The organism is Duganella alba (assembly GCF_009674495.1).
Classification (GTDB): domain Bacteria; phylum Pseudomonadota; class Gammaproteobacteria; order Burkholderiales; family Burkholderiaceae_D; genus Rugamonas; species Rugamonas alba.
Map to the genome: position 1 here is coordinate 227946 of NZ_WKJN01000006.1, position 46251 is coordinate 274196.

41 protein-coding genes (1 of these 41 cut by a window edge) are annotated in these 46251 nt (G+C 63.7%); 25 read left to right on the plus strand and 16 right to left on the minus strand.

Annotated features, from left to right (window positions below):
- The 4 genes in view from GJ695_RS08410 to GJ695_RS08425 are tightly spaced (at most 2 nt apart) and all read left to right on the plus strand, a layout consistent with a single transcriptional unit that may run on beyond the window.
- Positions 1 to 3455 carry the 3' portion of a response regulator gene (locus GJ695_RS08410; RefSeq protein WP_154363731.1) on the plus strand. Its footprint begins 46 nt before the window's first position, so 3455 of the gene's 3501 nt are visible here — the last part of the coding sequence; its start codon lies beyond the left edge, outside the window; its stop codon occupies positions 3453 to 3455.
- Between the two features lie 2 nt (positions 3456 to 3457).
- Positions 3458 to 4276: a CheR family methyltransferase gene (locus GJ695_RS08415; protein ID WP_154361303.1), complete on the plus strand. Its 819-nt coding sequence runs from the start codon at positions 3458 to 3460 to the stop codon at positions 4274 to 4276.
- 2 nt (positions 4277 to 4278) lie between these two features.
- On the plus strand, positions 4279 to 4881 hold the full coding sequence (locus tag GJ695_RS08420; protein ID WP_154363733.1) for a chemotaxis protein CheB: 603 nt from the start codon (positions 4279 to 4281) through the stop codon (positions 4879 to 4881).
- Entirely contained in the window at positions 4881 to 6059 is a 1179-nt protein-coding gene (locus tag GJ695_RS08425) for a hybrid sensor histidine kinase/response regulator (RefSeq protein WP_154363735.1), read from the plus strand. The genes GJ695_RS08420 and GJ695_RS08425 overlap by 1 nt, the downstream gene beginning before the upstream one ends.
- Before the next feature lie 138 nt (positions 6060 to 6197).
- On the opposite strand, the gene GJ695_RS08430 is transcribed toward GJ695_RS08425, so the two are convergent.
- The 6 genes from GJ695_RS08430 to GJ695_RS08455 all read right to left on the minus strand — a co-directional run bounded on the left by GJ695_RS08430 (position 6198) and on the right by GJ695_RS08455 (position 10977).
- Positions 6198 to 6584 (minus strand): EF-hand domain-containing protein, encoded by a 387-nt coding sequence (locus GJ695_RS08430; RefSeq protein WP_229260293.1) that lies wholly within the window; start codon positions 6582 to 6584, stop codon positions 6198 to 6200.
- 134 nt (positions 6585 to 6718) lie between these two features.
- Positions 6719 to 7189 carry a nucleoside deaminase gene (locus GJ695_RS08435; RefSeq protein WP_154363739.1) on the minus strand — a complete coding sequence of 157 codons (471 nt, stop codon included), beginning with the start codon at positions 7187 to 7189 and terminating at the stop codon, positions 6719 to 6721.
- On the minus strand, positions 7186 to 8181 hold the full coding sequence (locus tag GJ695_RS08440; RefSeq protein ID WP_154363741.1) for an aromatic ring-hydroxylating dioxygenase subunit alpha: 996 nt from the start codon (positions 8179 to 8181) through the stop codon (positions 7186 to 7188). Before GJ695_RS08440 ends, GJ695_RS08435 begins: the two co-directional genes overlap by 4 nt.
- Positions 8182 to 8183: 2 nt before the next feature.
- Complete coding sequence (locus GJ695_RS08445) at positions 8184 to 9260, minus strand: BMP family ABC transporter substrate-binding protein (protein ID WP_154363743.1); 1077 nt, start codon at positions 9258 to 9260, stop codon at positions 8184 to 8186.
- 36 nt (positions 9261 to 9296) lie between these two features.
- Entirely contained in the window at positions 9297 to 10145 is an 849-nt protein-coding gene (locus tag GJ695_RS08450) for an outer envelope protein (RefSeq protein ID WP_154363745.1), read from the minus strand.
- A gap of 118 nt (positions 10146 to 10263) precedes the next feature.
- Positions 10264 to 10977 (minus strand): GntR family transcriptional regulator, encoded by a 714-nt coding sequence (locus GJ695_RS08455; protein ID WP_154363747.1) that lies wholly within the window; start codon positions 10975 to 10977, stop codon positions 10264 to 10266.
- A 219-nt stretch (positions 10978 to 11196) separates the two neighbouring features.
- Between GJ695_RS08455 and GJ695_RS08460 the strand changes: the two genes are divergently transcribed.
- From GJ695_RS08460 to GJ695_RS08480, 5 genes are all read left to right on the plus strand, one after another.
- Positions 11197 to 12741, plus strand: a complete 1545-nt coding sequence (locus GJ695_RS08460; protein WP_154363749.1) for an ABC transporter ATP-binding protein — start codon at positions 11197 to 11199, stop codon at positions 12739 to 12741.
- Positions 12728 to 13804 carry an ABC transporter permease gene (locus GJ695_RS08465; protein ID WP_166455018.1) on the plus strand — a complete coding sequence of 359 codons (1077 nt, stop codon included), beginning with the start codon at positions 12728 to 12730 and terminating at the stop codon, positions 13802 to 13804. The genes GJ695_RS08460 and GJ695_RS08465 overlap by 14 nt, the downstream gene beginning before the upstream one ends.
- Positions 13801 to 14727 carry an ABC transporter permease gene (locus GJ695_RS08470; protein ID WP_154363751.1) on the plus strand — a complete coding sequence of 309 codons (927 nt, stop codon included), beginning with the start codon at positions 13801 to 13803 and terminating at the stop codon, positions 14725 to 14727. Before GJ695_RS08465 ends, GJ695_RS08470 begins: the two co-directional genes overlap by 4 nt.
- A 108-nt stretch (positions 14728 to 14835) precedes the next feature.
- Positions 14836 to 16497 carry a methyl-accepting chemotaxis protein gene (locus GJ695_RS08475; protein ID WP_154363753.1) on the plus strand — a complete coding sequence of 554 codons (1662 nt, stop codon included), beginning with the start codon at positions 14836 to 14838 and terminating at the stop codon, positions 16495 to 16497.
- Between the two features lie 38 nt (positions 16498 to 16535).
- Positions 16536 to 16844, plus strand: coding sequence for a 2Fe-2S iron-sulfur cluster-binding protein (locus GJ695_RS08480; RefSeq protein ID WP_154363756.1), 309 nt, complete (start codon positions 16536 to 16538; stop codon positions 16842 to 16844).
- On the opposite strand, the gene GJ695_RS08485 is transcribed toward GJ695_RS08480, so the two are convergent.
- Positions 16789 to 17682 (minus strand): AraC family transcriptional regulator, encoded by an 894-nt coding sequence (locus GJ695_RS08485; RefSeq protein WP_154363758.1) that lies wholly within the window; start codon positions 17680 to 17682, stop codon positions 16789 to 16791. The two genes, GJ695_RS08480 and GJ695_RS08485, sit on opposite strands and share 56 nt — an antisense overlap.
- 112 nt (positions 17683 to 17794) lie before the next feature.
- Between GJ695_RS08485 and GJ695_RS08490 the strand changes: the two genes are divergently transcribed.
- On the plus strand, positions 17795 to 18331 hold the full coding sequence (locus GJ695_RS08490; protein ID WP_154363760.1) for a carboxymuconolactone decarboxylase family protein: 537 nt from the start codon (positions 17795 to 17797) through the stop codon (positions 18329 to 18331).
- Here GJ695_RS08490 and GJ695_RS08495 read toward each other — a convergent pair.
- A complete protein-coding gene (locus GJ695_RS08495; RefSeq protein ID WP_154363762.1) occupies positions 18328 to 18630 on the minus strand; it encodes a hypothetical protein in 303 nt (100 codons plus the stop codon). The genes GJ695_RS08490 and GJ695_RS08495 overlap by 4 nt on opposite strands.
- 61 nt (positions 18631 to 18691) lie before the next feature.
- Between GJ695_RS08495 and GJ695_RS08500 the strand changes: the two genes are divergently transcribed.
- Positions 18692 to 18961: a MoaD/ThiS family protein gene (locus tag GJ695_RS08500; RefSeq protein ID WP_154363764.1), complete on the plus strand. Its 270-nt coding sequence runs from the start codon at positions 18692 to 18694 to the stop codon at positions 18959 to 18961.
- A gap of 2 nt (positions 18962 to 18963) precedes the next feature.
- Positions 18964 to 20055 carry a WD40/YVTN/BNR-like repeat-containing protein gene (locus tag GJ695_RS08505; protein WP_154363766.1) on the plus strand — a complete coding sequence of 364 codons (1092 nt, stop codon included), beginning with the start codon at positions 18964 to 18966 and terminating at the stop codon, positions 20053 to 20055.
- Here GJ695_RS08505 and GJ695_RS08510 read toward each other — a convergent pair.
- Complete coding sequence (locus GJ695_RS08510) at positions 20034 to 20648, minus strand: TetR/AcrR family transcriptional regulator (protein ID WP_154363768.1); 615 nt, start codon at positions 20646 to 20648, stop codon at positions 20034 to 20036. The genes GJ695_RS08505 and GJ695_RS08510 overlap by 22 nt on opposite strands.
- An 86-nt stretch (positions 20649 to 20734) precedes the next feature.
- On the opposite strand from GJ695_RS08510, the gene GJ695_RS08515 reads away from it, so the two are divergent.
- Complete coding sequence (locus GJ695_RS08515; RefSeq protein ID WP_154363770.1) at positions 20735 to 21799, plus strand: MBL fold metallo-hydrolase; 1065 nt, start codon at positions 20735 to 20737, stop codon at positions 21797 to 21799.
- Here GJ695_RS08515 and GJ695_RS08520 read toward each other — a convergent pair whose 3' ends face one another.
- Complete coding sequence (locus tag GJ695_RS08520; RefSeq protein WP_371866510.1) at positions 21800 to 22063, minus strand: hypothetical protein; 264 nt, start codon at positions 22061 to 22063, stop codon at positions 21800 to 21802. It abuts the gene before it with no gap.
- A 220-nt stretch (positions 22064 to 22283) separates the two neighbouring features.
- A complete protein-coding gene (locus GJ695_RS08525) occupies positions 22284 to 24749 on the minus strand; it encodes a TonB-dependent receptor (RefSeq protein ID WP_154363772.1) in 2466 nt (821 codons plus the stop codon).
- Between the two features lie 188 nt (positions 24750 to 24937).
- Between GJ695_RS08525 and GJ695_RS08530 the strand changes: the two genes are divergently transcribed.
- The 5 genes from GJ695_RS08530 to GJ695_RS08550 all read left to right on the plus strand — a co-directional run bounded on the left by GJ695_RS08530 (position 24938) and on the right by GJ695_RS08550 (position 31290).
- Positions 24938 to 25933, plus strand: coding sequence for a LacI family DNA-binding transcriptional regulator (locus GJ695_RS08530; protein WP_154363774.1), 996 nt, complete (start codon positions 24938 to 24940; stop codon positions 25931 to 25933).
- Positions 25934 to 26020: 87 nt separating this feature from the next.
- Positions 26021 to 28342, plus strand: a complete 2322-nt coding sequence (locus GJ695_RS08535; RefSeq protein ID WP_371866512.1) for a glycoside hydrolase family 65 protein — start codon at positions 26021 to 26023, stop codon at positions 28340 to 28342.
- The gene (gene pgmB, locus GJ695_RS08540) at positions 28339 to 28980 is read left to right on the plus strand and encodes a beta-phosphoglucomutase (protein ID WP_154363778.1); all 642 of its coding nucleotides are present in this window, start codon (positions 28339 to 28341) and stop codon (positions 28978 to 28980) included. The genes GJ695_RS08535 and pgmB overlap by 4 nt, the downstream gene beginning before the upstream one ends.
- 26 nt (positions 28981 to 29006) lie before the next feature.
- The gene (locus GJ695_RS08545; RefSeq protein WP_154363780.1) at positions 29007 to 30275 is read left to right on the plus strand and encodes an MFS transporter; all 1269 of its coding nucleotides are present in this window, start codon (positions 29007 to 29009) and stop codon (positions 30273 to 30275) included.
- A 10-nt stretch (positions 30276 to 30285) separates the two neighbouring features.
- On the plus strand, positions 30286 to 31290 hold the full coding sequence (locus GJ695_RS08550) for a substrate-binding domain-containing protein (protein ID WP_154363782.1): 1005 nt from the start codon (positions 30286 to 30288) through the stop codon (positions 31288 to 31290).
- Here the strand turns inward: GJ695_RS08550 and GJ695_RS08555 are convergent.
- Positions 31287 to 31679: a RidA family protein gene (locus GJ695_RS08555; RefSeq protein ID WP_154363784.1), complete on the minus strand. Its 393-nt coding sequence runs from the start codon at positions 31677 to 31679 to the stop codon at positions 31287 to 31289. The genes GJ695_RS08550 and GJ695_RS08555 overlap by 4 nt on opposite strands.
- A gap of 69 nt (positions 31680 to 31748) precedes the next feature.
- Here GJ695_RS08555 and soxR point away from each other — a divergent pair, with 69 nt between their 5' ends.
- The gene (soxR, locus tag GJ695_RS08560; protein WP_154363786.1) at positions 31749 to 32195 is read left to right on the plus strand and encodes a redox-sensitive transcriptional activator SoxR; all 447 of its coding nucleotides are present in this window, start codon (positions 31749 to 31751) and stop codon (positions 32193 to 32195) included.
- Positions 32196 to 32308: 113 nt separating this feature from the next.
- On the plus strand, positions 32309 to 32704 hold the full coding sequence (locus GJ695_RS08565) for a hypothetical protein (protein ID WP_154363788.1): 396 nt from the start codon (positions 32309 to 32311) through the stop codon (positions 32702 to 32704).
- Position 32705: 1 nt separating this feature from the next.
- Here GJ695_RS08565 and icmF read toward each other — a convergent pair whose 3' ends face one another.
- From icmF to GJ695_RS08580, 3 genes are all read right to left on the minus strand, one after another.
- Complete coding sequence (gene icmF / locus GJ695_RS08570; RefSeq protein WP_154363790.1) at positions 32706 to 35993, minus strand: fused isobutyryl-CoA mutase/GTPase IcmF; 3288 nt, start codon at positions 35991 to 35993, stop codon at positions 32706 to 32708.
- Positions 35994 to 36053: 60 nt separating this feature from the next.
- Positions 36054 to 39572 (minus strand): indolepyruvate ferredoxin oxidoreductase family protein, encoded by a 3519-nt coding sequence (locus tag GJ695_RS08575; RefSeq protein ID WP_154363792.1) that lies wholly within the window; start codon positions 39570 to 39572, stop codon positions 36054 to 36056.
- A 165-nt stretch (positions 39573 to 39737) separates the two neighbouring features.
- Positions 39738 to 40667, minus strand: coding sequence for a LysR substrate-binding domain-containing protein (locus tag GJ695_RS08580; RefSeq protein ID WP_154363794.1), 930 nt, complete (start codon positions 40665 to 40667; stop codon positions 39738 to 39740).
- Positions 40668 to 40754: 87 nt separating this feature from the next.
- On the opposite strand from GJ695_RS08580, the gene GJ695_RS08585 reads away from it, so the two are divergent.
- Positions 40755 to 41978: an HD-GYP domain-containing protein gene (locus tag GJ695_RS08585; protein WP_154363796.1), complete on the plus strand. Its 1224-nt coding sequence runs from the start codon at positions 40755 to 40757 to the stop codon at positions 41976 to 41978.
- Positions 41979 to 41983: 5 nt separating this feature from the next.
- On the opposite strand, the gene GJ695_RS08590 is transcribed toward GJ695_RS08585, so the two are convergent.
- Positions 41984 to 43027: a GGDEF domain-containing protein gene (locus GJ695_RS08590; protein ID WP_154363798.1), complete on the minus strand. Its 1044-nt coding sequence runs from the start codon at positions 43025 to 43027 to the stop codon at positions 41984 to 41986.
- A 265-nt stretch (positions 43028 to 43292) separates the two neighbouring features.
- On the opposite strand from GJ695_RS08590, the gene GJ695_RS08595 reads away from it, so the two are divergent.
- The 4 genes from GJ695_RS08595 to cpaB all read left to right on the plus strand — a co-directional run.
- Complete coding sequence (locus tag GJ695_RS08595; protein WP_154363801.1) at positions 43293 to 43469, plus strand: Flp family type IVb pilin; 177 nt, start codon at positions 43293 to 43295, stop codon at positions 43467 to 43469.
- Between the two features lie 61 nt (positions 43470 to 43530).
- Positions 43531 to 44061, plus strand: a complete 531-nt coding sequence (locus GJ695_RS08600) for an A24 family peptidase (protein WP_154363803.1) — start codon at positions 43531 to 43533, stop codon at positions 44059 to 44061.
- Between the two features lie 83 nt (positions 44062 to 44144).
- Positions 44145 to 45509 (plus strand): DUF8689 domain-containing protein, encoded by a 1365-nt coding sequence (locus tag GJ695_RS08605; RefSeq protein WP_154363805.1) that lies wholly within the window; start codon positions 44145 to 44147, stop codon positions 45507 to 45509.
- Positions 45506 to 46251: Flp pilus assembly protein CpaB (gene cpaB, locus GJ695_RS08610; protein WP_154363807.1), on the plus strand; the 746-nt coding region annotated here is incomplete at its 3' end. The genes GJ695_RS08605 and cpaB, both read left to right, overlap by 4 nt.

A 46251-nucleotide genomic window follows, 5' to 3' on the forward strand; every position in this document is an offset into this window, starting at 1 on the left:
TCGTTCGCAATGTCACGCTGCCGCTGGCGGCTGGGGTCGTCAGTGCCGGCGTTTTCATCGTGTTGCTTGCTTATTTGATCACGACCATGAACTGGGTCGAGCACAGCGAACGGGTGATCGGCAATGCCAACCAGATCGGCAAGGAGATGGTCGACATGGAGACTGGCTTGCGCGGCTATCTGTTGGCCGGCGACGAGTCCTTCCTGCAACCCTACGTGGTGTCCAAGCCCAAGGTCGCGTCCAATGTCGATGGCTTGATGAAACTGGTGGAAGACAACCCGGTCCAGGTCGATCGCCTGCGCACCATCCAATACCAGCAGCAGCAGTGGGATCTGTATGCCCAGGAAATGATCCGCCTGCGCGGCGCCAACGGCGACGTCACCGGGCCGGTCAAGACCGGCCGCGGCAAAACCCAGTTCGATGAGATCCGCCGCCAGCTCGATACCTTTGTCGCCGCCGAAGTGCGCATGCGCCAGGACCGCAATGACGAGGCCCGCTCCGTCACCACCTGGGTGGCGGTGATCTATCTGATCCTGACGCTGGGCGTCGGCGGCATCCTGGCCTGGTTCGGGCGCCGCGAGCTGACCGGCCTGTCACGCGTCTACACCAAGGCGCTCGATGAACACGCCGAGCATGCCCAACTGCTGCAACAGCAAGCCTGGCTGCGTACCGGCCAGAGCGAGCTGGCGCAACAGGGCATCGGCCAGTTCGCGCTGCCGCAATTGTCGGCGGCGCTGCTGCATTTCCTGGCCAGCTATATGGGCGTGGTGGTCGGCGCCCTGTACCAGCGCGGCGCCGACGGCAGTTTCCGCCGCGTCGCCTCCTACGGTCTGAGCGCCGAATGGGAGCAGCGTGACCAGCAACTGAAATCGACCGAAAGCCTGGTGGCGCAAGCCGCGCTGGAACGCCGCGTGATCCGCCTCGACCAGGTGCCGGCCGGCTATCTGCAATTCAGCTCCGGCCTGGGTTCGGGCGAACCGGCCAGCGTGCTGCTGGCGCCGGTCGACAGCGACGGCGAGATCAACGGCGTGGTGGAACTGGGCCTGCTGCGTCCGATCACCGCGCGCGACGTCGATCTGCTGACGCTGGTGAAGGGCAATATCGGCAGCGCCATCGAAGCCAGCCTGTCGCGCCAGCGCCTGCAGGAAGTGCTGGCCGAAACCCAGCAGCTGAACGAAGAATTGCAAGTACAGCAGGAAGAACTGCGCACCGCCAACGAGGAACTGGAAGAACAGTCGCGCGTGCTGGAAGAATCGCAGGCCAGCCTGGAAAACCAGAAAGCCGAACTGGAACAGACCAACGAACAGCTCAACGAGCAGGGCGTGGCGCTGGACCAGAAAAACGCCGAACTGCAAAAAGCCCAGTTGGACCTGGAAGAGCGCGCCCGCGACCTGGAGCGCGCCAGCCAGTACAAATCGCAATTCCTGGCGAATATGTCGCACGAGCTGCGTACGCCGCTCAACAGCTCGCTGATCCTGGCCAAGCTGCTGTCGGAAAACGCGCTGGGCAACCTGAACGACGAGCAGGTACGCTTCGCCAACACGATTTACTCAGCCGGCAACGACCTGCTGAACCTGATCAACGACATCCTCGACATCTCCAAGGTCGAAGCCGGCAAGCTCGACCTGGTGCCGGAAAACCTGTCGATCCGCCATGTGGCGGAAGGCATGGCCATGGTGTTCGAGCCGCTGGCGCAGCAGAAGAAGCTGGCGTTCCAGCTGCAAGTGGCCGACGGCGTGGCCGAGCACATGGTCAGCGACCGCCAGCGCATGGAGCAGATCCTGAAAAACCTGCTGTCGAACGCGCTAAAGTTCACCAGCAGCGGCCAGATCACGCTGACCGTGCAGCCGGCCGCGCATGGCGCGGTGGCGTTCTCGGTGCAGGACACCGGCATCGGCATCCGCGCCGAAGACCAGCAGGCGATTTTCAACGCCTTCCAGCAGGCCGATGGCACCACCAGCCGCAAGTACGGCGGCACCGGCCTCGGCCTGTCGATCTCGCGCGACCTGGCCCAATTGCTGGGCGGCGCCATCAGCCTGGTCAGCGAACCGGGCAAGGGCAGCTGCTTCACGCTGACGCTGCCGATCGCCTGGACCTCGCCGGAGCCGGGTCCGCGCGCCGGCAGTTCGACCAGCCCGGCCACGGTGGACACCGGCTTTGAGCTGGCGCCGCAAGTGGCCACGCCGGCCCCGGCGCCCGCACCGGCGCCATCGCTGCCGCGCGCCTTCGACGACGACCGCGACCTGGTGGCCGAAGCCGGCACGCCGCGCGGCCGCCTGGTGCTGGTGGTGGAAGACGACGCGCCGTTCGCCCGCATCCTGTACGACCTGGCGCACGAAAAACAATACCAGTGCCTGGTCGCCTTCGACGCCGACGAAGGGCTGGCGCTGGCGCGCCAGTACAAGCCGGATGCCGTGCTGCTCGACATCCGCCTGCCGGACCGTTCCGGCCTGTCGGTGCTGCAACTGCTGAAGGACGACGCCCAGACCCGCCACATTCCGGTCCACGTGGTCTCCGGCACCGAGAACGGCGAAGCCGCGCTGCACCTGGGCGCGATCGGCTTCGCATTGAAACCGACCACGCGCGAACAGCTGATGGAAGTGTTCCGCCGCATCGAAACCAAGCTGACGCAGAAAATCAAGCGCGTGCTGCTGGTGGAAGACGACGACCGCCAGCGCGACAGCGTGGTCCAGCTGATCTCCGATAACGACGTCGAAATCGTCGCGGTCGGCAGCGGCGAGGAGGCGCTGGCGCTGCTGCGCACCACCATCTACGACTGCATGATCATCGACCTCAAGCTGCCGGACATGCAGGGCAACGAACTGCTGCAACGCATGGCGGGCGAATCGCTGGCGGCGTTCCCGCCGGTGATCGTCTACACCGGCCGCAACCTGTCGCGTGCCGAAGAAGCCGACCTGCACAAATATTCGCGCTCGATCATCATCAAGGGCGCCCGTTCGCCGGAGCGCCTGCTGGATGAAGTGACGCTGTTCCTGCACAAGGTGGAAGCCGACCTGTCGAGCGAACGCCAGCGCATGCTGAAGACGGTGCGCTCGCGCGACCGCGTGTTCGAAGGCCGCCGCATCCTGCTGGTGGACGACGACGTGCGCAACATCTTCGCCCTGACCAGCGCGCTGGAACAGAAAGGCGCACTGGTGGAAGTGGGCCGCAACGGCTTCGAGGCGCTGGAAAAACTCGACACCGTGCCGGACATCGACCTGGTGCTGATGGACGTGATGATGCCGGGCATGGACGGCCTGGAAGCCACGCGCCGCCTGCGCGACGATCCGCGCTTCGCCCGCCTGCCGGTGATCGCCATTACCGCCAAGGCCATGAAGGACGACCAGGAACAATGCCTGGCCGCCGGCGCCAGCGATTACCTGGCCAAGCCGATCGACCTGTCGCGCCTGTACTCGCTGCTGCGGGTCTGGATGCCGAACGGTGAGCGGAGTTAACCATGCATCACAGCGACACCGATATCGAGCTGAAAATGCTGGTGGAGGCCATCTACCTGAAATACAGCTACGACTTCCGCGACTACACCGGCGCCTCGCAAAAGCGCCGCGTGCTGCACGCGCTGAAGGAAATGGATTGCGACAGCATCTCGGCGCTGCAGGCGCGCGTCATTCACGAGCCGGCCGCCTTCAGCCAGCTGCTGCAATACCTGACGATACCGGTCACCTCGATGTTCCGCGATCCGACCTACTTTGCCGCGCTGCGCGAGCATGTGGTGCCGGTGCTGCGCACCTATCCGTCGCTAAAGATCTGGATCGCCGGCTGCAGCACCGGCGAGGAAGTGTATTCGATGGCCATCCTGCTCAAGGAAGAAGGCTTGCTGGAACGCAGCATGATCTACGCCACCGACATCAATCCGCAATCGCTGGAAAAGGCGCGCCAGGGCATGTTCCCGCTGGATGCGATGCGGGAGTACACGCAGAACTACCAGCAGGCTGGCGGCACCCGCAGCTTTTCCGATTACTACACGGCGGCCTACAACGCCGCGCTGTTCGACAAGTCGCTGTGCGAAAACGTCACCTTCGCCGACCACAGTCTGGCGACCGACTCGGTGTTTGCCGAGACCAATCTGATCAGCTGCCGCAACGTGATGATTTATTTTAAGAAGCGCTTGCAGGAACGCGCCTTCGGCCTGTTCCACGAGTCGCTGTGCCATCGCGGCTTCCTCGGCCTGGGCAGCAAGGAGAGCATCGACTTCTCCGCCTATGGACCGAGTTTCGAGCCGGTGATGAAGCGCGAACGGCTGTTCCGCAAACGTTGATCATGGACACTTCCGCTATCCAGAAAGCATTGGCCGGACGCTCGGTGGAAGCTGTGGTGATCGGCGCCTCCGCCGGCGGCGTCGGTGCGCTGCTGAAATTGCTGCCGGGACTGCCGGCCGACTACAGCTGCGCGGTGGTGGCGGTGCTGCACATCCCGGACGGACGCCAGAGCCATCTGGCCGGGGTGTTCCAGCAGCGTATGAGCTTGCCAGTGCGCGAGGCGCGCGACAAGGAAGAAGTGGCGTCCGGGACGCTGTATTTCGCCGGTTCGGGCTACCATCTGTCGGTGGAACAAGACCGTTGCTTCTCCCTGAGCTGCGAGGCGCCGCTGCATTTTGCGCGGCCGGCGATCGATTATTTGATGTCCTCGGCGGCCGACGCCTATGGCGCCGGCCTGGTCGGCATCCTGCTCACCGGCGCCAACCACGATGGCGCGGCCGGGCTGGCGGCGATCAGCGCGGCCGGCGGCCTGACCGTGGTGCAAGACCCGCATGAGGCCGAAGTGCCGACCATGCCGAAGGAAGCGATCCGCCTGCACGCGCCGGATCTGATTTTGCCGTTGGATGAGATTCACACCCTGTTGATGATGCTGGAGAATAAGTAATGCAAGACGCATCCCCCACCAAGCTGCTGATCGTTGACGATCTGCCGGAGAACCTGCAAGCACTGAACGCTGTCATTCGCGGCGAGGGGCGCGAGATCTTCCAGGCCGGGTCCGGCGAAGAAGCGCTGGCGCTGCTGTTGCAGCACGACTTCGCGATCGCCATTCTCGACGTGCAGATGCCGGGCATGGACGGCTTCGAGCTGGCCGAGCTGATGCGCGGCACCGACAAGACGCGGCAGATTCCGATCGTGTTCGTGACGGCGGCCGGCAAGGAGCTGAATTACTCGTTCAAGGGCTACGAGGCGGGCGCGGTGGACGTGCTGTACAAGCCGCTCGATCCGCGCGCGGTGAAGGGCAAGGTGCAGGTGTTCGTGGCGCTGTACGAGGCGCGCGAAGCGATGCGGCGCCAGGTCGAGGCGCTGGAAGCGGCGCGTCAGCAGCAGGCGGCGACGCAGGCGCAGCTGGAGCGCGCGCTGGTGATGCGCGATGAATTCATGTCGATGGTGTCGCACGAGATGCGCACGCCGCTCAATACCTTGTACCTGGAAACCCAGTTGCGCAAGATGCAGCTGGAGCGCGGCAATATGGCGGCGTTTGGCGCCGAGCAGTTGCAGCGCATGGTGGCGCGGGATGACCGGCAGATCCAGAGCATCATCCGCTTGATTGACGATATGCTGGATGTGTCGCGGATTCGTAGCGGGAAGTTGTCGTTGCGGCCGGGCTGGGTGGAGTTGTCGGGGCTGCTGCGGCGCGTGGTGCATGATTTGACGCCGCAGGCGACCACTGCCGGCGCGACCCTGTCGCTGGAGGCGGGCACGCCGGTCAGTGGCTGGTGGGATGAGTTCCGTATCGAGCAGATCGTGGTCAATTTGCTGACCAATGCGATGCGGTATGGTTGTCAGCAGCCGATCAGCGTGACGCTGACGGTGGAGCAGGACTGGGCGCGCATTGATGTGCGCGATTGCGGTCCGGGCATAGCGCCGGAAAACCAGGCCAAGATTTTTGAGCCGTATGAGCGTGGTGTCGGGACGGATGTGCCGGCGGGGTTGGGATTGGGGCTGTACATCTCGCGCCAGTTGGCCGAAGTGCACGAAGGCACGTTGACGCTGGAAAGCAAGCCGGGCGAAGGTTCGGTGTTCAGCCTGACCCTTCCCCGTCGCGACGCCCCACCCCAGTAACCCGGCAATATGGGGTAGCGCTAGCTTGCACCGCCGCCGTGCGCATCCGCAGTAGGGCTTGCGGTACCTGCGCAACCCGCACACCGCTGCGGCCAGGGTCAGACCCCGTACGGGGTCTGACCCTTTCGTTTGGGGGTACTAACGGGAGTTCGCCTCTTCACGGCGTTGAATCAGATAGGCCTTGAGATCATCGAAGCTCACGGCGCCGCGTTGCGCGGTATCGATATGGTCGAAGTTTTTGTCGACCACGGTCAACCCCGCCCGCTGCGCCTCATCGCGGCTCAGCGTACCACTACCATCCACATCCGCCGCCTCAAACCGCTGCTTGAGCTTCTGCATCGGCTGATACCGCAGCAACGCCGTACCATTCGAAGCCTCACGCAACGGCTTGCGCAGCGCCGGCGGCAGATACGGCTCGCCCGCCCGCATCGCGGACGGGGTGTCCGGCTGCGGCGCCTGGGCGCTGGCATACGATGCGGCCGCGAGTCCCGCTGCGGTCAAGAGGGTGAATTGCAAAAGCTTCATGGTTGTCTCCCCGCATCGTGAATGATGCATGGCTAGGGAGCTACTGTGATCCGATTGCGCGAATTAATCAATCCAGTTTCATCGCTACTTACACCTCGTGTCGCCCGGAAACATCACTTAATCGCGGAACTTTGCTACTTTTGCCAGAAATTAGCGTGCGCCAGCCGCGCTTCGTCCTCGCGCACCGGTCCGATGACTTCCGTCGGACGCTGGCCGGCCGCGAACACGGTACGGCATGGCAGCGACAAGGTCGGGTTTTCGGGATCGCTGCCGGTCAGTTCCAGCAGGCTGGCTTCCGACATCGCATACACCACCCGCCCCACGCCGCTCCAGTAGGTGCCGCCGCTGCACATGGCGCATGGCTCGGCGTTGGCGTACAGCGTGGCGCCGGCCAGTTCGGCCGGACTGTAACGCTGCGAGGCGAGGCGCAGCGCGTTCATCTCGGCATGCGCGGTGCGGTCGCTGCTGGAAGCGTTCATCGCTTCCGAGATCACCGTGCCGTCGGCGGCCACCACCATGGCGGCGAAGGGATGATGGCCTTCGTCGCGCGAGCGCTGCGCCAGGGCCAGCACGCGTGTCAGGAAGGCGTCGTCTTGTGCGTTCATCGTAAAACTCCGTAATGCAAATTCTGCTGCTTGAGATAACCGCGGTAGGCCAGCGACATGCGGTCGCACGCCACCGACACTTCGGCGCCCGGCGTCAATGGCAGGCGCGCCGGATGCTGGCTTTCCAGAATCGGCTGGTCCTGCAGGAAGATGGTGTCCTGGAAGGCGCGCAGCGCGTCGTCGCTGGAGGTGAAGTCGTTCAACGCCATGACGATCCACACGCGGGTGGTGGTTTCGGTCAGCGGCTGAAGCAGCAGCGCGATCGCTTCGCGGATGCTGCCCGGCGGATGCTTGGTGAGGATGGCCGTCAGCGGCCGCACCACGCGGTAGGTGTATTCGATATCGCTGCCGCCGGTGGCGGCCTTGCTGGCCTGCGGCTGGAAGGCGTAGCACTGCTTCGCCCACACGCCGCTGCCGTATTCGGCATCGTCGAACGTTTCGACGGTGTAGTCGGGAATGACGGTCTGCTGTCTGTCGCCCAATATGCCTTCGTGCACAAACGCGAAGTGCGCCATGTCGAGGAAGTTTTCGACGATGCGCGGAGCGCTGCTGCTTACATCGTAGGGACCACACCAGACCTTGCGCAGCTGGTCGTCGGCGAATTCGGGAAACGCCGGCGGCCCGGCATGCGCTGGTGTGCCGAGGCACACCCACGCCAGTCCATACCGCTCCTGCACGCGGTACACCGCCACCTGCGCCTTCAGCGGCGCGTCAGGCAGCGCCGGGATGCGCGTGCAGCGGCCCTCCTTGCCGAAGCTCCAGCCGTGGTAAGGGCAGGTCAGCGTGTCGTCGTGCAGCGTGCCCATGGAAAGCCGCGTGCCGCGATGCGGACAGCGGTCTTCCCATGCGTGCAGCACGCCGCCGCTGTCGCGCCACAACAGCACGCGCGTCTCCAGCAGATCGGCGGCCAGCATCGGGGAGCCTTCCCCCGCGGCCGGGATCTGCGTGGAGAGCGCGACCGGATGCCAGTCGTTCAGCAGGACCGGGTCCATGCTTACTTCGGAATGGTGCCTTCCACGCCTTGCACGTAGAAGTTCATGCCCATCAGATCCTTTTCAGGCGCCTTGACGCCGGCGGCGTACTTGACGGCGCCCGACTGGTCCTTGATCGGGCCGGTGAACGGCGCAAAGGTGCCGGCGGTCAGCGCGGCCTTCTTGTCTTCAAACGCCTTCACCGCATCGGCAGGCACCACGGCATTAATCTTCGACATCTTGACCATGCCTTCCTTCAGGCCACCGTGGTAGGCGCCGGTTTTCCAGGTGCCGGCGATGACGGCTTTGGCGGTGTCGATGTAGTAGCCGGACCAGTCGTTGGTGGCGGCGGTCAGGTGCGCTTTCGGCGCGAACTTGGACATGTCCGAATCCCAGCCGAAGGCGTACACGCCTTTTTCCTGCGCCACCTGCAGCGTGGCCGGCGAGTCGGTGTTCTGCGCCATCACATCGGCGCCTTGCGCCACCAGGGTTTCCGCCGCCTGGCGTTCCTTCGCCGGGTCGTACCACGAGTTCACCCAAATGACCTTGGTCTTGATTTTCGGGTTCACGCTCTGCGCGCCGAGCGTGAAGGCGTTGATGTTGCGGATCACTTCAGGCACCGGGAAGGAGGCGATGAAGCCCAGCGTGTTCGACTTGGTCATCTTGCCGGCCAGGATGCCGTCCAGGTACGCGCCTTCATACAGGCGCGACTCGTAGATGCCCATGTTCTTGGCGGTCTTGAAGCCGGTGGCGTGCAGGAACACCACGCCTGGCGTGGACTTGGCGACTTTCTCGGTCGGGTTCATATAGCCGAAGGAGGTGGTGAAAATCAGCTTGTTGCCTTCGGCGACCAGCTTGCGGATCACGCGTTCGGCGTCCGCGCCTTCCGGCACGTTTTCCACGTAGGTGGTCTTGACCGCGGCGCCGAGTTCCTTTTCCATCGCCAGGCGGGCCTGGTCGTGCGCGTAGGTCCAGCCGGCGTCGCCGACAGGGCCGACGTAGACGAAGCCGATTTTCAGCGGGTCTGCTGCAAACGATGGGGCTGCGGCGAAGGCGGTGGCGACAGCCAGGGCGGCCAGTACTTTGCGACGATTCATCATACGGTTTCCTTTGCGTGTAATAAGTAAGAAGCGAAGTTAGAAGTGGTATTCCGCGCGCACCATCGGCGTTTTGGCCGTGGCGCCTGGAACGGTGCGATCCGGGTTGCCGAATTTGTTTTTCCAGTACTGGTACTCGACGCCGATCTTGAAGGTGTTCTTCGGCGTGCCGAGCGTTTCGCTGATGTCGTACATGATCTGCATGTCGATATTGGTCTCCGGCGCGGTGCCGCCGCCGAATTCATTGGTGCCCTTGCCGGTGATGAAGTTGGCGTAGCCTTCGAACGACAGCGGAATACCGACGTTGAACGGAATGCCCCAGGCGCCGGTCAGCATGGCGTGGGTCTTGTACGCGTAGCGCGGCGTGGCCTGGTTGGTGAAGGTGTTGTACGGGGCGTTGGATTCCCAGATCGCCAGCAGGCTGATGTCGAGGAAGCCCGGCACGTCCATCATCAGCGTCGGGCCGGCGACGACCATGCGCTTCTTGGAGTTGTAGCCGGCGTCGGTTTTGCTGTTGAAGTCAAAGCCGGCGGTGGCGCCGACGCCGCGCACCGGGCCGAAGGCGTAGCTCTTGTTGAAGATCTTGCCGAAGTCCAGCGTGTGGCGGTACACCACGTAGGCCTCGTGCGCGCCGCTGTTGGAACCGGCCGCCGATGGATCGAGCTCGGACGACATCAGCAGGTCGATGCTGAAGAAGTTCTTGCCGTACTTGTAGCCCGAGACGCTGCTCAGGTTGACGATGTTCTTGGTGATGTCGTTGTCGTTGAATGGCTCGGCGAACTTGGTGCCGTAACGATAGCTGAGCGAGGTGTCGGTCCAGTCGGCGGCTTGCGCGGTGCAAGCGAAGAGCAGGGCGATGGCGGCGGTGAGGCGGACGAGATTTGGCATTGTTGAACTCCGGTTGGTGAGGTTTGAAAGCACTTTTTTTGTATCCAATTAGTTTTAATGTTGGATTCAATCTCGTCTACCTCTTTAGCAATATACGGGCCAGTTCGGGGCCAACTATTTAAAAACCTGACAACGCTTCGGCTAGATTAACTTTCTTGTCCTGCTCCGCCAGCCGCAGGCGCGCTTCGATTTCCAGCAGGTGATGTTCGATCAGGTGCGTGGCTTCCTTCACTTTTCCCTGCTCGATCAGCGTGACCAGATCCTGGTGTTCATCGTTCTCGCACATGGCGCTGCCGGGCGTTTCATAGAGGGCGATGATCAGCGAGCAGCGCGACACCAGTTCCGCCATGAAGCGCTGCAGCACGTGGTTGCCGGCCAGTTGCGCCAGCAGCAGATGGAACTCGCCGCCCAGTCGTATCCAGCCGGCGCGGTCGCCGCTGCGGCGCGCCGCATCTTCCGCCGCCAGGGCTGCGCGGATCTGCTTCAGCGATTCCGGCGTGGCGTGCTGTATCACCAGCGGCACGATCTCGCGTTCCACGGCACGCCGCGCGGCGAAAATGTCGCGCGCTTCCTGCGGCGTGGGCGAGGCGATCACCGCGCCGCGATTGGGCCGCAGCTCGATGATGTGATCGTGCGCCAGGCGTTGCAGCGCCTTGCGCACGGTGGTGCGGCTGACGTCATACAGCTCGCAGAAATCCGCCTCGCCCAGGTGGGTTCCGGGTGGCAGGCGGTGACTCATGACGGCATTGACTACCGCTTTGTAAATGCGCATGTCGATGGCGGTGGTACCGCGCTTGACGACAGCTTGATCGGCTTTGCGCTTGTCAGGCATTGATGGCTCCCATTGTCAGTGATGCTATCCGCTATAAAGCAGGAAGCGTGCTAAGTCGTATACAAAGTTGTGCACACGCTGTGCACGCTTTTGGGATGTACAGCATCCCTCTTTGGTGCAGGGCGCCGCCAAAATAGCGCAGATGCCGCACGGCGCGCGTGGCACGCTAATTGCGTCTGCTGCGGTATCTGATTTGTATACGATGAAGGGAACGCGCCGATGACTGAACCGCGCTTGCAGATGCTCGGCATCTCCAAGATTTATCCCTCGGTGGTGGCCAACGCCGACGTGAACCTGACCGTGATGCCCGGCGAGATCCACGCCGTGCTGGGCGAGAACGGCGCCGGCAAGAGCACGCTGATGAAGATCATCTACGGCGTGGTCAAGCCGGACGACGGCCAGATCATGTGGGAAGGCCGCCAGGTGCATATCCATTCGCCGCACGACGCGCGCAAGCTGGGCATCGGCATGGTGTTCCAGCACTTCGCCCTGTTCGAGACGCTGACGGTGGCCGAGAACATCGCCCTGGCGCTGGACGACAAGGTGTCGCCGGCGGCGCTGGCGCCACGTATCAAGCAGGTGTCCGAACAATATGGCCTGCCGCTCGATCCGCAGCGGCTGGTGCACAGCATGTCGGTCGGCGAACGGCAGCGGGTGGAGATCGTGCGTTGCCTGCTGCAATCGCCCAAGCTGCTGATCATGGATGAACCGACGTCGGTGCTGACGCCGGACGCGGTGCTCAAGCTGTTCGAGTCGCTGCGCCGCCTGGCGGCGGAAGGCGTCAGCATCCTGTATATCAGCCACAAGCTAGATGAAATCCAGTCGCTGTGCGACAAGGCCACGGTGCTGCGCGCCGGGCGCGTGTCTGGCACCGCGCTGCCGAAGGAGGAAAGCGCGAAGTCGCTGGCGGAACTGATGATCGGCCGCGAGCTGCCGGTGTGCGTCAACACGCCGCGCGAGCCGGGCGAAGTGCTGCTGACGCTGGACCGGCTGAATGTGCAAAGCGCGGATCCCTTCGGCACGCGGCTGAAGGACATCAGCCTGTCGCTGCGCAGCGGCGAGATCGTCGGCATCGCCGGCATTTCCGGCAACGGCCAGCAGGAGCTGCTGAAGGCCATCTCCGGTGAACGCACGCTGCATCTGCGCGAAGGCACCATCCGCCTCGGCCAGCAGGACGTGGGCGCGCTGAACGCGGCGCAGCGCCGCCAGCTGGGTCTCGGCTTCGTGCCGGAGGAGCGGCTGGGACGCGGCGCGGCGCCCGAGTTGTCGCTGGCGGACAACGCGCTGCTGACCGGCTACGTGCCCGCCGCGAAGACCGGCATGGTCAAACAAGGCCTGATCCAGCGCGCCACGGTGCGCTTGTTTGCGCACCGGGTCATCACCCGCTTCAAGGTGAAGTGCGGCGGCGACCTGTCGGCGGCGGCCAGTCTGTCGGGTGGCAATCTGCAAAAATTCATCGTCGGTCGCGAGATCATGCTCGGGCCGAAGGTGATGATTTTCGCCCAGCCCACCTGGGGCGTCGACGTCGGCGCGGCCATGCTGATCCGCCAGGCCATCATCGACATGCGCGACCAGGGCGTGGCGGTGCTGGTGCTGTCCGAGGAGCTCGACGAATTGTTCATGATGAGCGACCGCATCGCCGTGCTGGCCGATGGCCGCCTGTCGCGCGCGGTGCCGGCCGCCACCACCAGCATCAATGAAATCGGCGTCTGGATGAGCGGCGATTTCGATTACCAGGGAGCTCCAGATTATGTCCAGGCTTGAACGACGTCCCGAACCATCGCGCCGCATGATGCTGGCGTCGCCGCTGATCGCAGCGGCGGCCATGCTGTTCACCGGCTCGCTGTTGTTCTTCTTCATCGGCCAGGAGCCGCTGCATGCGTTCTACGTGTACTTCGTCAAACCATGGACCACCTTGTACGGCGTGGGCGAGCTGCTGCTGAAGGCGACGCCGCTGATCCTGTGCGGCGTGGGCCTGGCGATCGGCTTCCGCGCCAACGTCAACAACATCGGCGCCGACGGCCAGCTGACCATCGGCGCGATTGCCGCCGGCGCCGTGGCGCTGTACTTCGACGACGTGCAGGCGTGGTGGGTGCTGCCGCTGATGCTGCTGGCCGGCGCGGTGGGCGGCATGCTGTGGGCGGCGATTCCCGCGCTGCTGCGCACGCGCTTCAACACCAGCGAGATTCTCGTCAGCCTGATGCTGGTGTACGTGGCGTATCACTTGCTGAGCTATCTGGTGCACGGGCCGATGCGCGACCCGGCCGGCTTCAACTTCCCGCAGTCGAAGATGTTCAGCGACTCGGCCACCTTGCCGCTGCTGGTGGAAGGCTTGCGCGTGAACGCGGCGTTCATCCTGTCGCTGCTGGCCGCCGGTGCGGCATGGTTCTTCTGCCAGCATACGTTTGCCGGCTACCGCATGCAGGTCAGCGGCATGGCGCCGGCGGCGGCGCTGTACGCCGGCTTCAGCGAACCGCGTAATGTGTGGCTGGCGTTCATGGTCAGCGGCGCGCTGGCCGGCATCGCCGGCGTCGGCGAAGTGGCAGGACCGCTGGGGCAGTTGCAGCCGTCGGTGTCGCCGGGCTATGGCTTTGCCGCCATCATCGTCGCGTATGTGGGGCGTTTGCATCCGCTGGGCGTTGTGCTGTCGGCGCTGTTGATGTCGCTGCTGTACATCGGCGGCGAAACGGCGCAGATCGAGTTGCAGGCGCCGTCCGCCATCACCGGCATCTTCCAGGGGCTGCTGCTGTTTTATCTGCTGGCGGCGGACCTGTTCATCCACTATCGCATCAAGCCGCACAAGCGCGCGGTAGGAGTCGCAGCATGATGACCACGGAATTGTTGATCGCCTTCCTCGCCAGCACCGCCGGCGCGGCCACGCCGCTGGTGGTGGCGTCGATGGGCGAACTGGTGACCGAACGGTCCGGCGTGCTCAATCTCGGCATGGAGGGCATGATGCTGGTCGGCGCGGTGGTCGGCTTCGGCGTCACGCTCGGCACCGGCAGCATGACACTCGGTCTGCTGGCGGCGGCGGCGGCGGGCATGCTGATGTCGCTGATCTTCGGCTTTCTGGTGCTGACGCTGCAAACCAATCAGGTGGCCACCGGTCTGGCCCTGACCTTGTTCGGTATCGGCGCTTCCGCCTTCATCGGCCAGGGCTTTGTCGGGCAGACGGTGGAGCGCATGCCCAACCTGCATTTCCCTGTGCTGTCGGACCTGCCGTTTGTCGGGCCGCTGCTGTTCCGCTTTGATGCGATGACCTATGCGTCGGTGCTGCTGGTGCTGGTGATCGGCTGGGTGCTGGCGCGCACGCGGCTTGGCCTGGTCATCCGCGCGGTGGGCGAGTCGCCGCACAGCGCGCACGCCATCGGTTTCAACGTCATCGGCCTGCGGTATGGCACGGTGCTGTTCGGCGGCGCGCTGGCCGGTCTGGGCGGCGCCTATCTGTCGCTGGCGCTGACGCCGATGTGGGTGGAAGGCATGACGGCGGGACGCGGCTGGATCGCGCTGGCGCAGGTGGTGTTCGCGACGTGGAAGCCGCGCGGCGTGCTGGTGGGCGCCTATCTGTTCGGCGGCGTGACGGTACTGCAGTTCCACGGCCAGGGCATGGGGCTGGCGATACCGTCGGAGTTTTTGTCGATGCTGCCGTATGTCGCGACTATCGTGGTGCTAGTGATTATCTGCCGCAATCCGCAGACAATCTTGCTGAACAAGCCAATGTCGCTGGGGCAGAACTTCAAGCCGGACTAGCGGGCTGTTGTAGCACATAAAAAAATTGTGCGCAATGCGACAATTGGTGATTTTCCCACGCGGGAAATGCTCTTATTCTTGACCTCAAATCCCATCGGAGGAGCGGTCATGCGAGTCAACAGCCCGGTTACGCAAAACGAATACATCATGGAGGATGGCAAAACCATCGTCTCCAGTACTGATTTGCAGGGCAACATCAATTACGCTAACCCGTATTTCATCGAGGTGAGCGGCTTCACGGAAGAAGAGCTGCTGGGCGCACCGCAAAACCTGGTGCGCCATCCGGACATGCCGGTCGAAGCGTTTGCCGACTTGTGGCGCACCATCAAGGACGGCACGCCGTGGACCGGGCTGGTGAAGAACCGCTGCAAGAATGGCGACTTCTACTGGGTGCTGGCCAACATCACGCCGGTGATCGAGAACGGCAAGCCGGTCGGCTACCTGTCGGTGCGCACCAAGCCGTCGCGCGAGCAGGTGCGCGAGGCCGATGGGCTGTACCGCGAAATCAAGGCCGGCAATCCGCGCCACCTGCGCATCGTCAAGGGGCGCGCGGTGTCGACCGGCGTCTTCGCGCGGCTGAAAGCCATGACCACGGCATCGCTGCCGGCGCAGATCGCGGCCGCCACCACCTTGCTGGTGGGCGTGCTGGCGGTGCTGGCGCTGGCTCTGCTGGTGATGGACGACGCCACCGCCGCCAGGGCGCACGGCTGGCTGGGCTGGGCCGCCGTGGTGGCGATGGCCGGCATGCTGGCCTTCGGCCGCAACCTGTATGTGAACGTGGCGCTGCCGTTGCGCCAGGCCACCAGGGCGGCGCGCATGATGGCGGGCGGCGACCTGACCGCGTCGATCGACGTCCAGCGCGACGATGAAGTGGGCCAGTTGCTGGCGGCGCTGCGGCAGACCAACATCAACCTGCACAGCATCATCGGCGACGTGCGCGCCAACTTCGACCAGATCACCGTGTCCACCGACGAAATCGCCGATGGCAATATGGATTTGTCGGGCCGTACCGAATCGCAGGCGTCCAGCCTGCAGCAGACCGCGTCCAGCATGGAGCAGCTGACCGCCACCGTGCAGCAGAGCGCCACCAACGTCGCCAGCGCCAACCAGCTGGCCGAGCGCGCGCGCGAAGTGGCGACGCAGGGCGGCAGCATCGTGTCGCAGGTGGTGGTGACGATGGGCGACATCAGCGCCTCGTCCAACAAGATCCTTGACATCATCGGCCTGATCGACGGCATCGCGTTCCAGACCAACATCCTGGCGCTGAACGCGGCGGTGGAGGCGGCGCGCGCCGGCGAGCAGGGACGCGGCTTTGCCGTCGTCGCCAGCGAGGTGCGCGGACTGGCGCAGCGCTCGGCCACGGCGGCCAAGGAAATCAAGGCGCTGATCGATACCTCGATCCAGAAAGTGCAGGCCGGCACCGCGCTGACCAACAGCGCCGGCGTCACCATGAGCGAGGTGATCGAATCGGTGGCGCGCGTGTCCAAGGTGATGGGCGAGATTTCCGATTCCACGCGCGAGCAGAGCAGCGGCATCGGCCAGGTCAACGAAGCGGTGATCAAGATCGACGACATCACGCAGCAGAACGCGGCGCTGGTGGAGCAGGCCGCCGCCGCCGCCGGCAACCTGGCGCAGCAGGCGCGCTGCGTGTCGCAGGCGATGGCGGTGTTCAAGCTGCAGCATGCGGCGAAGACGGCGCGCCGCGCGCCGGGCGGGCAGCCGTCGCGGCCGCCGGTCAGCGGCAAGCCGCCGCTGCAACTGCAGGCTTGATATGATGTCGCCTTCGACAGGCGACATGGACGGCAGGCATGGGGCACACGGTAACGCTGGCAGGGCAGGGATGGCGGTTTGACGCGGACGCGCCGGAGACGGTGCTGCAGGCGGCCGAGCGCGCCGGCATCCGCCTGCCCAGTTCATGCCGCAACGGCACCTGCCGCACCTGCATCTGCCTGTCCACCAGCGGCGCGGTGCGCTACAAGATCGACTGGCCGGGCTTGAGTCCGGACGAAAAACGCGAGGGCTACATCCTGCCCTGTGTCGCCATCGCCGAAACCGATCTGACTATTCTGGCGCCCGCCGCCGGTAAGCTCCCGGTCCCACCCCGTACTGACGCTTGAAGGCGCGGTTGAACGCCGCTTCCGACTGGTAGCCGACCGCTTCGCCGACGGCGCCGGCGGACTGGCCGTCGTCCAGCAAGCGGGCGGCGCGCGCCATGCGCAGCTGGGCCAGCACGTCGGCCGGCGTGGCGTTGGCGGCCTGCTTGAACAGGCGCGCGAAGGTGGCGCGCGACATGTGGCTGGCCTCGGCCAGATCTTCCAGCGTCCACGGTTTTTCCGGCGCGGTCAGCATGCCGTTGATGGCGGCTTGCAGGCGCCGTTCGGCCAGCACGCCGAACAGGCCGGGCACCGTCAGCGCCTGTTCCAGCCAGGTGCGGATCAGCAGCGCAAACAGCGCCGACGCCAGCTGGCGGATGATGGCGGCCGAGCCGCCGCGCGGTGTTTCCGCTTCTTCCTGCAGCATGCGCAGCAGGTGGCGCAGGCTTTGCGCATCGGGGCGGCCGGCGGTGTGCACCACCAGCACCGGCGGCAGGGCGGCCAGCAGGCCGGCGCTGCCGTCGGCGTCGAAGCGGAACTCGCCGCACAGGATGTCGGTTTGCGGGCCTGCGCCGTCGTTGGTTTCGAAGCGCAGCAGGCCGGGCGTGCCGTGCATCGGCGAGGCCTGGGCCGGATCGCCGATGTGCAGCTGGTGCGCGTGGCCGTGCGGGAAGACGATGATGTCGCCGGTTTGCAGCATCTGGCCGTCAACCTGCGCTTCGCCGTGCACGATCAGGTGATAGGGAGCGACGCCGCGCGGCGTGCCCGGGTGGTCCAGCACCCAGGGCGCGCCGAAGCGGCAGCGGATGTCCAGCGCGGTTTGCACGGGATAGAGGGAGAGCAGGTGGCTGAGTGAATCCATAATGTATGGCTGAGACGATAGAGCAAATTATAGAGCATTTGAGGTATTCATCAGCGCAGCCGTAAGGCATAGACTGTTTCCCATACCAACCGACTTTGAAAGGAAACACATCATGTCCCGTCTGTTCACCCAACCTGTCTCGGAAGCCACCGGCCAAGCTGCCCAACTGTTCACCGCCATCAAGGGCGCCATCGGCATGGTGCCGAACGCCTATGTGGGCATCGGCAGCAATAGCCCGGTCGCACTGGAAGCCGCGCTGACCCTGGATGGCGCACTGCGTAAAACCAGCCTGAGCGCGAAAGAAATCGAAGTGGTCAAGCTGGCCGTCAGCCAGGATGCGCAATGTGATTACTGCCTGGCCGCGCACACCATGATCGGCGGCAAGGCCGGCCTGAGCGCTGATGCGATCAAAGCCGTGCGTTACGGCCAGGACAGCGGCGATGCGCGCCTGAATGCGCTGGCCACGTTTGCGCACAGTCTGGTGACCACCAGCGGCGATGTGCCTGCCGAGGTGGTGGCGGCCGTCAAGGCGGCAGGCTACAGCGATGCGCAGATCGTCGACACGCTGCTGGCGATCACCTCGATTACCTTCACCAACCTGTTCAACCGCGTGAATGTGACCGAGATCGACTTCCCGCGCGCGGCTTAACCCTTGCGGAGGCGCTGCAACAGCGCCTCCGTGGTGTCGCTGAGCGGCACGCCGTGGCGGCGCAGCAGCTGGATGTTGAGCACCATGTTTTCCAGCACCAGCTTGGCCGCCACGGCCAGCAGCGTCAGATGCTTGTCCTCGTCGCTGAAGCTTTCCATCGCGTCGGCCATCTCGCACAGGTGATTGGCGATCAGGCCACGCAGGTCTTCTTCCTCGAACGGCAGGTCGGCAAAATCGATCGGGTCTTCCTTCTCCACTTCCTGCATCAGCAGTTCCAGTTCTTGCGGCGTAATCGACATGCAGGACTCCAATAGTGGCGGCGATTTCATTTTAGCGCCAATCGGCATAGAATCAGTGCGCATGGCGCAGCTCATCTTCACACAACAATTAGGGCGCTTCATGACCGTGCCGCAGGTGGAGACCGATGCGGCCGATCTTCGCACCGCCCTGGACGCGTGCTTTGGCGATCACCCACGCTTGCGTGGCTACGTGCTCGACGAGCAGGGCCATCTGCGCGAGAACGTCGTCATCTTTGTCGACGGCCGCCGCGCGCGCGACGCCCGCCGGCTCGATGACGAACTCGCGCCGCATTCCCAAGTCTACATATTGCAAGCTCTCTCAGGAGGCTGACCATGTCCGACCGCGCCTACATCGCCACCCGCAAGGGACTGTTCGAAGTGTTCCGCACGCACGAGTCGTGGCGGCTGGACCAGCAGCACTTCCTTGGCGACCCGGTGTCGATGGTGCTGCCGGACCGGCGCGACGGCACGCTGTATGCGGCGCTGCACCTGGGCCATTTCGGCGCCAAGCTGCACCGGCGCGACGCCGGCAGCAACGACTGGGTCGAGGTGGCGGCGCCGGCCTTTCCCGAAAAGCCTGTCGACAGCGACGATGCGGTCGAGTGGAAAGTGAAGATGATCTGGTCGCTGGCGGCCGGTGGGCCGGACCAGCCGGGCGTGCTGTGGGCCGGCACGCTGCCGGGCGGCTTGTTCCGCTCGGATGATCGCGGCGACAGCTGGCGGCTGGTGGACGGCTTGTGGAACGTGCCGGAGCGCGCGCAGTGGATGGGCGGCGGCTACGACGTGCCGGGCATCCACAGCATCTGCGTCGATCCGCGCGACAGCAACGCGGTGCTGGTGGGCGTGTCCTGCGGCGGCGCCTGGCTGACCGACGATGGCGGCGCCAGCTGGGCGCTGCGGGCCCGGGGCATGGTCGCCAGCTACATGCCGCCGGAACTGGCGGAATCGGAGGCGATCCAGGATCCGCACCGCATCGTGCGCTGCGCGGGCGAGCCGGACAAGCTGTGGTGCCAGCATCACAACGGCATCTGGCGCAGTGTCGACAACGGCGCGCTGTGGACCGAAGTGACGCCGGCGGCGCCGGTGTCGAATTTCGGTTTTGTCACCGCCGTGCATCCGCAGGACGGCGAGACGGCGTGGTTTGTGCCGGCCGAGGCGGACAGCCGGCGCATTCCGCCGCACGGATCGCTGGCGGTCACGCGCACCACCGACGGCGGCCGGCACTTCACCGCCTGGCGCGGCGGGCTGCCGCATGAGCATTGCTATGACCTGGTGTACCGTCACGGGCTGGCGGTCAGCGATGACGGGCAGATACTGCTGATGGGATCGACCACCGGCGGCGCCTGGGTGTCGGAGGACGGCGGCGGGCAGTGGCAGACGATTTCCGCCCACCTGCCGCCGATTTACTCGGTGGCGTTCGCGTAGGCCAGGAACATATCGACGGTGGCGTCGACCACCTTGCGCTGCGTTGCCGCATCCAGCGGCGGCTGGTTCAGCGTGACCTGCGGCCAGAACGCGAAGGTTTTCAGATTCCCTTGCAGCATCTGCGAGGCCAGCACCGGATCGGCTTTGGTCAGCTTGCCGTCGGCCTGCGCGGCGCGCAGCCAGGCGGTGACGGCTTCTTCCTTCACGCTCAAGCGCGCCACCATTTCCTGCGCCCGCTCGGGCGAGTGGATGGCTTCGGCGATGGCGACCCGCGCCAGGTCGAGGAAGTAGCCGTCCTGCAGCGTTTCCATCTTTTTATTCAGCAAATCCAGCAATTGTGCGCGCAGCGGCGCGGCCGGGTCGTAGGGCGCCGGCGGCGAGGACGCAATACTTACCCATAACTCATGCAATATTTGCGCGAACAGTTCGTCTTTACTGGGGAAGTGGTTGTAGACGGTGCGCTTGGACACCCCGGCGGTGGCCGCGATCTTGTCCATGCTGGTCGATTCGAAGCCAGTCGAGCGGAATTCGGCAATGGCCGCTTCGACAATGGCCTGGCGCTTGCGGTCGGTAAGTTTGAGGGGCGCGTTCATGGCTTTATTTTACACCGGCTAGTTTACTTTTCCAAAAATAGTAACTACACTGTGTAGTGTACATTTTAAATCGCAGGAGTGCCATCATGACGTTTCCATCTGCCGTAGATAGCCTGGACACCTTGTCTGTGCCGACCGCGCCGCGTTCGCGCGACGGCCGTTTCCGCAATCCGGTCAAGATGCACAAGATGGGCTTCTTTAAGTCGCTGGGCATCATGCTGCGCTTCGCTTTCGACAAGCCGAAAGACACGGTGCCCACGCTCCCGATTCCCGTTCACGCGATCACGCAGCAGCAGTTATTGGATGCTCCGGATCGCAGCCTGTTCCGTCTCGGCCACTCGACGGTACTGCTCAAGCTCAATGGCAATTTCTGGCTGACCGATCCGGTGTTTTCCGAGCGCGCGTCGCCGGTGCAGTGGGCCGGGCCGCAGCGTTTCCACAAGCCGCCGATCAGTATCGACGACCTGCCGCCGATCAAGGGCGTGATCCTGTCGCACGACCATTACGATCACCTGGATTACGCGGCGGTGAAAAAGCTGGCCGCCAAGACCGAGCATTTCATCACCACGCTGGGCGTGGGCGACCGCCTGATTGCCTGGGGCATCCCGGCCAAGAAGGTGCAGCAGTTGAGCTGGTGGCAGAGCACCTTCGTGGCCGGCCTCAAGCTGGTGGCGACGCCGGCGCAGCATTTTTCCGGCCGTGGCCTGAGCGACCGCAACAAGACCTTGTGGGCCTCGTTCGTGATCGAGGACCGCGATGTCCGGATCTTTTTCAGCGGCGATAGCGGCTATTTCGACGGTTTTAAAGAGATTGGCCGCCGCTACGGCCCGTTCGACCTGACCATGGTGGAAACCGGCGCCTACGACCCGCAATGGCCGGACGTGCACATGCAGCCGGAGGAATCCTTGCAGGCGCACATCGATTTGCAGGGCAAGGTGCTGCTGCCGATTCACAACGGTACGTTCGATCTGTCGCTGCATGCGTGGCACGATCCGTTCGACCGCATCACCCAGCTGGCGGAAGAGCGCCGCCTGCCGATCGCCACGCCGGAAATCGGTCTGCCGCTGGATATTCTCCAGCCGCATGCGGAAACCAAATGGTGGGAGCCGCTGGCGCAGCAGGAAGCCGCCGCTGAGGCAGCACGTGCCTGATCAGGCGGTGATGTTGATGAACTTGCCGATGGTCTGCCCCAGCGTATTGACCTGAGGCTTGGGGGCGACCAGATCCGCCGGCAGCTGCTGTTCCGAGCGCGGCGGATTTTCTATGGCGCGGGTGAGGTTGACGGTGGGCAGCGGCTTTTGTGCTGATTGCGTGGCCTGGTTGCTGTCGCGCTGGTTAGCCGCCAACGTCTGTTTGTCCTTGTCCAGCTGATCGCGGCTGGCGTCCAGCCGGTCCGCGTCCTCGCTGACGCGCACCTGATCCCGCTGTACCTGCCTTTCAGCCTGTACAACCGATGCTTGTAGTGCGTTGATGGACGAAAGTGACGCCACAGCCTTCCTCTATAGTCGAGCTAAACTATTGTAGATTAGACCATGAAATAGAAAAAGGCAAGGCTGACAGCGCCTTGCCTTTTTTGCCCCGCACGACCCTTAAGTGGTGACGCTGATGCCGTGGCTAAAGCGTGTGGGGTAATGTTTAGAAACGGTACAGCAGCGACGCTTCCCAGGTGCGGCCAAACAGCGGACGCGCGTTGATCGGACCTGTGCCGCCGGTGGTCAGGCGCGAGTTGCCTTCGGTCAGGCCCAACTCGTTGTTGAGGTTGGTGCCAGCCAGGCGCACTTCGATTTTTTCACCCAGCGAGAACAGCACGCCCGCGTCCACCGTGCGGTAGGAAGGCAGGTATTGCGTGTTCAGCTGATCCGCCCAGCGTTCGCCGATTGAGGTGTAGGTGGCATACAGCTTGGCCGAGTTGCCTTCGCCGAAAGGAATGCGGTAGGTCGGCGTGAAGCGGAATTGCAGCTTCGGCTGGCGCTGCACGACTTTGCCGGCGGTGTCAGGATTGTCCTTGTACTCGGACTTCTGGTAATCGCCGGTCAGCGACAGTTGCAGGTTTTCGATCGGGCGTACCGCCAGCTCAAATTCCAGGCCGTTGCCCTTGGAGCCGCTGATGCGGTGCAGCTCGGTGCCGTCGGTGAGGATCTGGGTGAAGGCGATGCCGTCGAAATCCGTGTGGAAGGCGTTGATGTACGCGGTGTAGAGCTGCGTTGCCGTCTTGAAGCCGATTTCGTACTGGCTGACTTTCGGCGTAGGCAATACGCTGCGGTCGTTGGCGCCAGCTTGCGTGCCGGCGCCGCGGATATCGTCAAACGACACGAAGGTGTGACCACGGTTGGCGCGCACGAACACCGAGCTGTTGGCCGCCAGCTTGTAGTTGCCGCCCAGCGTGAACGAGTTGGCGCTGTCGGTACGGCTCAGGTAGGTGTTGGAACCGTTCGGCATCGAGGTGCCGTTGTTGTAGACGGTCAGCAGATTGCCATCGGTATCGCCGGAGCTCAGGTTGGAGATGGTGCCGCTGATCTTCTGCTGCTCGTGGCGGATGCCGGCATCGACCTTGATCTTGTCGTTGATCTGCCACTCGTCCGACACGAAGCCGGCCGTGTTGCGGCCGTCATACGACGCCACCGGCGCGTAGTTGACCGGGCCGTCGGTGCCGTTTTTCGACACGACCACGCCGTTGTTCAGGGTGACGTTGATCAGACTGGCTTGTGGCTGGGCCGTCATCAGGTGGCTGTTGCCCAGATACCAGACGTCATGCGACGAGTAGTCGGCAAAGTAGCCGCCGACGGTAATCGTGTTGCCCTTGAACAGTTCCTTGCTGACGCGCAGTTCGTCGGTGAACGATTTCAGTTGTTTTTCCACCGCCCACAGGCCGGCCTGCACCACCTGCTGGTTGCCGGCCACGGCGCCGCCGTGCACATACGACGCGGTGCCCGAAGTCGCCACGCCGCCGGCCGCCGCGACCAGCGCCGGATTGCTGTTGGCCGAGGCGATCGCCTGGCTGATGTAGTCGCTCATCGACAGCGGATTGTTGCCGGTGAACATGGCGATGGTGTTGAGGTCGCCGTCAAAGCTGTTGAACTTGTTCGATACGCTCCAGTCGCCGATCTTCTGGTCGAAGTTGGCGCCGAATACCGTGGCTTTCAGGCCGCGGCCGTCGCCGAGGTCCTTGGTCAGCGTTTTGCCAGGGCCGGCTTCGATGGTGAAGTTGCGCATTTCGCCGCTCATCAGCGTGCCGGTCAGCGGATCGAAGCCGGGGAAGGCGCTGATGGTGCGGCCACCGTTGCTGGAGATCAGCGGCACGCCGGTGTAGAAGGCGTTCTTGTCGTCGGTGCTGCGCGCGTACAGGGTCAGCTTGCCTTGGTCGAGGTTGCGCGTCAGCGTGGCGGTGATCTGGTGGCCGTCGTCGGCAGGGAAGCCGGCGTCGCGCACGCCATCGGTCTTGCGGTAGAAGCCGCCGACCGAGCCGTACCAGCCGTCGCTGATCTTGCCGCCGTAGTACATGTCGACGCGGCGCAGGCTGCCGGTGCCGGTGGTGAAGCGTACCGTGCCTTCCGGCGTGTCCGTGCCTTCTTTCAGGATGAAGTTCATGGTGGCGCCGGGCTGGCCGTTGGACCAGATGGTCGAGGGGCCGCCGCGCAGCACTTCGACGCGCTCGACCGTGTCGTCCAGGCGGAAGGCCGACGAGCCTTCAAAGAACGACAGCGTTGGCGGCGGGAAGATCGGATTGCCCATCATCTGCACCGACACAAACGGCGAATCGCTGCCCGACGGGAAGCCGCGCACCTCGATGTTGGCGCCGGACTGGCCGCCGGTCGATTCCGCATACACGCCCGGCACCAGTTTCATGATGTCGGCGGTGCTGCTTGGCGCGGCCTGCTTCAGTTGTTCTTCGTTGGCGGTGGTGATCGAGAAGGCCGAATCGACCTTGCGCACGCCGCGCGCCGACGCCACGCCGGTCACCACGACTTGCTGGATTTCTTTGGATACTTCCTTGGACGGCTCGGCGGCGGGGGCTTCGGCGGTCTGGGCCTGGGCAGCGCTTTGGTTCACAAGGATCAGGACGGCGGCCGCGATGGCCGATGGCAGGAACGGATTTTTCATCGTGTCTCTTCTTTCTTATAGGATGTGTCGTCTTCCGGAGACAGCGTTCCGCCATCGCCGATTTAGCCATTGAAACAAGAAATGTTATCGATGTCAATTGAAATGTTATCGATGTCATTTTTCGCGACAAACGAAAAATTTCTGTCATAATGCGTCCGCACTTCCGCTTTTTTACCTCTATAACAACGATGCCCGCAAAGAAGACTGTAGCCACCACGCTGACGATGGAAGATCTGGCCAAGCTGGCCGGCGTCTCCAAGATCACGGTCTCGCGGGCGTTGCGCGACAGTCCCCTGGTCACGCCCGAGACGCGCGAAAAGATCCGCGCGCTGGCCGAGCAGCAGGGCTATCGCTTCAACGTCAGTGCGCGCAACCTGCGCATGGGCCGCAGTTATTCGGTGGCGGTTGTTGTAGAAATGACACCCGTGCGTGGCCGGCCGATGTCCGATCCGTACCCGCTGGAGCTGTTGGGCGGCATTACGCAGGAGCTGACCACGGCCGGTTACAGCGTGGTGCTGACCTCGAAGCAGTTGATGAACACGGCGCCGGTGCAGGGCGCCGACGGTTTGATCCTGCTGGGCCAGGGCTCGCACGGCGAGGCGGTGCGCGCCTTGCAGCAGACCGCCATGCCGCTGGTGGTGTGGGGCGCGCCGGAAGCCGACACCGACTACATCGTGGTCGGCTCGGACAACCGCAAGGGCGGCATCAGCGCGGCCGAGCGCTTTATTTCCCAGGGCCGGCAGAAGCTGGTGTTCCTGGGCGACGTCGACCACGCCGAGGTGCAGGAACGCTGCGCCGGCTTTATCGACGCCATGGGCGGCATGGCGACGGTGCACATCATCCGTCCCAAGGCCTTCACCTTCGAGGCCGGCTTCGACAGCATCTCGTCGCTGCTGAAGAAGAAGGGCGCCACGTTCGACGGCGTGTTTGCCGCCAGCGATTTGCTGGCCATGGGCGCGATCCGCGCGCTGGCCGAGAAGAATTTGCGGGTGCCGGAGAATGTCTCCGTCATCGGCTACGACGATACGCCCGGCGCGGCCAGTTTCGTGCCGCCGCTGACCAGCGTGCACCAGTATCTGCGCGACGGCGGCGTGTTGTTGGCCAAAAAGATGTTGGGCCTGATCGAAGGCCACCCGGTCGCTTCTGAAATGCTGCCGACCACGCTGATGGTACGCCAGACCTAGTTTTTCCCGAAATCGCCAAAAACACCTCAAAAAACGGCGTATTTTGAAATTCAAACCGCTTTGAATCGCTTTTCTAAGGAATTCGCTGTGCAAGAACACACTTATCCTCTTGAAGCCTGGTGCATCCGCGAGACCAGCTTTGACACCGACTCCCACTTCCTCGACGAAACGCTGTTCGCACTCGGCAACGGCTACATCGGCCTGCGCGGCACCGGCGAGGAGGGCTACAGCGGCCCGGCCGGCACCTCGCTGGACGGCACTTACCTGAATGGCTTCTACGAATCGGAGCCGATCCAGTATCCGGAAGCGGCCTACGGCCTGGCCAAGGTCAACCAGTTCATGCTGAACGTGCCGAACGCCAAGGGCATCGAGCTGTGGCTGGACGACGAGCGCTTCGATCCGCTGACCGGCACCGTGCAGAACTACGAGCGCGTGTTGGACTTCCGCACCGGTTTGCTGACGCGCGTGATTGAGTGGACTTCGCCGCAAGGCCGCAGCGTGCGCGTGCAGAGCCGCCGCCTGGTCAGCTTCGAGAACAAGCATCTGTTCGCGATTGAGTTCGCGGTGACGTCGCTGAACTTCGACGGCCGCATGCGTTTCGTGTCGGCGCTGGACGGCGCGGTGAAGAACCTGGAAGCGGGCGACGATCCACGCGTCGGTTCGGCCATCTCCGGCCCGACGCTGCACATGATCGACAGCGAGCAGGCGGACGGCTTTTCGGCGCTGGTGCAGAAGACGCACAACAGCGGCTTCACGCTGGTCAGCGCGACCGAGACGGTGCTCAGCGCCGATCTGCCGGCCGTGACCGTGCAGGATGGCCAGCGCCTGACGCAGACCTGGGAGCTGGCGGTGAACGCCGGCCAGTCGCTGACGCTGACCAAGTACGGCAGCTACTACTCGTCGCGCGACTACGAGGCGAAAGAGCTGATGTGGCGCAGCAAGGACACGCTGGCCAGCGCCAGGGCCGCAGGTTTCGACGAGCTGCGCATGGCGCAGGAACAGTACCTGGCCGACTTCTGGCAGCAGGCCGACGTGCAGATCGCCGGTGACGACGCGCTTCAGCAGGGCATGCACTTCAACCAGTTCCACCTGCTGCAATCGGTGGGCCGCGACGGCAAGACCAACATCTCCGCCAAGGGCGTGACGGGCGAGGGCTACGAAGGTCACTATTTCTGGGACACGGAAATCTACATCTTCCCGTTCTTCCTGTATTCCAAGCCGGAGATCGCGCGCAAGCTGCTGGAGTATCGCTACGCCGGCCTGCCGAAAGCCCGTGAACGCGCGCGCCAGATGTCGCACGACAAAGGCGCCCTGTACCCATGGCGCACCATCGCCGGCGAGGAGTGCTCGGCCTACTTCCCGGCCGGGACGGCGCAGTACCACATCAACGCCGATATCGCCTACTCGATCAAGACCTATATGGAAGCCACCGACGATCAGGAATACCTGGTCAAGGCCGGCGCCGAGATCGTGATGGAAACGGCGCGCATCTGGACCGGCATCGGTTCCTACGACCGCGAGGGACGCTTCTGCATCAACCAGGTCACCGGTCCTGACGAATACACGGCGCTGGTCAACAACAACTACTACACCAACGCGATGGCGCAGATGCACCTGAACTTCGCGGCTTCCATCGCCGAGCAGTTGCAGGCGCAGGAGCCGACCGAATTCGCGCGCATCGCCGCCGCCATGGCGCTGGACGCCAACGAGCCGGCCGCATGGCGCCGCGCCGCGTCGCTGATGAATCTTCCATACGACGACGCGCTGCAAATCCACGCGCAGGACGACAGCTTCCTGTCCAAGAAAGTGTGGGACTTCGCCAACACGCCGAAGGAGAACTACCCGCTGCTGCTGAACTATCATCCGATGGTGATCTACCGCCATCAGGTGTGCAAGCAGGCGGACGTGGTGCTGGCGGCGCTGCTGCTCAGCGACCAGTTCTCGCTGGACGACAAGCGCCGCGACTTCGACTACTACGAGGCGGTGACCACGCACGATTCGTCGCTGTCCACCTGCATCTTCAGCATTATCGCGGCGGAAGTTGGTTATGAGGACAAGGCCTACGACTACTTCATGGAGACCGCGCGTCTCGACCTGGACGACACGCACGGCAACACGCACTACGGCGTGCACACGGCGGCGATGGCCGGCACCTGGATGGGCGTGGCCTACGGCTTCGCCGGCATGCGTGTGGTGGGCGGCGAGCTGCACTTCGCGCCTAAGCTGCCGAAGCAGTGGCAGCACTACACCTTCAAGATCCACTTCCGCGGCGCGCTGCTGGAAGTGCACGTGCAGCCGGGCCAGGTGGAATACCGCCTGCTGCAAGGCGAGGTACTGGACTTTACCCATGGCGGCGAAGCGGTCGCGCTGACCCTGTCGCAACCGAAGCAATCGAGGAGTTTCGTATGAGCCGTTTTAAAGCAGTCATATTCGATCTGGATGGTGTGATCACCGATACCGCCCACTATCACTACCTGGCGTGGAAGCAGCTGGCCGAATCGCAGGGCGTGCATTTCGATCATGCGTTCAACGAGAATCTGAAGGGCATCGACCGCATGGGTTCCCTGGACCTGATCCTGGCTTCGTCATCGCGCACGTACACGCCGGAAGAGAAGCTGGCGCTGGCCGACACGAAAAACCTGCATTATCAGGAGCTGATCGCCACCATGTCGTCCAAGGATCTGCTGCCTGGCGCGGTGGAGGCGCTGGACGCGGTGCGTCGCGCCGGCCTGCGCATCGGCCTCGCATCGGTGAGCAAGAACGCCTTTACGGTGCTGGGGCGCCTGGGCATCACCGATAAATTCGATTACGTGGTCGACGCGGCCACCATCGCGCGCGGCAAGCCGGACCCGGAAATCTTCCTGAAGGCCGCGCGTGAACTGGGCGTGGCGCCGGCTGATTGCCTGGGCGTGGAGGACGCCGTGGCCGGTGTGGCGGCTATCAAGTCCGCAGGCATGTTCGCGCTGGGGATAGGACATCCCTTCGTGCTGACCGAAGCGGATGTGGTGATTACAAGTCTCAAAGAATTCAACCTCGCCGCTTACTAAAATAAAAAACGCCGGAGACAAGCAGCATGAAGAACAACAGAATATTATTCGCGCTATTCCTGATCTACTTTGTATTCGCCATTCTGCTCAACAGCGTCGGCACGGTGATCCTGCAAGTGATCAGCAACTACGGCGTGAGCAAGTCCGCCGCCAGCGTGCTGGAAGGCTTCAAGGATCTGCCGATCGCGGTGGTGTCGTTTCTGGTGGCGTCCTTCCTGCCGCGCGTGGGCTACAAGAAGGCGATGCTGATCGGCCTGGCCATCGTCACTGCCGCGTGCGTGGCGATGCCGCTGCTGCCGTCGTTCGCCACCACCAAGGCCTTGTTCTTCTGCGTCGGCGTGTCGTTCGCGCTGGTGAAGGTGTCGGTGTATTCCACCCTTGGCCTGATCGCCGCCGACCGCAAGCAGCATGCCAGCACCATGAACCTGCTGGAGGGCTTCTTCATGGTCGGTGTGCTGAGCGCCTACTGGGTGTTCGGCTACTTCATCAACTCGCACGATCCGCAATCGCAAAGCTGGCTGCATACCTACTGGGTGCTGGCGGTGCTGTGCGCGGCGACTTTCCTGCTGATCCTGTCCACGCCGTTCAACGAATCCAATGCCGCGCTGCCGGAAGGGCGCGGCATTGCGCAGGACTTCGCGGCGATGCTCAAGCTGTTCTTCAAGCCGCTGGTGTGCGTGTTCATCATCACCGCCTTCCTGTATGTGCTGATCGAACAAAGCATCGGCACCTGGCTGCCGACGTTTAACAACGAAATCCTCAAGCTGCCGGCGGCGATGAGCGTGGAAGTGACCAGCATCTTTGCTGCCTGCCTGGCCGTGGGACGCCTGTCGGCTGGCGTGTTGATGCGCAAATTGAACTGGTATCCCGTGATGAACGCCTGCGTGCTGGGCATGGGCGCCACGGTGCTGCTGGCGCTGCCGCTGACGCATGACGTGGTGGCCGATCCGTCCATCACCTGGGCCACCGCACCGCTGGCGACGTTTTTGTTCCCGCTGATAGGCCTGTTCATGGCGCCGATCTACCCCGGCATCAACTCGGTGATGCTGAGCTCTTTGCCGAAGAATCAGCACTCGGCGATGACCGGCCTGCTGGTGATTTTTTCAGCACTGGGCGGCACCACCGGCTCGCTGATCACCGGCTACGTGTTCGGTAACTTCAGCGGCCACTTTGCGTTCTACCTGACGCTGGTGCCGATCACCATTGTGCTGGTGATGTTGTATTTCTTCAAAAAGGCAGTCGATGACGGTGGCGGGGAGTTCGACACGACCGCTATAATCAGTGGTCAACATTAAACTTTAGACCATGAATCTCGCTCATCTCGCAAATCACCTTGGCATGTCCAAGACGACGGTGAGTCGGGCGTTAAACGGTTACCCCGAAGTGAATGTGCGCACCCGGGAGCGGGTGCTGAAGGCGGCCAAGGAGGTTGGCTACCAGCCGAATCCGATGGCGCGTTCGCTGGCGCTGGGACGCACCAATGTCTTCGGCATCATCTATCCGCTGCTGCCGACGGACCTGGGCGATCCGATGTTCCTCGACGTGGTGGCCGGCATGTCGGCCGCGCTGGAAGAGGTCAACAAGAACCTGATCATCGCGCCGGTGTCGCCGGCGGCGGAGCAGCCTGCGTACCAGCAGATCGTGCGCGGACGGCGCGTCGATGGCCTGGTGGTTGGGCGCACGCTGGTGCGCGACGAGCGCATCGCCTTTCTGAGCAAGGTCAAATTCCCTTTTGTCGCCCATGGACGCACGGAGCTCAATGCGCCGTATGCGTGGTTCGACTATGACAATGAGGCAGGCATCCGCATCGCGATGGAGCGCTTGCTGGGATTGGGCCACCAGCGCGTGGCGCTCATCAGCGCGCCGCTGGACCTGAACTTCGCGCGGCAGCGCAAGGACAGCTTTGTCGCTGTCTTGTCGGCGGCAGGCTTGAACGCCGATCCGCGCTACCTGATCGATAACACGCTGGACCGCCGCAGCGGCTACCAGGCCATGCAGCAATTGCTGGGCTGCTCGCCGCGTCCGACGGCGGTCATCGTCGACAACCACCTGTCCGGCGTCGGTGCGGTGCGGGCGCTGCTGGATGCGGGCGTGGAGATCGGCAAAGACATCTCCGTCATCGTCTGGGGCAGCATGGCCGACACGCTGGCCGGCGCCCACGTCACCACCATCGACCAGCCATCCCCTCGCAAAGCCGGCGCCCGCATGGTCGAAATGCTGCTGGCCCTGGCCGATGGCGCCCCCGCCAGCGACCTGCATGAACTGTGGCAGCCAGTCCTGCTGGAAGGTACGACGGTCGGTCCTGCTTAGACTATTACGGTCGCTTCAATTTCAAACAGCATGCCGCCGAGCGCGAGTCGAGATACGGGGATCAGGGTGCAAGCTGGCGCCGGGTGTTCGCCCCACGCTGCGCGCAAGGCGCTGCTGAAGATGTGCAGGCGTTCTTCGCTATGGTCGACGATTAGCGCGGTTACTTTCGCGATGTTCCACAGGTTTGCATCCGCAGCTTGCACGGCGGTTTGCAGGTTGCCGAGCGCTTGCTGGACTTGGGTGGTGAAGTCTTCACACAGAACGCCGTTTTCGTCTTCGCCGCCTTGGCCGGCAATGTAGATGATGCGCGCGGGCGCTTCAACGATGACGACGTGGCTGTAGCCATTGGGACGCGGGTCGTATAAACCGGTAGGGTTGATGAATTTCATGGTGTCCTTTGAGCGGTGAATGTGCAGACACTATAAAATCTCAACTTAACTTGAGGTCAAGGATATTTGATGACAACTCCACCGAAAATACTCGGAGTAGGCGAGCTGGCGGAACGCGCCGGCGTTGCCGTCTCCGCGCTGCATTTTTATGAAGCCAAGGGCTTGATTCATTCCGTGCGCAGCAGCGGAAACCAGCGGCGTTATGCGCGCTCGGTGTTACGCCGGCTGGCCGTCATCAAGGTGGCGCAGCGCGTCGGCCTGCCGCTGGCGGACATCGCGCAGGCGCTCAACGCGCTGCCATCCGGCCGCACACCCACCGTGGCCGACTGGCGCCGCCTGTCCGCGGCGTGGAAAAAGGAACTCGAAGAACGCATCACCACACTGACGCAATTACGCGATCAGCTGGACGGCTGCATCGGCTGCGGATGCCTATCGCTGAAGGCCTGCCCGTTACGCAATGCCGGTGACGCACTGGCCGATCAGGGCGCAGGACCGCATTTTGTAGAGGGAAACTAGCTGATGAAAAGCGATCTATCTAACGTACTGGCGGCATCGGACGGCATGATTGGTCGCTTCCGCAGGTTTGCTGGGGTAGAGTGGGAGTATTTTCCATCATTCCACGCGATCGCATGAAACCTCATCTCGGTTATGCCACCATGGCGCTTCTGATCAGCGGCTGCGCCAGCATGCCGCCGCCGGTGGTGCTGGAAAACACCGGTACGGAATTTCCGACCATGTGCATGCTGCTGCAGCCGGACGGCAGCTTGATCTTCCGTGGCGGCTTCGCATTTTATAACCCAGGCACATGGCGGCGCGCCGACAACGATGTGTTGACCATCACGCTGGGCGGAACCGAACAATTTCCCACGCCGGTCTTCAAGGAACAACTGCCGAAACACATCGGCGGCCTGCTCGGTTTTGACGAGAAGCGACGGGAGATTACCTATCGCTTCGACGCCAAAACCGAGTTCCTCAACTTCGGCAACTTCTACTTCTACCGCGCGACAAGCTGCCACGCTTCCTGACCTACATATTGCGGCGATACTGGCCGCCGACTTCGAACAGCGCGGTGGTGATCTGGCCGAGTGAGCAGACGCGGACGGCGTCCATCAGCTTGTCGAACACGTTGGCGTTGTCGATGGCGGCTTGCTGCAACGCGGCCAGCGCTTGCGGCGCTTCGGCGGCGTGACGCGTGTGGAAGTCCTCCAGACGCTTGAGCTGCGATTGCTTTTCGTCGTCGGTGGAACGCGCCAGTTCGATCTGCTGCGGCGCTTCCACGCCCTTCGGATTGCGGAAGGTGTTGACGCCGATGATGGGCAGCGTGCCGTCGTGCTTCTGGTGTTCGTACAGCATCGACTCTTCCTGGATCTTGCCGCGCTGGTAGCCGGTTTCCATGGCGCCCAGCACGCCGCCACGCTCGGCGATGCGTTCGAATTCCTGCAGCACAGCTTCTTCCACCATGTCGGTCAGTTCGTCCATGATGAACGAGCCCTGGTTTGGATTCTCGTTCTTGGCCAGGCCCCATTCGCGGTTGATGATCAGCTGGATCGCCAGTGCGCGGCGCACCGATTCGTCGGTCGGCGTGGTGATGGCTTCGTCGTAGGCGTTGGTGTGCAGTGAGTTGCAGTTGTCGTAAATCGCGATCAGCGCCTGCAGCGTGGTGCGGATGTCATTGAAGTCGATCTCCTGCGCGTGCAGCGAGCGGCCCGAGGTCTGCACGTGGTACTTGAGCTTTTGCGAGCGGTCGTTGGCGCCGTATTTGTCGCGCATCGCCACGGCCCAGATGCGGCGGGCGACGCGGCCCAGCACCGTGTATTCCGGGTCCATGCCGTTCGAGAAGAAGAACGACAAATTCGGCGCGAAGTCGTCGATGTGCATGCCGCGCGCCAGGTAGGCTTCGACAAACGTGAAGCCGTTCGACAGCGTGAACGCCAGCTGCGAGATCGGGTTCGCGCCCGCTTCGGCGATGTGGTAGCCGGAGATCGACACGGAGTAGAAGTTGCGCACCTGGTGGTGGACGAAGTATTCCTGGATATCGCCCATCACTTTCAGCGAGAATTCCGTCGAGAAGATGCAGGTGTTCTGGCCCTGGTCTTCCTTCAGGATGTCCGCCTGCACGGTGCCGCGCACGTTTTGCAGTACCCAGGCCTTGATCTTGGCTGCTTCGTCGGCGCTTGGCTGGCGTTTGTTCTCTTCGACGAATTTGTCCACCTGCTGGTCGATGGCGGTGTTCATGAACATCGCCAGGATGGTCGGCGCCGGGCCGTTGATGGTCATCGAGACCGAGGTGCTCGGGCTGCACAGGTTGAAGCCGTCGTACAGCACCTTCATGTCGTCCAGCGTGGCGATGGAGACGCCGGAGTTGCCGACCTTGCCGTAGATGTCCGGCCGCAACGCCGGGTCGGCGCCGTACAGGGTGACCGAGTCGAATGCGGTCGACAGACGCTTGGCGTCCATGCCGGTAGAGACCAGCTTGAAGCGGCGGTTGGTGCGGAAGGCGTCGCCTTCGCCGGCGAACATGCGGGTTGGATCTTCGCCTTCGCGCTTGAAGGCGAACACGCCGGCGGTGAAGGGGAAGGAGCCAGGCACGTTTTCCAGCATCAGGAAGCGCAGGATTTCGCCATGGTCTTCGTAGCGCGGCAGCGCGACCTTGCGGATGCGGGTGCCGGACAGCGTGTGTTGCACCAGGCGCGTGCGGATCTCCTTGTCGCGGATTTTGACCACGTAGTCATCGCCGGCGTAGGCGGCCTGCATGTCGGGCCATTGCGCCAGCAGCTTGCGGGCGCCGGCATCCATCTCGGCATCGCGTTCGGCGATCAGGTCGTCGAAGTCGGCGGACTTGTGGGCGATGGCCAGCATGCGTTTGGATTCGCTCAGTTGCTGGCGTTCGCGCGCCAGCGTGACCTGCTTGCGCGTGAAGCGGTGGTAGCCGCGCACGGTGTCGGCGATCTCCGCGAGGTAGCGCGCGCGGGCCGGCGGCACGATGACGTTCTTGCCGCTGGAGTGGTGCACGTCCGTTGCCAGCAGCTTGCCTGCCTGCGCCTTCAGGCCGAATTGCGCCAGCTTGGGCAGCAGGCCTTGATACAGCGCCGTCACGCCATCGTCGTTGAAGCGCGAGGCCTGCGTGCCGTAGACCGGCATTTCTTCCGGGCGCTTGCTCCACAGTTCGCGGTTGCGCTGGTACTGCTTGGCGACGTCACGCAGCGCGTCCTGCGCGCCCTTGCGGTCGAACTTGTTGATGGCGATGAAGTCGGCGAAATCGAGCATGTCGATTTTTTCAAGCTGCGAAGCGGCGCCGAATTCGGGCGTCATCACGTACATCGACACATCGACGTGCGGCACGATGGCGGCGTCGCCCTGGCCGATGCCGGAGGTTTCGACGATCACCAGGTCGAAGCCCGCCACCTTGCAGGCGGCGATGACGTCGGGCAGCGCCTGCGAAATCTCGGAGCCCGCTTCGCGCGTGGCCAAAGAGCGCATGAACACGCGGGCCTGGCCGGCCCACGGATTGATGGCGTTCATGCGAATGCGGTCACCCAGCAGCGCGCCGCCGGATTTGCGGCGGGATGGGTCGATGGAGATGATGGCGATGTTCAGCGTGTCGCCCTGGTCCAGACGGATGCGGCGTATCAGTTCATCGGTCAGCGAGGACTTGCCGGCGCCGCCGGTGCCGGTGATGCCCAGCGTGGGCACCGGCAGGTCTTCAGCGGCGGCCAGCAGGTCGGCGCGCAGCGTTGGCGAGGCTTTTTCGTTTTCGAGCGCGGTGATCAGCTGCGCCAGCGGGCGGTGGCGCGCGGCGATGTCGCCTTCGCGCAGCGGCGCCAGCGTGGTTGGCGAGTAGTGCGACAGGTCGATGTCGCACTGCTGCACCATCCACTGGATCATGCCGACCAGGCCCATGCGCTGGCCGTCTTCCGGGCTGAAGATTTTGGTGACGCCGTAAGCGTGCAGCTCTTCGATCTCGCTTGGGACGATGACGCCGCCGCCGCCGCCAAACACCTTGATGTGCGCGCCGCCGCGCTGGCGCAGCAGGTCGATCATGTACTTGAAGTATTCGACGTGGCCGCCCTGGTAGCTGGAGATGGCGATGCCCTGTACGTCTTCCGCCAGCGCGGCGGTGACCACTTCGTCCACCGAGCGGTTATGGCCGAGGTGGACGACTTCCACGCCGTTCGATTGCAGGATGCGGCGCATGATGTTGATCGAGGCGTCGTGGCCGTCGAACAGCGAGGCGGCGGTGACGAAGCGAACCTTGTTCTGCACGCGCGGCTCGTCCGCGACGGCCGCGATTTTCGGAGTCGAGAGATCGTTCATTGGTGTCCCTAATAATATTTTTTGTCGATTATATGACGTTTACGTTAACGTCAATGCACGTCAAGCTGCATGCCGTTGCGTGAATTGCGCCAGCAGGCGGGCTTTCTCGGTACGGAAGGTGGCCACAGCCTTTTCCTTCACGTGGCCGAAGCCGCGCACTTTCTCGGGCAGCGTCGCCAGTTCAACCGCCGTCGCGTGGTTATCCGCGTTCAGCTGGCCGATCAGCGCCGTCACCATGTCGCGATACTCGCCAATCAGCGCGCGCTCCATCCGGCGCTCTTCGGTGTAGCCGAAAACGTCGAACGCGCCGCCGCGCAGGCCTTTGAACTTGGCCAGCAACTTGAAAGCGCTCCACATCCACGAACCGAATTCCGCTTTTACCAGATGGCCCTTGGCGTCCTTTTTGGCGAACATCGGCGGCGCCAGGTTGAACTTCACGCTGAAGTTGCCTTCGAACTGCTGCTGCAACTGCTCGACAAAGCGGCCGTCGGTGTACAGGCGCGCCACTTCGTATTCGTCCTTGTAAGCCATCAGCTTGAAGTAGTATTTGGCCACAGCGGTGGACAGCTTGTTGCCCAGGCCGAGCGAGGTTTCCTTCGCGCGCACCTGCGCCACCAGTTCCGAGTAGGTGTCGGCATAGGCGGCGCTCTGGTAGGACGTGAGGAACTCCATGCGCTTGGCGACGACATTGTCCAGGCTTTGCGGCATCTGCATGACGATGGCCTGCGCCGGCGTGGCGGTACGCTCGACGCGCTTCAGGTCCACGGCGGCACGGCGGCCCCACAGCAGGCTTTTCTTGTTCGATGCGACGGCCACGCCATTCAGTTCGATCGCGCGCAGCAGCGATTCTTCTTTCAGCGGAATGCGGCCGCGCTGCCAGGCGTAGCCCAGCATGAATAGATTGGCGGCGATCGAATCGCCCATCAGCGCGGTGGCCAGCTTGGTGGCGTCGATGAAGTCCGCCGCGCCGGCGCCGACCGATTCCTCGATCAGCGCGCGCACGTCGGCGGCGGGATATTCCCAGTCGGCGTTCTGTGCGAAGGTGCCTGGCGGCTGCTCGTGCAGGTTGACGATGGCCAGCGTGCGGCCCGGACGCATCTTCGATACCGCATCGGAGGCGCCGGCGGTCAGCATGTCGCAGCCGAGGATGACGTCCGCTTCGCCGGTGGCGATGCGCTGCGCGCGCAGATGCGACGGCGTGCGGGCGATCTTGACGTGCGAAGTGACCGAACCGTTTTTCTGCGACATGCCGGTCATGTCCAGCACCGAAGCGCCTTTGCCTTCGATGTGCGCGGCCATGCCCATCAACGCGCCGACGGTGATCACGCCGGTGCCGCCGATGCCGTTGATCAGGATGTTGTAAGGCTGTTCGCATTCCGGCAGCGTTGGCGTTGGCAGTTCGTCCCAGCCGTCATCGCTCTTCGTGGCGCCGGTCTTGGATTTTTTCAGCGCGCCGCCTTCGACCGTGACGAAGCTCGGGCAGAAGCCCTTGACGCACGAGTAGTCCTTGTTGCACGACGATTGATCGATGGTGCGCTTGCGGCCGAATTCCGTTTCCTTCGGCAGGATGGAGACGCAGTTCGATTGGATGCCGCAGTCGCCGCAGCCTTCGCACACCGCTTCGTTGATGACCATGCGCTTGGCGATGTCTGGATATGCGCCGGTTTTCCGGCGACGGCGCTTTTCGGCGGCGCAGGTCTGGTCGTAGATCAGCACCGAGACGCCGGACACTTCGCGCAGTTCGCGCTGCACCGCATCCATGTCCTTGCGGTCGTGCAGCGACACCAGCGACGGCAGCGCCGAACGGTCGGTGTAGCGCGACAGATCTTCCGTCACCAGTGCGATGCGTTTGACGCCTTCGGCCGCCATCTGCTGCGCGATCATCGGCACCGAGGTCTGGCCGTCCACCGGCTGGCCGCCGGTCATGGCGACAGCGTCGTTGTACAGGATCTTGTAGGTCATGTTGACCTTGGCCGCCACCGCCGCGCGGATCGCCAGGTAGCCGGAGTGGAAGTAGGTGCCGTCGCCCAGGTTCTGGAACACGTGCGGGATCTTCGAGAACGCGGCCTGGCCGATCCAAGGCGCGCCTTCGCCGCCCATGTGCGTGGTCAGCTTGTTGAATTCAGGGTAGATCGAGGTGGCCATCACGTGGCAGCCGATGCCGGCCAGCGCGAACGAGCCGTCCGGCACCTTGGTCGAGGTGTTGTGCGGGCATCCGGAGCAGTAGAAGGCCGGACGGAAGGGCGTGTTGATGGCCTTCTTCAGCACCGCGTCTTTGGCGTCGAGGAAGGTCAGGCGCGCCTTGATCTGGTCGTGGATGTTGGTGTCGCTGATGTAGCGCGCCACGCGGCTGGCGATCACGCGCGCCACCTGCGACACCGAGAAGTCGGCCTTTGGCGGCAGCAGCCATTCGCCGCGCGGCGCGACCCATTCGCCCTTGTCGTCGAACTTGCCGACCACGCGCGGACGCACGTCGTCGCGCCAGTTGTACAGCTGCTCCTTCAACTGGTATTCGACGAACTGGCGTTTTTCCTCAACCACCAGGATTTCATCGAGACCCTGCGCGAATTCACGCACGCTATCCGGCTCCAGCGGCCATGGCATCGCCACCTTGAACAGGCGCAGGCCGACTTTGGCGGCCATGTCTTCATCGATGCCCAGTTCTTCCAGCGCTTCCAGCACGTCCAGGTAGGATTTGCCGGAGGCGATGATGCCCAGCTTGGCATCCGGCGAATCGATGGTGGTGTGATTCAGCTTGTTCTCGCGCGCGTAGGCCAGCGCGGCATAGATTTTATAGTCCTGCATCAGCGCTTCCTGGTTGCGCGCCTGCTGGCCCAATGGCACCGAGGACAGGCGCGCGTTCAGGCCGCCGGCCGGCATCACGAAATCCTTCGGCAGCCTGGTCTCGACGCGGAACGGATCGGCGTCGATCGAGGCCGACGACTCCACCGTGTCGGCCAGCGCCTTGAACGCCACCGCGCAGCCGGAGAAGCGCGACATGGCCCAGCCGTGGATGCCGAGGTCGAGATATTCCTGCACATTGCACGGGTAGAGCACCGGCACCATGCAGGCCGAGAAGATGTGGTCCGACTGGTGCGGCAGCGTGGACGAATACGCGCCGTGGTCGTCGCCCGCCACCAGCAGCACGCCGCCGTGCCTGGCGGTGCCGGCGTGGTTCATGTGCTTGAACACGTCGCCGCAGCGGTCCACGCCGGGGCCTTTGCCGTACCACATGGCGAACACGCCGTCGTACTTCGACTCGCCGATCAGGTCCACCTGCTGCGAACCCCACACGGCGGTCGCCGCCAGATCCTCGTTCACCCCCGGCACAAACTGCACGTGGTGCGCTTCCAGGTGCGGCTTGGCCTTCCACAGGTTTTCATCCAGCCCGCCCAGCGGCGAGCCGCGGTAGCCGGAGATGAAGCCGGCCGTGTTCAGGCCGGAGGCCTGGTCGCGCAGGCGCTGCATCATCGGCAGGCGCACGAGGGCCTGGATGCCGGACAGGAAGATGGTGCCCTGGGTGTTGGTGTACTTGTCGTCGAGGCTCACGGACGTGAGCGAGCTGGTGCCGTCTGGCATGGTGGTGTCTCCGTTTTTGGTATCAGATCGCGCTCAAGCTGGGGGACGCCGGGTGGGCGTGCCAGGCTCAAGCCATGGTGCCGCATTGTTAGCGGCTTACTCCCAGTATGGGCGCGAGTTGACGTATACGGAAATACCGTTTGCCGATGGGGGTATAAGAAAAACTTATATGGGTGTGGCGCCTGGCCACCGGCCTTCCGCGCACAGCTGGTCGCTGACCTGGCGTACCAGTTTGCTGATCGCGGCAGCGGCATTGGTCAGCGGGATGTTGCGTGAAAAACACAGTACGACCGTGCGGGAAATCGCCGGGTCGTGGATCGGCTGTGCGCGCAGCGAACCGCGTTGCAGTTCGTCCAGGACAGGCGCGGACGGCAGCAGCGTCGCGCCCATGTCCGCCAGCAGCGCCGATTTGAGGATGGCGATGGAGTTAATCTCGATCACATTGCCGACGCCGAGGCCGGCCGCGCGCGCCATGCTTTCGATGCGCGGCCGCACGCCATGCTGCAGACCGGGTAGGATCAAGGTCGCCGCCAGCGCCTCTTGCAGCGTAAGTGAGTGCTTGCTCTTGGCGTATGCCGCGTCGCTGCGCGAGATGAATTGCAGTTCCTCCTCGACCAGCGGCGTGGTGCCGAACTGGCCCAGCTGGCCATCGTCGAACAGCACCGCCAGATTGATGCGGCCGGACTTGAGCTGCTCGCCGAGGTTGCCGGTCAGCTCCTCGGTGAGTTGCAAGGTAATCTCCGGATGCTGGGCGCGGCTGGCCGTTAGCAGGGGCAGCGCCAGGGCGCCGGAGATGCTGTGCGGCAGTCCCAGGGTGACGCTGCCGCTGGGGCGTTCGGCCGACTGCGCCACGGCGGACCGGGCGTCCGCCACTTGCTTGAGGATGGCCTGGGCGTGCTCGTAAAAGACCTTGCCGGCGTCCGTGCTGAGGACGCCCTGGGCGGAACGGTGCAGCAGCTGCACGCCCAATTCCTCTTCCAGCTGGCGCAGTTGCTGGGTCAGCGCGGGTTGCGCAACGTGCAAGATGAGCGCCGCGCGCGAGAGCGAGCCGTGATCGACAATGGCAACAAAATAGCGTAACTGACGTAGTTCCATGTAAATTTAAATCCCGGTGGGAAACGTTTTGTTATACTGGATGCATGACGGAGGAACGTCCAGCTCTTCATTTTGGTAGGTACGCGTATGTTAAAGAAAGTCGATTCTTCTCAGCTTAAGGTGGGCATGTATATTCATGACCTCAGCTGCGACTGGATGACCCATCCGTTCGTGCGCAACCGTTTCCTGATCACCAGCTACGACGAAATCCGCAAGATCCTCAACGCCGGCATTCACGATGTTGTCATAGACAGTTCCAAGGGGCTGGATGTACAGGATGCGCCGACCGTGGCCGAAGCGCAAGCCGCCACCGAACGCGAGATCGTCGAAATCGTCGCCAAGGCGCCGGTGCAGACCCGCGTGTCGCTGGGCGAGGAAATGCAGCGCGCGGTGCAGATCCGCCACCAGGCCTCGACCCTGGTGCGCACGGTGATGCAGGACGCCCGCCTCGGCAAGGCCATCGAGCTGGACCAGGTGCAGCCGGTGGTGCAGAACATCACCGAATCGATCCTGCGCAATCCCGGCGCGCTGGTCGGCCTGCTGCGCATCAAGACCAAGGACGATTACACCTTTTTGCACTCGGTGAGCGTGTGTACCTTGCTGGTGGCCTTCTGCCGCTCGCGCAATATGGCGGCCGACATCACCCAGCAAGCCGGCCTCGGCGGGCTGCTGCACGACACCGGCAAGGCGCTGGTGCCGGACGCCATCCTCAACAAGCCCGGTCCGCTGACCGACGAAGAATTCGCCATCATCAAGAAGCACCCGGAAGATGGCTACAACATCCTGAAGCAAACGCCGGAAATCGGTCCGATTCCGCTCGACATCACCCTGCACCACCATGAGCGGCGCGACGGCAGCGGCTATCCGAGCAAGCAGGCCGACGACCAGATCAGCGAATTGGCGCAGATGGCCGCGATTGTCGACGTGTACGACGCGATTACCGCCGACCGCTGCTATCACAAGGGCATGTCGGCCGCCGCCGCGCTGCGCAAGATTTATGAGTGGAGCAAGTTCCACTTCAACCCGCAGTACGCGCAGGAATTCATGCGCTGCGTCGGCATTTATCCGGTGGGCACCATGGTGCTGCTGGAGTCGGGACGGTTGGGCGTGGTGGTCGAGCCGCACGAGACCAATCTGCTGGCGCCCAAGGTCAATGTTTTCTTCCATACCAAGAAGAATGTCTACATCAAGCCGGAAACCATCGATTTGTCGCGCGGACTGGGCTTTGGCGGCGGCGACAAGATCGTCGGCCATGAATCGCCGGCCAAGTGGAACGTCGATCCGATGCGCTTCCTGACCGTGGCGGTCTGAACGGCCTAGAAGAATTCCGCGGTATCGTTGGATTCGATGGCCTGCAGCAGGCCGCCGGTGACCAGCTCGTCGTAGTGGCACACCAGGTTGCGGCCATGGCTCTTGGCGTAGTACAGCGCCTGGTCGGCATGGCCCAGAATGATCACCGGCGCTTCCAGCGCGCTGATGCTGACAAAGCCCACGCTCACCGTCACCTTGCCCACCTGCGGGAAGTCGTGCGCCGCCACGTTCATGCGGAAGCGCTCGATGATTTTCTTGGCGTTGTCCAGGGTGGCCGAGCGCAGCAGCACGACGAATTCCTCGCCGCCGAAACGGAACACGCGGTCCTGCGCGCGGAATGACGAGGTCAGCAGGTTGGCGATCAGGATCAGCACCTCGTCGCCGTACAAATGGCCGAAGCGGTCGTTGACGTGCTTGAAATGGTCGACGTCGACCACGGCCAGCCATTGCTTTTCTTCCTCGCAGTGGGCGCGGCGCTCCGGCTCGCCCGGCAGCGTGACGGCGTCCTGCTCGGTGCTGGCGGCCAGCATCTTGGACAGCTGGTCGTCGAAGGTCTTGCGGTTGAGCAGGCCGGTCAGCGAATCGCGTTCGCTGTAGTCGAGCAGATTCTGGAAATTGCGGTAGACACTGACGATGCCGCCAATGACGTGGATGGTTTCCTTGGTGTACGGCGTCGGATTGACGATTTCCAGGCAGGTATCGGCCTTGTCGCCGAGCCAGATCGGCAGCCACAAGGTGTGCTCGTCGGCCTCGTTGGCGATGTCGGCGCCCGACTCGTGGCGGGCGATGCATTGCGCCAGCGCCGGATAGCGTTCCACCGGATCGCCGGGATGCTGCTGGTCGGAGGTGTCGACCATGTGCGCTGCTTCGCCGTGACGAATCACGGCGCGCGGACGGACGAACACCTTCCCTCTGACAGTTGCCAGGGTCAGCACACGGACCTGACTGGCGCGAGCAAGCTCCTGCACCGCCGAAATCACCGAGATGTCGAGCATCGTGTGATCGCGGTGACCGGTCATGTCCACCATGTGTTTCAGTAGGGAGTCCATTTGCCTTTCCAAAGAACAGCTAAGCAGGATAATAGCTTTTTGCAATCGAAGCAATTCTTGTGTGCGAAAAAAAACTTCCTTTCATGAAGAATGCGACCTTTTTCCGACATTCGCCCCGCCACCTCTTCATCATAGACTAAAAAAGATTCCGCACGGAAAACTTGCGTGACGTCAACTCCCATAAAGCTGCGGTCCGTATAGTGGTACGCAATGGCGCGGACAGCAGGGCGCCAGAGGCCTTTATAACCAACCCAAGGAGTACGACATGAACTCGCTGATTGCAGTTGCAAAAGAGTTTGCGCGCGACGAGGACGGTATCACGGCAATCGAGTACGGCCTGATCGCGACCACCATGGTGGCCGCCGTGGTGGCCGCGTTCGGTGTGCTGGGGCCGGCGCTGAAAACCGCGTTCGACGCGATTGCCGCCCAAATCAAAGCGTAGCAGGCAGTAGCAGGCTTTCCGGCCGCAGTCAGGCTGGAAAGCCTTTCCATGGAGAAACCTCATGCTGAACGCCATCGAAGTGATCCTGATTTGCCTGGTCGCGCAGGCGGCGCTGACCGATCTGGCGGTGCGCAAGATTCCCAATGTGCTGGTACTGAGCGGTCTGCTGCTGGCGCTGATTTTGCACCTGCTCAGCAGTCCGCCCTGGGCGCCGCTGTCTCAGTGGCTGGCCGGCACCGTTGCCGGCTTTTTTTTATTCCTGCCGCTGTACCTGATGCGCGGCATGGCGGCCGGCGACGTCAAGCTGATGGCGATGGTGGGCGGCTTCAGCGGCCCGGCGCTGGCGCTGCAGATCGCCGTGCTGTCGTACCTGATCGGCGGCGTGATGGCGTTGCTGATGCTGGGATGCAGCGGCCGCTGGCGTGACACCGCGCGCAATCTGGGACAGATCTGCAAGCCCTTGCTGTGGCGCCTGCTCGGCATGCCGTTGCTGCCGGTGCCGCTGGCGCCCGCCGCCAGCGTCGGCGGCATTCCCTATGGCGTGGCGATCGCGCTCGGCACCATCGGCGTGGTTGCCTGGACGCATCATTGACCAGGGCTTGCTGCAAGTCAATGTCCCTCGGGCAAGTGGTGGATAGACTGGCTTTCATACCGAACGTGCCTCGCGGAGATAACATGCTTGCCCTGGAACCCCCATCCCCCTACACCCAGCTGCTCGACGCCGAGCCGGACACGCTGTTGCCGCCGCAACCCAAGTCGGTGCGCGACACCGGCCTGACGCAGCAATTGATCGTGGAGCTGATCGCCAAGGCGCTGTACCTGGGCGGCAAAAGCCACCTGCCGGTGCTGATCACCAAACTGCATTTGTCGATCAATGTGCTGCGCGAGGTGCTGGACTTCATGGTGACCGAGCACGTGGCGGAAGTGGCGTGGCGCGGCGAGTCGGACCTCGACGTCCAGTACCAGCTGACCGGCGCCGGCAAGCAGCGCGCCGCCGCGTGGCTGGAGCGCAGCCCCTACGCCGGTCCGGCGCCGGTGACGCTGGAAGCCTATCGCGCCATGGTCGAACGCCAGGCGCTGCATGCGCCGCAGCCCTGCGCCGATGAACTGGCGGCCGAATTCGCCGACGATTTCCTGGCGCCGCCGGTGCAGCGCATGCTGGGCGCGGCCATGTTCGCCGGCCGCAGCGTGCTGCTGTACGGTCCATCGGGCAGCGGCAAGTCGATGCTGGCGCGCCGCCTGGGCGCCTTGCAGCAAGGCCTGGTGGCGGTGCCGCATGCGCTGGTGGTGGGGCAGGACATCGTGCAGGTTTATGATCCGACGCTGCACCGCGCGCCGCAGGCGCACCAGCAGCGCCAGATGCGACAGGCGCCGGAGCGGCGCAGCAGCGATCCGCGCTGGGTGCTGTGCCAGCGTCCGGTGGTGGCGCTGGACGCCTCGCTGGATGCCGAGATGCTGGACCTGCAGCCGGATGCGGCCAGCGGCTGCTATCGCGCGCCGCCGCAGCTGAAGGCCAACAACGGCCTGCTGATCGTCGATGACCTGGGGCGCCAGCGCATGCCGGCCGGCGAGCTGCTGAACCGCTTCGCGCAGGCGCAGGAGCTGGAGCGCAGCGCCCTGTCGCTGGCGGGCGGCTATCACTTCCAGGTGCCGTGCCGCATGCGGCTGGTTTTCGCCACCAGCCTGCCGCCAGCGTCGCTGCTGGATGACGCGGCGCTGCGCCGCGTCGGCTACAAGATTCCCGTGGAGGCGCTGAGCGCCGCCAACTACCGCACGCTGTTCCGCCGGCAGTGCCTGAGCATGGGCGTGGTGTACGACGAGGCGGGCCTGCGCTATCTGCTCGACGAGCTGCACGCGGGCTGCGGGCTGCCGCTGCTGGCCTGCTATCCGCGCGAGATCATCGGCCGGGTGGCGGACTTCGCCGGCTTCATGGGCGAGCCGGCGCGCATCTCGGTCGCGACCCTGGACCAGGCCTGGATCAGCATGTTCGCCGGCGGCCAGACGCGCGCCGACGACGACCTCGAGGCGCGGATAGCATGAAGAACCGGCGCGCACTGCTGATGATGGCGCTGGCCGTCGTGTTCGGCCTGGCGGCGGTGGCGCTGGCCTCGCGCTGGCTGCTGCGGCAGACGCCGGGCGGCGCCAACAAGATCATCGTGGCGGCGGCCGACGTCAGCCTCGGCCAGCGCCTGACGCCGGAGATGCTCAAGCAGATCGAATGGCCGGCCGACAGCCTGCCGCGCGGCGCGCTGAACGACAGCAGCAAGCTGGTTGGCCGGGTGTTGAAAAGCAGCGTGCTGCGCGACGAGCCGCTCAGCGAAGCCAAGCTGGCGCCGGCCGGCACGCTGGGCGGCTTGTCAGCGCTGATCTCGGAAGGCAAGCGCGCCATCACGGTGCGCGTGAACGATGTGGTGGGCGTGGCGGGCTTCGCGCTGCCGGGGAATTTTGTCGACATCATCGTCAACACCCAGTCCAACGACAGCGCCATTTCCAAGATCGTGCTGGAACGGATACTGGTGCTGGCCGTGGCGCAGGAGGTGGGTCGCGACGAGACCAAGCCGCGCGTGGTCAACGCGGTGACGCTGGAAGTGACGCCGGCGCAAGCCGAGAACCTGGACCTGGCGCGCAGCGTGGGCAGCCTGTCGCTGGTGCTGCGCAACCAGGTCGACCCGCGACCCGGCACCACGGAGGGCGCCACCAAGGGCACGCTGCTTGGGGCGCATGCGCAGCCGGCGGCGTCGCCGGCGCCAGCTGCCGAAGCACCGGCGCCGGCCAGGCCGCG

What these genes read in the sequence shown, in the direction of transcription:
- GJ695_RS08590 (WP_154363798.1), bottom strand. Translation starts at nt 43,027, where the DNA reads ATGGACTCCCTACTGAAACACATGGTGGACATGACCGGTCACCGCGAT.
- GJ695_RS08565 (WP_154363788.1), top strand. Translation starts at nt 32,309, where the DNA reads ATGAAACCTCATCTCGGTTATGCCACCATGGCGCTTCTGATCAGCGGC.
- GJ695_RS08470 (WP_154363751.1), top strand. Translation starts at nt 13,801, where the DNA reads ATGATGACCACGGAATTGTTGATCGCCTTCCTCGCCAGCACCGCCGGC.
- GJ695_RS08500 (WP_154363764.1), top strand. Translation starts at nt 18,692, where the DNA reads ATGGCGCAGCTCATCTTCACACAACAATTAGGGCGCTTCATGACCGTG.
- GJ695_RS08455 (WP_154363747.1), bottom strand. Translation starts at nt 10,977, where the DNA reads ATGCCTGACAAGCGCAAAGCCGATCAAGCTGTCGTCAAGCGCGGTACC.
- GJ695_RS08545 (WP_154363780.1), top strand. Translation starts at nt 29,007, where the DNA reads ATGAAGAACAACAGAATATTATTCGCGCTATTCCTGATCTACTTTGTA.
- GJ695_RS08505 (WP_154363766.1), top strand. Translation starts at nt 18,964, where the DNA reads ATGTCCGACCGCGCCTACATCGCCACCCGCAAGGGACTGTTCGAAGTG.
- GJ695_RS08600 (WP_154363803.1), top strand. Translation starts at nt 43,531, where the DNA reads ATGCTGAACGCCATCGAAGTGATCCTGATTTGCCTGGTCGCGCAGGCG.
- GJ695_RS08580 (WP_154363794.1), bottom strand. Translation starts at nt 40,667, where the DNA reads ATGGAACTACGTCAGTTACGCTATTTTGTTGCCATTGTCGATCACGGC.
- GJ695_RS08595 (WP_154363801.1), top strand. Translation starts at nt 43,293, where the DNA reads ATGAACTCGCTGATTGCAGTTGCAAAAGAGTTTGCGCGCGACGAGGAC.
- GJ695_RS08430 (WP_229260293.1), bottom strand. Translation starts at nt 6,584, where the DNA reads ATGAAGCTTTTGCAATTCACCCTCTTGACCGCAGCGGGACTCGCGGCC.
- GJ695_RS08530 (WP_154363774.1), top strand. Translation starts at nt 24,938, where the DNA reads ATGCCCGCAAAGAAGACTGTAGCCACCACGCTGACGATGGAAGATCTG.
- GJ695_RS08555 (WP_154363784.1), bottom strand. Translation starts at nt 31,679, where the DNA reads ATGAAATTCATCAACCCTACCGGTTTATACGACCCGCGTCCCAATGGC.
- GJ695_RS08420 (WP_154363733.1), top strand. Translation starts at nt 4,279, where the DNA reads ATGGACACTTCCGCTATCCAGAAAGCATTGGCCGGACGCTCGGTGGAA.
- GJ695_RS08490 (WP_154363760.1), top strand. Translation starts at nt 17,795, where the DNA reads ATGTCCCGTCTGTTCACCCAACCTGTCTCGGAAGCCACCGGCCAAGCT.
- GJ695_RS08575 (WP_154363792.1), bottom strand. Translation starts at nt 39,572, where the DNA reads ATGCCAGACGGCACCAGCTCGCTCACGTCCGTGAGCCTCGACGACAAG.
- icmF (WP_154363790.1), bottom strand. Translation starts at nt 35,993, where the DNA reads ATGAACGATCTCTCGACTCCGAAAATCGCGGCCGTCGCGGACGAGCCG.
- GJ695_RS08460 (WP_154363749.1), top strand. Translation starts at nt 11,197, where the DNA reads ATGACTGAACCGCGCTTGCAGATGCTCGGCATCTCCAAGATTTATCCC.
- soxR (WP_154363786.1), top strand. Translation starts at nt 31,749, where the DNA reads ATGACAACTCCACCGAAAATACTCGGAGTAGGCGAGCTGGCGGAACGC.
- GJ695_RS08550 (WP_154363782.1), top strand. Translation starts at nt 30,286, where the DNA reads ATGAATCTCGCTCATCTCGCAAATCACCTTGGCATGTCCAAGACGACG.
- GJ695_RS08605 (WP_154363805.1), top strand. Translation starts at nt 44,145, where the DNA reads ATGCTTGCCCTGGAACCCCCATCCCCCTACACCCAGCTGCTCGACGCC.
- GJ695_RS08435 (WP_154363739.1), bottom strand. Translation starts at nt 7,189, where the DNA reads ATGAACGCACAAGACGACGCCTTCCTGACACGCGTGCTGGCCCTGGCG.
- GJ695_RS08415 (WP_154361303.1), top strand. Translation starts at nt 3,458, where the DNA reads ATGCATCACAGCGACACCGATATCGAGCTGAAAATGCTGGTGGAGGCC.
- GJ695_RS08450 (WP_154363745.1), bottom strand. Translation starts at nt 10,145, where the DNA reads ATGCCAAATCTCGTCCGCCTCACCGCCGCCATCGCCCTGCTCTTCGCT.
- GJ695_RS08480 (WP_154363756.1), top strand. Translation starts at nt 16,536, where the DNA reads ATGGGGCACACGGTAACGCTGGCAGGGCAGGGATGGCGGTTTGACGCG.
- pgmB (WP_154363778.1), top strand. Translation starts at nt 28,339, where the DNA reads ATGAGCCGTTTTAAAGCAGTCATATTCGATCTGGATGGTGTGATCACC.
- GJ695_RS08495 (WP_154363762.1), bottom strand. Translation starts at nt 18,630, where the DNA reads ATGTCGATTACGCCGCAAGAACTGGAACTGCTGATGCAGGAAGTGGAG.
- GJ695_RS08475 (WP_154363753.1), top strand. Translation starts at nt 14,836, where the DNA reads ATGCGAGTCAACAGCCCGGTTACGCAAAACGAATACATCATGGAGGAT.
- GJ695_RS08525 (WP_154363772.1), bottom strand. Translation starts at nt 24,749, where the DNA reads ATGAAAAATCCGTTCCTGCCATCGGCCATCGCGGCCGCCGTCCTGATC.
- GJ695_RS08485 (WP_154363758.1), bottom strand. Translation starts at nt 17,682, where the DNA reads ATGGATTCACTCAGCCACCTGCTCTCCCTCTATCCCGTGCAAACCGCG.
- GJ695_RS08465 (WP_166455018.1), top strand. Translation starts at nt 12,728, where the DNA reads ATGTCCAGGCTTGAACGACGTCCCGAACCATCGCGCCGCATGATGCTG.
- GJ695_RS08445 (WP_154363743.1), bottom strand. Translation starts at nt 9,260, where the DNA reads ATGATGAATCGTCGCAAAGTACTGGCCGCCCTGGCTGTCGCCACCGCC.
- GJ695_RS08515 (WP_154363770.1), top strand. Translation starts at nt 20,735, where the DNA reads ATGACGTTTCCATCTGCCGTAGATAGCCTGGACACCTTGTCTGTGCCG.
- GJ695_RS08510 (WP_154363768.1), bottom strand. Translation starts at nt 20,648, where the DNA reads ATGAACGCGCCCCTCAAACTTACCGACCGCAAGCGCCAGGCCATTGTC.
- GJ695_RS08425 (WP_154363735.1), top strand. Translation starts at nt 4,881, where the DNA reads ATGCAAGACGCATCCCCCACCAAGCTGCTGATCGTTGACGATCTGCCG.
- GJ695_RS08585 (WP_154363796.1), top strand. Translation starts at nt 40,755, where the DNA reads ATGTTAAAGAAAGTCGATTCTTCTCAGCTTAAGGTGGGCATGTATATT.
- GJ695_RS08440 (WP_154363741.1), bottom strand. Translation starts at nt 8,181, where the DNA reads ATGGACCCGGTCCTGCTGAACGACTGGCATCCGGTCGCGCTCTCCACG.